Annotated in this window: 35 protein-coding genes (2 of these 35 cut by a window edge); 12 read left to right on the top strand and 23 right to left on the bottom strand. The window is 44.2% G+C overall.

The features are described from left to right. The 6 genes from AC59JT_RS11890 to AC59JT_RS11915 all read right to left on the bottom strand — a co-directional run. Positions 1-1,114, bottom strand: partial view of a RagB/SusD family nutrient uptake outer membrane protein gene (locus tag AC59JT_RS11890; RefSeq protein WP_497399034.1) — the 5' portion only. It extends 530 nt beyond the left edge of the window; the window shows 1,114 of its 1,644 coding nt (coding positions 1-1,114); it begins with the start codon at positions 1,112-1,114; its stop codon lies off the left edge, out of view. Positions 1,115-1,134: 20 nt separating this feature from the next. After that, complete coding sequence (locus AC59JT_RS11895; RefSeq protein ID WP_497399036.1) at positions 1,135-4,236, bottom strand: SusC/RagA family TonB-linked outer membrane protein; 3,102 nt, start codon at positions 4,234-4,236, stop codon at positions 1,135-1,137. An 86-nt stretch (positions 4,237-4,322) separates the two neighbouring features. After that, a complete protein-coding gene (locus AC59JT_RS11900; RefSeq protein WP_497399038.1) occupies positions 4,323-5,465 on the bottom strand; it encodes a DUF5007 domain-containing protein in 1,143 nt (380 codons plus the stop codon). A 29-nt stretch (positions 5,466-5,494) separates the two neighbouring features. Continuing rightward, positions 5,495-6,721, bottom strand: coding sequence for a hypothetical protein (locus AC59JT_RS11905; RefSeq protein WP_497399040.1), 1,227 nt, complete (start codon positions 6,719-6,721; stop codon positions 5,495-5,497). A gap of 13 nt (positions 6,722-6,734) precedes the next feature. Beyond that, positions 6,735-8,291: a RagB/SusD family nutrient uptake outer membrane protein gene (locus AC59JT_RS11910; protein WP_497399042.1), complete on the bottom strand. Its 1,557-nt coding sequence runs from the start codon at positions 8,289-8,291 to the stop codon at positions 6,735-6,737. A gap of 52 nt (positions 8,292-8,343) precedes the next feature. Next, positions 8,344-11,346 (bottom strand): SusC/RagA family TonB-linked outer membrane protein, encoded by a 3,003-nt coding sequence (locus AC59JT_RS11915; protein WP_497399045.1) that lies wholly within the window; start codon positions 11,344-11,346, stop codon positions 8,344-8,346. A 1,205-nt stretch (positions 11,347-12,551) separates the two neighbouring features. Between AC59JT_RS11915 and AC59JT_RS11920 the strand changes: the two genes are divergently transcribed. Together AC59JT_RS11920 and AC59JT_RS11925 are read left to right on the top strand one after the other, a co-directional pair. Next, on the top strand, positions 12,552-13,361 hold the full coding sequence (locus tag AC59JT_RS11920) for a hypothetical protein (RefSeq protein WP_497399048.1): 810 nt from the start codon (positions 12,552-12,554) through the stop codon (positions 13,359-13,361). Between the two features lie 44 nt (positions 13,362-13,405). Beyond that, positions 13,406-16,231: a TonB-dependent receptor gene (locus AC59JT_RS11925; RefSeq protein ID WP_497399050.1), complete on the top strand. Its 2,826-nt coding sequence runs from the start codon at positions 13,406-13,408 to the stop codon at positions 16,229-16,231. A gap of 568 nt (positions 16,232-16,799) precedes the next feature. Here AC59JT_RS11925 and AC59JT_RS11930 read toward each other — a convergent pair. The 13 genes from AC59JT_RS11930 to AC59JT_RS11990 all read right to left on the bottom strand — a co-directional run bounded on the left by AC59JT_RS11930 (position 16,800) and on the right by AC59JT_RS11990 (position 41,807). After that, complete coding sequence (locus AC59JT_RS11930; protein WP_497399052.1) at positions 16,800-19,559, bottom strand: carboxypeptidase-like regulatory domain-containing protein; 2,760 nt, start codon at positions 19,557-19,559, stop codon at positions 16,800-16,802. A gap of 211 nt (positions 19,560-19,770) precedes the next feature. Continuing rightward, entirely contained in the window at positions 19,771-21,141 is a 1,371-nt protein-coding gene (locus tag AC59JT_RS11935) for a YeiH family protein (RefSeq protein ID WP_497399054.1), read from the bottom strand. An 18-nt stretch (positions 21,142-21,159) separates the two neighbouring features. Beyond that, the gene (locus tag AC59JT_RS11940) at positions 21,160-22,611 is read right to left on the bottom strand and encodes a phytoene desaturase family protein (RefSeq protein WP_497399056.1); all 1,452 of its coding nucleotides are present in this window, start codon (positions 22,609-22,611) and stop codon (positions 21,160-21,162) included. Between the two features lie 42 nt (positions 22,612-22,653). Next, the gene (locus AC59JT_RS11945; RefSeq protein WP_497399058.1) at positions 22,654-25,056 is read right to left on the bottom strand and encodes an ATP-binding protein; all 2,403 of its coding nucleotides are present in this window, start codon (positions 25,054-25,056) and stop codon (positions 22,654-22,656) included. A 405-nt stretch (positions 25,057-25,461) separates the two neighbouring features. Further along, a complete protein-coding gene (locus tag AC59JT_RS11950) occupies positions 25,462-25,911 on the bottom strand; it encodes a KTSC domain-containing protein (RefSeq protein ID WP_497399060.1) in 450 nt (149 codons plus the stop codon). 269 nt (positions 25,912-26,180) lie between these two features. Further along, positions 26,181-32,693 (bottom strand): alpha-2-macroglobulin family protein, encoded by a 6,513-nt coding sequence (locus AC59JT_RS11955; protein ID WP_497399062.1) that lies wholly within the window; start codon positions 32,691-32,693, stop codon positions 26,181-26,183. Between the two features lie 180 nt (positions 32,694-32,873). After that, positions 32,874-33,863 carry an L-glyceraldehyde 3-phosphate reductase gene (gene mgrA / locus AC59JT_RS11960; protein ID WP_497399064.1) on the bottom strand — a complete coding sequence of 330 codons (990 nt, stop codon included), beginning with the start codon at positions 33,861-33,863 and terminating at the stop codon, positions 32,874-32,876. 26 nt (positions 33,864-33,889) lie between these two features. Then, positions 33,890-34,717 (bottom strand): alpha/beta hydrolase, encoded by an 828-nt coding sequence (locus AC59JT_RS11965; RefSeq protein WP_497399066.1) that lies wholly within the window; start codon positions 34,715-34,717, stop codon positions 33,890-33,892. An 8-nt stretch (positions 34,718-34,725) separates the two neighbouring features. Next, complete coding sequence (locus AC59JT_RS11970; protein WP_497399068.1) at positions 34,726-36,495, bottom strand: alpha-L-fucosidase; 1,770 nt, start codon at positions 36,493-36,495, stop codon at positions 34,726-34,728. A 212-nt stretch (positions 36,496-36,707) separates the two neighbouring features. Next, positions 36,708-38,060, bottom strand: a complete 1,353-nt coding sequence (locus AC59JT_RS11975) for a Gfo/Idh/MocA family protein (RefSeq protein WP_497399070.1) — start codon at positions 38,058-38,060, stop codon at positions 36,708-36,710. Between the two features lie 559 nt (positions 38,061-38,619). Continuing rightward, a complete protein-coding gene (locus AC59JT_RS11980) occupies positions 38,620-38,865 on the bottom strand; it encodes a hypothetical protein (protein ID WP_497399072.1) in 246 nt (81 codons plus the stop codon). A 470-nt stretch (positions 38,866-39,335) separates the two neighbouring features. Beyond that, a complete protein-coding gene (locus AC59JT_RS11985) occupies positions 39,336-39,842 on the bottom strand; it encodes a DUF4304 domain-containing protein (protein WP_497399074.1) in 507 nt (168 codons plus the stop codon). A gap of 303 nt (positions 39,843-40,145) precedes the next feature. Next, on the bottom strand, positions 40,146-41,807 hold the full coding sequence (locus AC59JT_RS11990) for a UxaA family hydrolase (protein WP_497399076.1): 1,662 nt from the start codon (positions 41,805-41,807) through the stop codon (positions 40,146-40,148). 269 nt (positions 41,808-42,076) lie between these two features. Here AC59JT_RS11990 and AC59JT_RS11995 point away from each other — a divergent pair, with 269 nt between their 5' ends. Together AC59JT_RS11995 and AC59JT_RS12000 are read left to right on the top strand one after the other, a co-directional pair. Beyond that, complete coding sequence (locus AC59JT_RS11995; protein ID WP_497399078.1) at positions 42,077-44,425, top strand: PAS domain S-box protein; 2,349 nt, start codon at positions 42,077-42,079, stop codon at positions 44,423-44,425. 63 nt (positions 44,426-44,488) lie between these two features. After that, positions 44,489-46,504 carry a PAS domain-containing sensor histidine kinase gene (locus AC59JT_RS12000; RefSeq protein WP_497399080.1) on the top strand — a complete coding sequence of 672 codons (2,016 nt, stop codon included), beginning with the start codon at positions 44,489-44,491 and terminating at the stop codon, positions 46,502-46,504. A gap of 47 nt (positions 46,505-46,551) precedes the next feature. Here AC59JT_RS12000 and AC59JT_RS12005 read toward each other — a convergent pair whose 3' ends face one another. Next, positions 46,552-47,307: an SDR family oxidoreductase gene (locus AC59JT_RS12005; protein WP_497399082.1), complete on the bottom strand. Its 756-nt coding sequence runs from the start codon at positions 47,305-47,307 to the stop codon at positions 46,552-46,554. Between the two features lie 214 nt (positions 47,308-47,521). Between AC59JT_RS12005 and AC59JT_RS12010 the strand changes: the two genes are divergently transcribed. Further along, the gene (locus tag AC59JT_RS12010; protein ID WP_497399084.1) at positions 47,522-48,439 is read left to right on the top strand and encodes a M28 family peptidase; all 918 of its coding nucleotides are present in this window, start codon (positions 47,522-47,524) and stop codon (positions 48,437-48,439) included. Between the two features lie 87 nt (positions 48,440-48,526). On the opposite strand, the gene AC59JT_RS12015 is transcribed toward AC59JT_RS12010, so the two are convergent. The 3 genes from AC59JT_RS12015 to AC59JT_RS12025 are packed head-to-tail and all read right to left on the bottom strand — an operon-like array spanning position 48,527 to position 50,085. Further along, positions 48,527-49,423 carry an immunity 26/phosphotriesterase HocA family protein gene (locus AC59JT_RS12015; RefSeq protein WP_497399363.1) on the bottom strand — a complete coding sequence of 299 codons (897 nt, stop codon included), beginning with the start codon at positions 49,421-49,423 and terminating at the stop codon, positions 48,527-48,529. 3 nt (positions 49,424-49,426) lie between these two features. Next, complete coding sequence (locus AC59JT_RS12020) at positions 49,427-49,744, bottom strand: hypothetical protein (RefSeq protein WP_497399086.1); 318 nt, start codon at positions 49,742-49,744, stop codon at positions 49,427-49,429. 11 nt (positions 49,745-49,755) lie between these two features. Further along, positions 49,756-50,085, bottom strand: coding sequence for a DMT family transporter (locus AC59JT_RS12025; protein ID WP_497399089.1), 330 nt, complete (start codon positions 50,083-50,085; stop codon positions 49,756-49,758). A gap of 179 nt (positions 50,086-50,264) precedes the next feature. On the opposite strand from AC59JT_RS12025, the gene AC59JT_RS12030 reads away from it, so the two are divergent. The 7 genes from AC59JT_RS12030 to AC59JT_RS12060 all read left to right on the top strand — a co-directional run. After that, the gene (locus tag AC59JT_RS12030; protein WP_497399091.1) at positions 50,265-50,630 is read left to right on the top strand and encodes a hypothetical protein; all 366 of its coding nucleotides are present in this window, start codon (positions 50,265-50,267) and stop codon (positions 50,628-50,630) included. 139 nt (positions 50,631-50,769) lie between these two features. Further along, positions 50,770-51,168, top strand: a complete 399-nt coding sequence (locus tag AC59JT_RS12035) for a BlaI/MecI/CopY family transcriptional regulator (RefSeq protein ID WP_497399093.1) — start codon at positions 50,770-50,772, stop codon at positions 51,166-51,168. A gap of 41 nt (positions 51,169-51,209) precedes the next feature. Next, positions 51,210-54,113 (top strand): M56 family metallopeptidase, encoded by a 2,904-nt coding sequence (locus AC59JT_RS12040; RefSeq protein WP_497399095.1) that lies wholly within the window; start codon positions 51,210-51,212, stop codon positions 54,111-54,113. 192 nt (positions 54,114-54,305) lie between these two features. Further along, complete coding sequence (locus AC59JT_RS12045) at positions 54,306-54,872, top strand: dihydrofolate reductase family protein (RefSeq protein WP_497399097.1); 567 nt, start codon at positions 54,306-54,308, stop codon at positions 54,870-54,872. Positions 54,873-55,010: 138 nt separating this feature from the next. Then, positions 55,011-55,205: a cold-shock protein gene (locus AC59JT_RS12050; RefSeq protein WP_497399099.1), complete on the top strand. Its 195-nt coding sequence runs from the start codon at positions 55,011-55,013 to the stop codon at positions 55,203-55,205. Between the two features lie 87 nt (positions 55,206-55,292). Next, positions 55,293-55,745 carry a cold-shock protein gene (locus tag AC59JT_RS12055; RefSeq protein ID WP_497399101.1) on the top strand — a complete coding sequence of 151 codons (453 nt, stop codon included), beginning with the start codon at positions 55,293-55,295 and terminating at the stop codon, positions 55,743-55,745. 331 nt (positions 55,746-56,076) lie between these two features. Next, positions 56,077-57,671, top strand: partial view of a SusC/RagA family TonB-linked outer membrane protein gene (locus tag AC59JT_RS12060; RefSeq protein ID WP_497399103.1) — the 5' portion only. The gene runs 1,708 nt beyond the window's last position; the window shows 1,595 of its 3,303 coding nt (coding positions 1-1,595); it begins with the start codon at positions 56,077-56,079; its stop codon lies off the right edge, out of view.

Here is a 57,671-nt window from a genome sequence, read left to right on the forward strand (position 1 = left end):
GATATAATTTCTTCATGTAATCAGCTGTAAAAATACATGGGCTGGTACGGAAGTCAAACTCTGGCAACCTGTAAGGGAAGTGTATAAACGCCTCGCCAAATGGAGCACGGGTAAATACTTGTAAAAACGCGTTAGAAGATTGGTTGTAGTTGATTGTGCTAAACAACTCGAACAAGCTTTCGTCTGAACGACCTTTTGATACGGTGTTCCACTCGCTTAAGTTCAACAGTTGAAAACCCAGCGTACGAATCTCGGCACCTAATGCTTTTGTTTCCTGGTAGTATTTGATCTTGTTTGCAGGATCAAAACCGGCATTCCACATATTCATGTTCATCAACAAACCTATAACTGCACCTCTTGATGCTCTAACGCCCTTAAACGCAGGGTTGGTAACCATCGGAGGAAGATCAGCTTTTGCTGTTTTCAAATCAGCTATACATTTGTTCACTACACTAACCATGTTCTCTCTTGGCAGCGGATCTTTTTGGTAAGCTTCGGTGTAATAAACTACATCACCGTATAACCTAACCATAAAGAAGTAGCAATAGCAACGTATAAATTTGGCTTCGGCTATGTATGCTTTAGTTTGCTCGGCGCTTAATGCAGGTATACCTTCTGTTAACTTAGCAACTAAAATATTAGCTTGCTGTATAACACGGTAGTACTCGTTCCAAACCTGCAGGTTAGAGAACGCACCATTATTAACCGTATTACTAATAGGATCAACCGGAAGCATCGCGTTAAGTAATAAACGATCGTTCACTACAGTAGTTGGTATAGTTTGGAAACCAGAGGTTGTACCCGAGTTGGCAATTCTTCTGGTATGACCACCTAACAAACCAACGTCAAACCTGGTTGGCCTGTTGGTATTACCGGTAGCCGCAGGGATAACTTCGCCCGAGCGAAACTCGCCTGTTCCACCAGCAGTATTAGTTTGAACATATTTGTCAAATAATTGCCCATACATGTCAATGATATTGCTTTCAACATCACTCTCTGATTGATAAAAGTTATTACCTGTAAGTTTATCTATAGGGGTAATTTGCAGGAACTTTTTACAGCCAAATTGTGTGGCAACCATCACAAACAATAAGCAAATAGTAATCTTTTTCATATCTTATTTTTGTAATTTGATTAAAACTGAACGTTAAATCCTAAAGTGTATTGACGAGGATTTGGATAACCACCAGACACGTCCTTACCCAACGCGTTTACGTTTTCCGGGTTAGGCCCTGAGTATGGTGAAAATGTAGCCAGGTTGCTTGCTGAGAAATATGTTCTCACTGAGCTTAAACCTATACGCTTAGCTAAAGGTTTAGGGAAACTCCAACCAACTGTGATCTGGTTAATTTTCAAATAGCTACCACTTTCCTGAAATAGCGTTTGCTCACTTCTAAAGTTTCTAACATATGATTCGTGAGCATAGTCATAAACGTTACCATAAACAGCACTACCATCGCCTGTACCTTTCCAGATATTAAGGTTGGTTGCAGGAGGGATAGCATTTTGGCCGAAAGGATTACTTAACTGTAGTAAACGATTTGCTAATGCGTTGTTTAATACAGACCGTACAGCTGTGTATGATGCATACATGTTCAGGAACCAGTTACCGTAGTTTAAAGTGTTGCTAATACCACCGGTTAATAACGGTTGTGTATTACCAATTACTTGTCTGTCACGGATATCAATTACGTAGTCACCGTTGGCATCTAACAATTTGGCATCACCACCTTTGTATGAGTATAATGTGGTGCTACCTGAAGTTAAGTTTCTAAGTCTTAAACCGGTAACAGGGTCAACAGGTACTTCGGCAGTACTTGCATAAACACCATTATTAACAAATAAGTAGTTAGATAATGCGTTACGGCCAACACGTTTAACAACAAACTGACCTGTTTGATCAAGTACTGTAGGGTCGGCAATATCAATAAACTGACCGTTGTACTGGGCCGGTAATTTTGTTAATATGTCATAGTTTAATGCACCGTTAACTGATAATGTCCATTGTAATTTTGCGCTTTTGTTTAACGGGCGTGTTGTTAAAGACAACTCATAACCGTAGTTAGATATAGCTGCGTCATTACTTTTGTAGTTACCAAATGCTAAGGTGTTTGATAATCTGTTATCAAAAAGCTCATTACTGATGCCTCTGTAATAGGTATCAAAGGTCATATCCAATTTACCATTCCAGAAACCGGCGTCAAAACCAACGTTATACTGGATCACTTTTTTAGCTTTCAAGTAAGGGTTTGGTATAGTACCGTAATCAATACCAACACGTGGCTGGTTGTTATAGAAACCGTTTGGATTGTACTGGCCATAAATATCAACCAATGAACCAACCGGATAGATGTTTTGACCGGCAGTTAACCTTAAGTCGGCATACTCTAACCATTTTGAGGTATTATTAGCCACCCAGTTTTCTTTGTGGATATTCCACTTGAAACCTACTGAAGGGTTTTTTGAGTATGGATCTAATTGACCGTTAGCTGATGAACCGTCTAAACGATAGATCAAGTCTAAGATATATTTCTTTTGATAGTCGTAAGTAAATTGTGCTGCAAATGCTGCTGTTCTTAAGTTACCGAATGTGTTTAATACACCACCACCTTTTGATAAGTTACCGTCATAACCCAACGGGCCTTCAAACTGGTCGTTTGGTGTTCTCTCTATACGAGTTGAACTTTCTTGTTTCTTTTTAATGAATACCTCTGTAAAGAAGTTAACAAATAAGTTGTGGTCTTTATTTACAGTTTTGCTGTATGAAATGTTATTCCTGTTATATAATGATGAGGTATAACCGTAGAAGTTAAATATCTGCGCAAACTGGCTGTTAGCTGCTGCCGGTAAAAACTTATCGGTATTTTCAATCGAGTAATCATAGTTACCATTGGTAGCAATGTTTAACCCCGGGAATAACTCATAAGTAGCGTTAATTGTTGCGCTGATAGCTTTAGGGCCAGAACTCTCTCTGATCTGTAAAGTTGACAATACATCACTTGTAGCTAACAGGAACGACGGACCTGGTAATAAGGTAGAACGTTGGCCGCTACCATCAACTATACGTTGTAACACGCCGGTACCGCTACCAGATTTGATTTTACCTAATGAAGTTCTGATCTGACCAAAGAAGCTAAGCTTTTTTGATGGTTTAAACTCCATGTTCATGTTCATACTATAGTTCTCAAAACCGGTATTTTCAACGATACCTGTTTGTGAGTAGTACTTTAAGTTAACCTTGTAGTTAAAGGTAGGGTCGCCACCATCTAATGCAAGGTTATGTGTCATGTTAAAACGAGCATTGTAGAATATACCTTGCCAGTTAGTTGAGTTGTTATAGAACGCGCTCAAACTATCTGATAAAAATGGTGTATTGCTGATCAGGTATCTATCGTTACCATTGGCATAAGCATTGATCTGTGCCAATTTAAAGTTCCTTTCGGCCATACCACCATATACCTCACGTAGTTTAGGTACATCGTTAACCACAAAGTTTGAAGTATAAGTAATACGTGGGATTTTTGATCTACCCCTAACCGTTTGGATCAAAATTACACCATATGCACCCCTTGAACCGTATAATGCGGTAGCGGTAGCATCTTTCAAGATCTCCATGCTGGCAATATCCTCTTGTGGGATCAATGACAGCGGGCTCACACCCGGGCCTTGCTGGTCGAAACCAAACTCTGATGCTTTATCAGCATCCAATGGTACACCGTCAATAATGTATAACGGCGAAGTTGGTTGTAAGAATGTATTATCACCCGAACCGGTAGTAGCAATGGTTGACAGACCACGAATATTTACCGAACCACGCATACCCGGCGCACCGGTGTTGTTCTGGATATTCAAACCTGCAACTTTACCTTGTAGTAACTGCTCAACGTTACCAACCGGGTTATCCTGTACTTCTTTACCTGTAATAATATATGATGCACCGGTAGTTTGCTCACGTGTTCTTTTCACGTAACCACGTATTACCGTTTCCTGCATTACTTTTGATTCTGGCTGCAACGTAACGTTTAATGATGCAGCAGCCTTTGCCGATTTTGAAACGTAGCTCACGAAGCTGAAGGTTAGTGTGGTACCTTCGTCAACAATTACGGTATACTTACCATTAATGTCGGCCTGTGCTAACCCCTTTCCTGGCATTGATACAGTGGCTCCAGTTAAAGGCTCCTTTGTTACAGCATCTAAAATGGTACCTGTAACAGTTACCTTTCTAACTTGTGCCATCAAGTTCTGGCTAAAAGCAAGACACCAGAAAAACATTGATAGCCAAATAATTTGTTTTCTCATTGTTATATAAGTTTAGATTAGGGTTAGTCGTTTATAAACTTAGGGTTAACGGTTGCAAAGTGGAATACGATCTCCCAGTCTCCTTTTTCATAAATTTTGAAATCCTGAAGGATCTTTCCAGTTTCTCTTACACCACCAAAACCGGTTCTGGTAAATGTAAACTCAACGTGAGCTTTATCACCACCCGCAGTATTCAATATACCGCCGGCGGTATATTTAGTAGGTATCCTGGCCAATGGTATTGGATAGGCAACGTTATACTCAACATATTTACTGTTTATAACATAACCAGGCGCTGTACCGGCAGGGTTAAAACCGTGTACCTGCTCTAACCAGTTAGTAGCGTTAAAATTGGCAGGGCTGATCTCTACACCGGCTTTATTAAGGAATTTAAATCTTAAACGATGGCCTATAGCTGCCGGATCGCCGGTTGGATCAACAAACTTGCGGATATAAACATATACTATACCAGTTGCCGAGTTTTTAGTATCGTTCATATAAGTATTAGTGGTCTCGCCTCTGATACCGCTAAGGGTAGCATAGTTGTAAACCCTTACAGAACCACCCGGAGTAGTAGTATTTGGTTTACCGGTTGTAACGTTATAGTCGTCGCTAGGCTCGTAAGGTACATCTACTTTTACTTTCAAAGATATATCCTTAATGGTACGGGTACCTCCGCTGTTAGTGATCTTAACATCAAAATATCTCATATCCTGCGGATACGCGATGGTATCGGTAAATCCGATCACATCCCTGGTAGCAGTATACCAAAATATAATATCGCCTGATGGCCTTAACTCTAACATTGAACGGTTTTCCAGTTTCCTTTTAGCTTCAATAGCTGCAAGGCTGGTTTCTTTACCATCGTACTCGCCTGTCCAAACCAGTGTTGGTTTTTTTGCCAGCATATCGCTTGCATCTTTACCATCACCAAACCTTGGGTTTTTAACCTCAAATGTCATAGGGAATGATGAACCGTTAGGGTTAAATATATTATTGTACAGGTTAGTCCTTCCTAATCTAGGTTCGAAAGTTTTTGTGGTATAATCGGCTTGCGTGCTTAAATAATCCTTTTCGTTAGGCAGATCAAATATTTTTCTGCATCCCGAAAAAGCTATTACTGCCGTCAGCAATACAAAAGCTTTATATTTTATTGTGTTTTGCATAATACTCTTAATTAAAATTTTTCTGTCAATTATAATTTTTCCCTACGGTTCATGGTCCACTCAGATATCTGGAACAGGTTACCACCTGCACCGATCTGATCAATTATAATTCTGTAACCGGTGTATACTTCATCGTTGTTGAAATCAAATATCTTTTGCTGATAGTTGGTTGTCCAAACCAGATCCTGGCGTGTATCTATTGTTACCCAATCCGCATCTGGTGTAGATGAGCTAGGATTAGCAACTTTAGTAGCCTGAAGGATGATAGCCTTAGGGTCACGAGACTGATAAGTCTTAGAGTCGTTAGCACTGGTCATGGTGTAGCAGTTTGAAGCTTTAGGCACCTTAGGTATCCAGTACATCCTGGTTTTGTTAGTTAAGCTGTAGTTACAGATAAACTTGGTCAGGAAGCTGCCGTCCAAACATTTTTTGAAAGTTTCACCGGCAGATACGCGTCCGTCATACTCGGCAGCATCAGGCCATTTTGGATAAAGCTGATCATTTGCAAGATCGAACAATGATGGTGGAGGTGGCTCCAAAGTTAATCTTGAAATAAACTCATCAAAACCAAATACGTGGTCTGGCCTTAACAAATGCACACGGCCGTTTTTAGTTTTAATGTTTACTGATGTAGTGGTGGTTTTTGACCAACGGGCAACAAATAAGCTGCGTTTGGTGTTAGAGAATTCAATAACTTCTGAACCACCACCCTGGTAGCCTTGTGCATCAGCATATACACGCTGTGCGTGCATCGGATAACCACCACGTACACTTTTAACATCGCGGCCATCACCAATTGCAAAATCGTTAGCCACAAATAATCCGCGGATAATGTAACGAGCTACCATTGTATCTAACTGAGAGCTATCGCGTTTTGCTTTCGGCCTTAATTTAGGGTTTACTACCGGCACCTGGCCTGCAGCAATCTGGCTCAAATAAATTGGAGTTTGGCCTAAACCTTTGCGTATATCATTTAAGTTTTTAATAGCTAACTGGAAGCTGCTGTTTGATGGTGCAAACAAAGTAACGCTGCTATCAATTAACGTTTGTTTAATACCCATTTTGTCAATAAGTAATATAAGCGAATCATATACGCCTGGCTTACTTTTTAAATACTCATAGGTATTTAACTTGGTTTCTACGTTAATCGGATCGGTTACGTAGTTACCAACTTCTCTTTTACATCCCACTTGAAATATAGCTGCGGCAAAACCCATTGCCACTACATATTTGCTAAATAAATTTACTCTTTTCATTTCTGTATGCCTTTTACTTATTCCAATATGAATTTTGTTTTAACAATGGATTTTGGGCCAGTAAATCACGAGAGATTGGCCAGTATATACCACCTGTATTAACTAACTGCATAAATTTAGGGTCGGTTTGTTTGATCTTTTCGTATCTGACACGATCATACCAACGCTGGCCTTCGCCCATGAATTCTTTTTGACGCTCTTTAAATATCGCGTCAATTACAGAACCATGTTTGGCCTGGCTGTACTGAACGTAGTCTGTAGCACTATTGTTAAGCAAACCCATTTGGTCAACGTTGTATCTTCTTTGTCTAACAGCGTTCAAATCGGCAATTGCCAAAGTGTTTTCTGCTAATACTGCATAAGCTTCTGCTCTTAATAAAGTAACATCCTCTAAACGGGTAACAACGATTGCGCTTGAAAATAACCTGAAGGTTGGGTCGGTTTCACCACCCATGATCACTTTAAGCTTGCTGAAGATCGGGTATCTGCCCAGGTAATTTGTAAAGTACAGGTCAGAGTGGGTAACACCCAAAGTATCTATGTTGAAACGGCCATCGTTAGTTTCTTTAAAGATCGAAAGGATCGAATCTTTAGGCACATAAATATCAGGTGTGTTTTTATTAACAACCGGCGCTGCCAGCGTTAACGACTCAAGGTTACCTGTAAAAGCACCATCCTGGTTATCCCAAACAAAGCCAAAGCCAAATAATTGATTGTCTTTATTTTGATAAAATAAACCTGTACGTGAGCAAAGATCGGTAGTGCTTAAATAGCTTAAAGCGCCTTTAGTGCTAAAATCAGTTAATACAACTTTTGTGTATCTGATAACGTCAACATATTTACCTTGCCATGCAGCAACGTGTGCCAGCATTGCATAAGCGGTAAGTTTTCTTACCAATGCGCCAGCCCATCTGCTTCTGCTTTGGCCGTAGTAGTTACCCGGCTGTTGCAAATCGCCCGCGCTGTAAAGGTAAGGCAACGATATAGCCGCAGCTTCCATTTCGGTTTGAACGAATTCTAATATAGCGTTCTGATCAGAACGTGGCCTGTTCTCGAACGTGCCATCGCGTGACGAAGTGATAAATGGCACATCACCCCATATTCTAACCATGTAGAAATAGGCAAAGGCTCTTAAAAATCTAACCTGGGCAATATCAACATCCATGTTATTGCTTGTATAACGGGCATCTTTAGCTTTAACCTCTTTAATACGCTCCAGGAAAATATTAGCTGCGTTAACTACAGCATAAAATCTTCTCCAGTTTGATAGTTGGTCAATTACAGGATAAGCAGCGTTAAGGTCATTTTTAACTACGGCTTTTAAATCCTGGCGAATAGGGCTTTCAAAGTTGCCCATTCTAACATCACCATAAATCCAATGTCCGTTATTGTCTGCAAGCGCAGCACGGGTCAATCCATATACACCCATTATACCTGCCCTGGCGTCCTCTAAGGTATTCCAATAGTTTACCTCGTTTACAACCCTCGTTGAGTTAGAATCCAACTCTTTCTTACAGCTACCTGCAAGGAGGGTGAAAAAGATAAGACTTAGCAAAATTATTTTTTTCATTTTATCTATTTTAAAACAGTATTCAAATTTTGTCTATGACTCTATACTACAATTAAAAATCAACCTTAACCCCTACCAGGTAAGTTCTTGGTATTTGCATACCGTAACCGTTATCATAGCCGGTGTAACTTACAAGCTCTGGGTCCTGGCCGGTATATTTAGTAAGAGTAAACACGTTGTTTACGCTACCGTACACATAAAACTTGTTCATGTTAGGGTATTTTTTCTTCAGTTTGCTGGTTAGATCATAGCCTACTGATAGGGTACGAAGTTTAACAAACGAAGCATTCTCTAAAAACAAGTCTTGATTAACCTGGTAAGGAACTACCGAGCTGGCAGGATTGTAAATTGGGTATTTAGCATATTCGCCACGTTTTTCCCAGAAAGTGATCTCTTTTACAGAGTTGATATCATTCAAGCCATCGCGGTTGATAAAGTCAAATCTGTTTGCCATTTCCTGATTTAATAACTGGCGACCGATGTTGTAGTAGAAGTTCAAAGTCAGATTCCAGTTTTTGTAACGGAAATCGTTATTCCAACCACCTGCTAAAACAGGTAAAGCATGGCCACGTAAAGTTTTGTCGGCGTTAGTAATAGTGTTATCGCCGTTCAGGTCTTTCCATTTCGGATCGCCTGCTTTTAAAGTGATACCATTGTAAGTTCTTTTTACAGCTGGTGAACCTACGCCCGGTACTTCAGCATCATTATTGTAGATACCTTCGTTAGTTAATAACCAGTAGCTATCAACAGATTGGCCTACTTTAAGCAATCTGTCACCTATAACGATCTGATCAAGACCGCCAGGTAAAGCTGTTAATGTATTTTTGTTAATGTTAAAGTTTAAGCTTGAGGTCCAGGCAACTTTATTTTCGGCCGGGAATATAACGCCGGTAATAACCGCGTCAACACCGGTGTTACGTATTGCCATGCCATTTTTAAGCACCGAGCTATAACCATACTCAGCTGCCGAAGGCACACCTAATAACATGTTTTTGTCATGCTTATAGTAAGCCTCGATACCTGCTGATAAACGGCCATTCATAAATGTTCCGTCTATACCCAGGCTAGCCTGATCTGTGTAAGCCCATTTTAAATTGTAACCAACATAACCTGCAGAGTAAGGACGCACCAAGGATGCTAAACCATTATAACCAGGAGTGATCAGGTTACCGGTGTAACCTATATAAGCGGTGTATTGAGGGCCTTGAGCATAGTTATCAAAGTTTTCAAACCTGCCCATACGGCCTGCACTTGCATGTACGTTTAAAGCAGATATGCTGCTTGCATCTTCAAATGCTTCTTTTTTCAGGTCCCAACCTGCTGATACTACCGGAGAGTAGAACCAACGGCTTGTTGGTTGCTGGTTTGATGATCCATCGGCACGTAAAATAGCGCTGAAGCTATATTTATCATTTAAAGAGTAATCAACTTTACCATAGAATGATAATAAGCTATTTTTGGTTCTATCCAAAAACTTGTAGATCAATTGTCTTTTAAATACAGTTGGGTCAAGGTAACCCGATGCGTTCGGGTCAGATACCAATAAGTTTAGCTTAATAAAGTCGTTACTTCCTTTGTAAGCATAGCTATAGCTGTATCTGTAGTTATCCCACTGCATGCTTTGGCCCACAGTAAAGGTAAACTTGTTATCGGCGTTAAGGTCCCAATCATAAGTGGCAACGTTTTGAACGCTTGAACGTTGATTGTAGCCAAAATAGTTAGACGCGTAGTTTGTTGTTTGCAACAACGTTTTCGGGAAGAAAATATCGCGGTAACCTTCGTTATAATCTGTTGATAAAGTAGTTACAAAGTTAAATTTGCCAAGGTTGATACCAAATTTGGCATAACCGTTAAGCAAATTGCTTTTGTTATCATCAAAACCTTTGGTAAACTCATTTAAGTATGAGCTGTATTTAACTTTGTTTGGAGTTAGCGGCGTACTCAGGTCAGGTATGTAATTAACCTGGGCTAACCTGTCTCTTACATTTTTATTACGATCACGCAGTAATCGATTGGCATTAACCATACCACTAAAAGTAAGCCAGGTTAATGGCTTCATGTTAATTTCAAAACGGGCATCATAACGGCTAAGACCAGTGTTATCGGCAACGCCAGCACTACGTAAACTACCTAATGAAAAACGGAAGTTTGCACGCTCGTTACCGCCTGTGATACTTGCGTTTACACCGTGTATCAATTGGCTGCCATAGTATTTATCATTCCAGTTTGACGGGCCGTAGTAGTCGTTATTTAACGAGTCGCTCAAAAACAGTGGATAAATATCACCATCGGCAAAAGTGCCGTTTGATGTATATTTATTATAAAACTGTCTTCTGAAATCGTTTTCGAACTTACCGTTAAGTGTAGTAACCGAATTTGGTGTAACTACACCTACATAGCTGTCAAATGTAATTCTTCTTTGGTTTTGAGGGCCTTTGGTAGTGATCAGGATCACACCATTAGCTGCTTTGGGGCCATAAATAGCGGTTGAACCTAAGCCCTTTAACACCTCAACAGATTGAATGTTAGCCATGTTAATCATAGCCAGCGTATTAGTTGCCGGGCCTATTCTATCGTACTTAAACTGCTGAATGTCAAAAGCGTAAGGATGCTCCTGAACCAACGGAATCCCGTCCAAAACAATTAGCGGCTGAGTTTGAAATGCTTCGCGCGCTGATAATAATGGCTGAGAAGTACCATGAATAAACATGTTTTGAACCGTTCCAGGCTCGCCAGATGGCTCATGTACGTACAAACCTGCAGCTTCGCCTTTTAAATACTGTTGAAGAGAGGCAGCCGGGAAAATCGATAATTTCTCGGGATTAAGGCCATTTGTTGTTGACTCCAATCTTTTTGTATTGGCCTTTTTAACAGGCACCATACTTACAATAATGGAGTCGGGCTTGGCAGTGGTGTCTTTGCCCGCCTGGGTAGTTTGCTGATAGCTTAGTGCAAGCGATGTTTTTGAAACATCTGCATACCTAGCCGTGTTACCAAAGGAGTATGTTGTTACACATAACACACTAAGGAAAGTTATAGTTGCAATAATGCGCATAACAGATTTAAGTGTTTGATTAAAAAACTGTTTATTAATTGGTTGTGGTATTGAGAATATTCGGATAGCTAACCTAATAATAGCATACCCCTTAGCATCAGCTAATGGGTTACATTACTAAGTGATCAAATTGTAAATTAAATCTTTAGCTTATTTGGCCTATTACGATCTATCTGAACGAAATTCAGTACTAACAGCAATCAGTTGGTTAGGCTGCGCATGCAAGTAAATAGTGCCCTGAGGAGTTGCCCCAATGTTGTTTTCTTGTAAAAGTTCAATCATAGCTTGGTCTATAAAGTAAATAAATAAATTATAATTATTAGGAAAACTAAAAATACAACTGGTATTGATATAAACTGGTATCGTATAAATTGGTTACGCCAACCTCCACTGCGCTTTACTCAGCTTGGCTCGCTTTGACAATGATACAAATAAATATTTGATTTGTTGCAAGTAAATTTTAAAAAAAATAACCAGAATGTTACAAATAGGTATGTAGGTGGTTTCCAAGTATAAATAATGTTAAAAATGATACGATTTGTTAACAACTTTACATTATTTGTCAACTAAAAAGGGAGCTCTTAGAGGCTGTTTTTAAACAAAAAAGTTGTGAAAAAACAACCCTAAAACAGCCAAAAACAGGCCGAAAAAAATGAAGGAGCCAAGGCAAAAAAAGCTTTAAAATTCAACAAAAATACAGTGATCAAAACCTGGTTTTTAATGATGTTTAAAAAACGGCATTTATTATTTGCTAAAAATATGCGCTTCTATTTTGGCATTTACCGGGTAAAATAATAATACCGTCACCCCACTTAAAAAAACCGTTTTTTTTCCTCACTAGTCCTTTTTAATTTGAGGTTGTTTTTAAGCTCCACAAGCAACTTTTGCTATCAATTGATGTTTATCATGGAAATTGAAAAATAGTTGCCCAGATTGAATAAATTACAAATACTTGATTTTCAATTATTTATATTAAAAACACCTTATTTTAATGATCTATGCCCACGTTTTCTCTTAAAAACCGACGGTTACCAATAGCATTAGGCCGCCCGAAAAAAAATATCAGTATTAGCTATTAAAATACCTGCGACACCCCACTTATGCAACAATTGCATGACACTTAAGCAACAATTATAATACATTAAAATATTGATTAAACTTTAACATAACTTCACCGTCAATCAATTTATACGCAAAAAACCGACATGAAAAAGTGCACCTTAATAACAGCTTTGCTGGTAGGTTGTATTGCTACAACATTTGCTCAACAAAAAACCAAGATCGATCAAATACAGGTTGGCAGCCAGCGTGCCGTACCTAATGTTAAAATAGATGGTAAGCTCAACGAGTGGGGTACCGATCTTAAAGCTTACAACAAAGCCACCAAAGTATTTTATACCATGGCTAATGATGATAAAAACATTTATCTCATCCTGCAATCGGTTGATTTTACAAATACCAACAAAATTGAAGCCGGTGGCGTAACACTTGTTATAAACACTGCCAACAAAAAAAGTGATAAAGACGCCTTTAGTTTAACTTTCCCGGTAGTAAAACCAGGCAGCCGTGGCCTGCGCGTACCAAGACCGGGCTTGCGTGGCTCAACACCCGAAACAGACTCTATCGCGCGCGAGAAAGCCGACTACTCGCACAACCGTTTTATTGCCGAAAGCAAAGAGCTTAGCGTACTTGGTTTTAAAGATATCACCGACACCTTAATATCTATCTACAACGAGTACAGCATCAAACCCGCTATGAGTTATGATGCGCAGGGCAATTTTAGCTATGAAATAGCTATCCCGCTTAAAGCGCTGGGCCTATCTACGGCAACACCTACAGAGTTTACTTACCATATAACGCTTAACGGCATTTTACCAGTTCCGGGCCAACCTCTTAGCATCAGCATAGGCGGCGGTGGTCGTGGCGGCCGTGGTGGTGGCGGTGGTGGCGACATCAACTACCAGGACCTGCAAACCCCAACAGATTTTTGGGGGAAATACACGCCTGCCAAATAACATACCCGAACTTTAATAACCCGAGACAATCCTTTTAACTTTATATGAAGAATTTTTACCTTATTGCCTTATTAGTAATACTATCATCAAAACTGTTTGGGCAGGCCAAGCCCCTACCCCCGCCCCTGCCTTTCAGGGAGGTAAGTGGTATTGTTAAAGATGACAGCGGCCAGGGCGCTATAGGTGCTGTAGTTACCTTAAAATCTACTAAAGACACCATGCGGGTAGCCACTAATGATGATGGCATATTTGTATTTAAAAACGTTAAAATGGCAACATTTAACGTTACTGTTGATCTTGTTGGCTCTGAAACCTTCGTTAAAAAATATTTAAATAGCGATGTAGCCAAACGTATAGTTTTAGATCCCATTGCGTTGAAACCTAAAGCAAACGAGCTTAACCAGGTTACCATTAACGGCGCCCCGTCAATAACCTATAAAGTTGATACTGTTGAATATCGCGCCAGCGACTACAAAGTGCGCGAAAACTCCACCGTTGACGAGCTTTTGAAAAAGATGGAAGGCATGGAGGTGGGCACTGACGGCTCATTGGTGCACCAGGGCGAAAACGTGGTTAGGGCCAAGCTAAACGGTAAAGAATTTTCGGGCGGCAGCGTGGCACAGGCTATTAAAAACCTACCGGCTGATATCGTGGAAAAAATACAGATAGTTGATGACTATGGCGACCAGGCCGCACGTACAGGTATTAAAGACGGTATCCCTCAAAAAATATTAAATATTACTACCAAACCTAACAGATCTGTAGGTATCATATCGCGTAACAATGTGCAGGTGGGTAATCATGATCGTTATAATGTTGACGTATCTGCCCAGCGTATTAACGCCAACCAGGTGATAAACGTAATTGGTAAGATCAATAAATCGGTATTAGGTGTTGGTGGCGGTAATCCGGGTGTTACCCAATCAGGCGATCCTACCGTAAGCTATAGCGACCAGTGGAGCAAAGGGGTTGAAGTAAATAGCAGTGCTAAATATAACTTCAGCAACAATAACTATATAAGCGCACAGGACGGCTTTAATAACAGCAACCTGGGTAAGAGTACTTTTACGCAAGATGGTAGCGGTAGCAGCAGCAATCGTGGTTTTAACGGCAACTTTGAAATAAAGATGAAGGACGACAGCTCGAAAAACTTTGTGCAGTTGAATACATCTTTCAATAAAAACAACTCAAAGGACGAGAACGAAAATACCCGCGACCAGTATGATGACTTTAAGGACCTGAATAACCCCGGCCAGCGAAGGTTACAACATCGCATACGCACGGGCACTAACTATGGTTCAAACGACAACAATAGCTACGGCATAAGCGCTTTATATCAACACTTATTTAAAAAGCCTAAAAGGAATATCTCGTTTAACTTCGGCTTATACAAAAACGAATCACAGTCAGATGGCGGTTCAAACCAATCATTTAGATATTTTGCCGATAGTACATTAAATATCCCTATACCGTCAAGAGACTCTACGGCAAATGTATTAACACGCCGGTCAAACAATGGCAGTTCTTACTCGGGAACGGTTACTTACGTGGAGCCTTTGGGTTTATACTCATTGTTGGATTTCCGTGCCGAAATGTCAAGAAACAACAACCGCGCCGAGGCTCACCAGGATAGTATTTCGGTAGATCCCTTAACCGGCGCCAGCAGCACTTATGAAATATTAAACAGAAGAAATATTTATAACTACCAGGTTGATCAGTCAAGGTACACCATAAGCTATCGCTATACCGGCCTTAAAGTAAACTTCTCTTTAGGTGCTACTGCTATACCTTATACCTTAACCGGCGAAAAACTGGATATAGCCACCGGAAGATTTGAGTCATCATCACGTTCTACGTTCCGTATCATACCTGCATTCAGGTTTGCTTACCAATGGTCGCGTACACAGCGTTTCCAGATCACTTATTCGGGTAATAATATACAGCCACAGTTTCAACAGATACAGCCGTTTACCGATGTTTCCAATCCGTTTAACATCGTAGTGGGTAACCCTGACCTGAAGCCGGCTTTCAGCCACTCTTTAAACGCCAACTACAACAATTATATCGCCAACTCAAAACTGAATTTCTCTTTTGGCAGCTGGTATAATAAAACAGACGACCGTATAACTACCAACCGCGAAATTACTCAGGACGCGGCAGGCAGAAACGTTAGTATACAACGCTACATCAACTTAAGTGGTTCACACTCGGCCGGTGGTAATTACAATATATCAAAACAGCTGGACGACCGTCGCTATAACCTGGCGTTAAATGGTACCATACAATACGGCTATACTACTGCTAAAGATCAGAACATTGAATATCATTCAACATCATGGAGAATCAACGAGCGTTTTGGACCGAGAATTAGCCCTAACGAGAATATCGAGGTAAACCCTTATGTATCCTATGATCTGCAGCGTAACTTCAGTACCGCAAACAGGGGTACTTCAACCCGTTACAAACGTACATCGTTGGCCATTGATGGCAGATTTTGGTTCTGGAAAACATTCCAGTTTAACTACCACGCGTCGAAAAACTTTGTTGATGGTGTGCAAAACATAGGCGACGGGCCAAAGGCTATTCCTAACACGGCTAACCCGTTTATTATAAACATGGGCCTGCAAAAGGAGTTTTTACCTAAAAAGAACCTGGTATTTACCTTTAACGTGTATGACCTTTTACACCAAAACAGCTTTATCAGGCAGGATGTTGACGACAATACGGGTAGTATAACCAATACCCTGTCAAGCACCTTAAGCCGCTACTTTATGTTTGGTGCACGCCTTTACCTGCAAAAATGGAGCGGAAGGCCACAACGTAACGGCAAAAATATGCAACGCAGAGGAGACGGTAGTTTTATCTACTAGGATATCTCCTAACTATACAAAAAAAGGCGCGCCGCACGGTGCGCCTTTTTTGTTTAACTAACATTACCAACATGTCATCTCGACCAATGGGAGAGATCTATACACACCCCAAGCTCCCAGATCAGCGCGTGTATAGTTCTCTCACTATAGTTCGAGATGACTGAGTTTTAGAAAAAAAACGTTTTCTAAAACTCAGTCGGGCTGCGCCGCGGGGTGCGCCACTTTAACAAAGCGTAAAGTTTTCAAAAAGTTAACTTATTGATAATTAGAATTTTATATTTTTTTGAGGGTGCGCCGCATTGCGCCGCTTTTTTAAACAAATATTTGGACATCAAACACTTATAAAAAATCAGTGCGCCACCTGCGCCACTTTAAAAGTGGCGCACCCCCACCACCAAAAATAGTGGCTTTACCATTGCTTGAAGAACTTTTAAAAGCGTGCGCACCCACATTGCCAGCTCGTGGTTTCCGGCATAGCCCCCACCCTAACCTCGCGTAAAGGCCGAGTAGCCATTAAAACAAAAAGGCTTGCCAATTGGCAAGCCTTTTTAATCTGGGTAATTATCCTTTACAAATCAACCTTATAAGTATAAACCTGTCGGCCCAGTTCGCCTTCGGCATTTATGCCTTCTACAATTACTTTGTAGCTTCCCGGGCCATCTGCGTTAAAAAATTTAAGCAAGGCCTGGCCGGTGATGTCTGTTTTTACATTCGGGTTCCAGTATACGGTTGTACGCATATCAGGCAACTTATCAGCTACCGAAGGAGCTTCGTATTTAGGATTGTAAAATACGCGGGTTGAATTAAAGCCTTTTGGCGCAATGTTAGCAATGCTTGGCTCGAACGAACGACGCAGGAAGTCTTTCTTGGTTAGGATGAATATAGCAGGTCCGCCAATAAAATCAACCATGGCGCGGTTTGTTCTAACCACCTCAATACGGGCAACGTCAAGCGGCTGTACGGCGCCTTCCAATATGTCTGATATTTCGTCAGCTTCGGTTACCCTCCTACCGTTTAATATCAATCCCATGGCACCACCACGTTGGTCGGTTATGGTAGTATAACCTTGATTTGTTTCAAAACGGATACCCTGCAATCTGCCACGCAAACACATGGTTAAGGTTAAACAAACATCCGCATCAGTACCTAAAATAATCGACTGATCTGACGAACCCGGGTTAACCTTAAACATACCCTGGGTTGCTATATCGCTATTGCTTTTACGTTTGGCGTTTATACGCACCTCGCGCAGGCGCTGCACTTTATCCAGCTGACCGGTGCGCTCGTACATCTCGTCCTGTTTTTTACCTTGCGCTATATAAGCTTTTAAGGCGCCGCTTAAGTCGGTAGTTACATCGGCATAGTTAGGGTTTTTACCTACGCGTATACGTGGTACGGTATCCATTACTATCTGCACCTTATCGCCTCCTTTGGGGGTACGGGCCTGTACGGTAAACTTAACGCTATCCTTCATAAATATATCATCAAACTTAAAGCGACCCTCGGCATCGGCAGTGGTCGATTTCATAAGGTTTGATTTTAGCGATACCAGGTTAACGGTAGCACCGGCTATAACGCCTTTCTTACCCAGGTTAATTACCTGTCCTGATATAACGGTATTTAAGCCTTTTTCGGCCTCAAATGCAGGTTTCGCAGCAGCAAGGGCCGGGTCGGTAATCGCTTTCCAGGTAAACCTTCTGTAGCCTTGTGTAAGCATCAGGTTGTCCAAAGCCTTATTGATCTCGTCGGCTTCATCGGTAGTTTTAGCCGGCGCGAAATAGTAACCGGGCTGTTCTACATAACCTTTCAGATCGGATGTCAGTAGCAGGTTTGAAAGGATACTGCTTTCCATACTTTCGTTTGAAGGCACTTTACTTTCGTCAATAACCGAAACCGAGAAATTGGCAAACGTTGGTTTGTTTTTGCTATCCTTAGCATTCAACAATAGCTGTACAGCTTCTTTACTTTTGTAAGATGCTTTGGTTGTTTTTAGCGATAGCTGCATCTGATCGTTTGACCTGATGAACGCGATACGCTCATTAAGCGGATCATTATTGCCGTTAAACAAGGTAAATTGTGCAATCCCGCTAGGGAAATCTTTCTTCTCCAACCATAACGATGTTGAAGCACGATCTATTTTAACCGGTGTAGCAATTATCGTTTCGCCGCTAACCTGCGCCATTAAACCAAGACTGGCAGCCGCCTGCACCATTTTAGGGCTGGCGTTTATACGCACCAGTATGCTATCCTTATTTGGCTGATAGATGCCCAGTACATAACCATCATCCTGCGGTTTTGGTAAGGCTATATTTTTTGTTGATCCATCGGCAAATGTTACTTTGGCGCTATAGGTTTTGCCAGCCTCGGGGCGAAGGTTGAATACGCCCATACCCGCGTGTAAAGTTTCAAATGATGATGCTTCCTTATTATCATTATCCAATATAGTACCTTTAATAGCTAAGCCTTTACCATCAACACCTACGGCTTTAAAACCTACCCTTGAAGTAACACCGGCAACCAGGTTTCCGCTTTCGGGGAAAAACTGTACATCGCTTTCGTTAAGGTTTGCTTTTATCGGGAAATCACGGCTAAGCCTGTAGTTATCGGTAGTCTCTAACGACGTGTGGATATACGCACCGCGCAGGTCAACTTTATCGCCATTATCAATAGTTACCAGCAGATTACCCAGCGCATCCGTTTTGGCCGATTTGGTGTAAACTACTTTACGGTTAATAAATATCTGGTAATCTACATCCTTATTAGCCAGCGGCGCGCCCATATCATTGGTATAGTTAAGCGTGGCTACCAATACCGATTTGCTGCCAGATGGTTTATACTGGTAAGTAGCTTTTGATATGATGTTATTACTCACTACCGAACCTACCAGGATGGTTTTATCAAAAAAGTAATCGGGCCCTGCGTTACGCATCCAACGGGTATAAGCGCGCAGGCGATAGCTACCCTCCTGCATATCGTCATCCAGCGTAAAATCGCCCATTACCATACCTGCTGTAACCGGTAGTTTTAGGGCACGTATCAGGGAGTCTTTTTCGTTGATCAGATCAACATACATAGCGCCGCTTAATGCCGAAAGCTGATGATGGCTGCCGATAGTTAAATAGCCTTTAAACCAAATGGTATCGCCTAAAGTATAATAAGGCTTATCGGTTTGCACATATATCTTTTCCTGCGGATTTTTTTCGGTCCACTGCTGCAGGGCGGTCACTATTTTATCAATAGGATCGTCGGCCTTGGGTATAAAAGCAGCGGTAGCCAACACAGCGCCACACAGGCCCAGCGTTAAGGTTAATTTTTGTTTAAATTTCATAAATTGGATTCAGGCTATTGGTTGAGTTTAGGGTTATTAAACTGCAAGTAAATTAGCACAAATTATCAGTTTAACCATCAAAAATGTACAAAAAGCTTACGCTCCCAGGTTTTTGACAAATGGCAGATGAATTGGTTTAATCGCGGCGGCAAAAAACAGGCACAAAAAAGCCCGGTACAATTGCACCGGGCTTTTTAAAAATTGATAGTTCTTATTTAAAATCCGGTACCGGGAAAATATAGCCCCCAAACAGGATGTACGACCATAACAACGTCCATAATATATTGAAAACCTGCGCGGTAACAAAGGTAAACGCCGGCTTACCGCCCTGCAGTTTAACCAGCGAAGCAAACTTAGCTTCCATACCTATACATACAAACGCCAGCGCGAACCATACGGTACGCAAACCGTTTAATGTTGGCCCCAGGGCTTTAGCTGTTGTAGGTGGTAATATAAACGAGAATACAAGCGACGCGGCTATAAAGCCTAATACAAACTTAGGGAAACGCTCCCAAACTATTTTAAGGCTAGGGCTTTCGGTTTTGGCCATGATGCTGCCTTCGCCGGCTTTCGGTTTTTTATAGGCCCACCAAATGGCGATAAAGAAGGCCGCTACGCCAATAAAAACATTTTGCGAGAACTTGGCTATCACCCCGGCTTTTACCGCGGCAGGGCCTATCAGATCGCCCGCGGCAGTTACCGTAGCCGTGGTATCTAAAGTACCGCCTAGCCAGGCACCGCCAACAACTTCGGGAATATTAAAATATTTAATGGCCCATGGCTGGATGATCATCATCGGGATGGCCAATACCAATACCAGCGTGGTAACGTATGATAACTTACGCTTGTCGCCATTAATGGCACCAGCCGCCACAATAGCTGCCGATACGCCGCAGATAGATACCGCCGATGCCAGGATAACCCCAAACTCATCATCAACCTTTAACTTACGGCTAACCCATAATGAAAAGAACCATACCGCCGATACCACAATTACCGCCTGCACAATACCCGGCAAACCGGCCTTGATCAGATCAGCAGAAACGATGGATGTGCCTAGTATAACCAAACCTGTTTTAATATAAAACTCCGAGCGTACGGCTTCTTTAAGCCAGCCCGGCAACTCGCCTATGTTACCTAATATAATGCCTATCAGCAACGCGAAAACCACATATTCTAAACCATAATACGATACCGTTTTATTACCGCCGATAATGAATGAAATGATAGCCAGCAGGTAAATAAACACAAAGCCGCCAACATACTTTTTAAGGCTGCCGCCCGATAGTGCTATAGCGATGCCCGCAATGGCAAGGTATATTAAACCGGTTTCGGCAATTAGTAACAGGTTTTTGGCTGATAGTATTTTACCAAAAAGATCTTCGGACGTTGCCCATTTGTAAGATGGAAGGGTTAACACCTCTGTGCCGTTTTTAGTTATAATTAAAACGGCTGCAATAATAATACTGCCTAATATCAGCGCCCACCAATCTTCGGTTAGCGATTGCAGGAAGGTTTTCTTATCGGGTGTTATGCCGGCATCAGTAAGCGCGGCCGAGTTGTTGGTATTTTGGTTAGACATGGTTGTATTGGTATTGATTTATTGGTTGAGCGGCTTAACCGCAATGCCAAATATATCTTTTAAAACGTTACGGGCAGCATGATAACCGCACATTCCGTGCACCCCACCACCCGGCGGTGTTGACGACGAGCAGATATACAGGCCCTTAGCCGATGTTTTGTAGGGTGATAAACACAAGGCTGGCCGGGTGAACAATTGCCCGATATCCAACACTCCCCCGTTAATATCACCACCAATGTAGTTGGGGTTATACTCCTCAACCTGCGCGGTGTTCATGGTGTGTTTAGCCAGTATAATATCTTTAAAACCGGGGGCAAAACGCTCTACCTGGTTTTCAATAGCGGCGGTCATATCTTTAGTAGAGCCATTCGGTACATGGCAATAGGCCCATGCGGTATGTTTGCCTTGCGGTGAACGGGTATTATCGAACAAACTCTGCTGGGCTAATAAGGTAAAAGGCTTTTGTTGAGGATAACCCTCGCTGGCCATAAATTCGCTGTCGCGGATCTCTTCAAAAGTATTACCCAGGTGGATGGTACCCGCCTGCCGGCATTCATCAGCCGTAAATGGAATTGGTCCATCAAGCGCCCAATCTATTTTAAAAACGCCCATGCCGTAACGGTAACGCTCCAGTTGCCATTTGTAGATGGACGAGAACTGATGCCCGGCTATTTGCAGTAATTGCTTCGGCGTAACATCAAACAAAACCGCGCGCGATGAAGGCAGTTGATCCATCGAAGATATGTAAGTGCCGGTTTCTATGTGCCCGCCTACTGAGCGGAAATATCCCGCCAAAGCATCAGCAATACTCTGCGAGCCGCCTTTGGGTATGGGCCAGCCCTGCATATGCCCGGTTGCAAGCAGCACCAGGGCTATGGCCGCCGTACTGTAGTTAGTTAGTGGCTGAATAGCATGAGCAGCCATCCCGCCAAAAAGTCCCCTCGCCTGCTTTGTCTTGAAGTTATTGGCAAAGGCATCGGCACTATTCAATGCCTTCAAACCGAAACCCGCTAATACCAAAGGATGTTTTGGGAAACGCAATGGCCCTAAAACGTCGCTGTCAATAAGCGGCCATGCTTCGGTTACTGATTGCATGACGCGCGTATAAACCGCAGCATCGGCACCCAGGTATTGGGCTGTTTTTTCTATTGATTTATCGAGAATAGCGACAGTGCCATCATCAAACGGATGCGCCGCTGCCAGCGTTGGGAACAGGTATTCAAGCCCATGATCTGCCAACGGCAAGGTCCTGAAAAAAGGCGATGCCACAGCCAGCGGATGAATAGCCGAACACACATCATGCACAAAACCCGGCAAAGTTAATTCCGCCGAACGCAGTCCACCCCCAATCTCCTTCTTGCCCTCAATAACCAAAACCGACAGACCATGCTGTTGTAATAGGATACCAGCTGCAAGTCCGTTTGGACCAGAGCCTACTATAACTGCATCATAATCGCGTTTTGGGTGCATACCCTGCTAAATTCGATAATATTTGTGGGAAGGAAAAGAAATTTAATGCTGCTTAAATATATAGTGCAGCACCTTGCCGTACAATTCATCGGGCAGGAAAGGTTTAACCACGATATCGTTGATACCGGCGGCACGGGTTTCGGCAATTACCTCGTTGGGCAGGTTAGCGGTCAGGGCTATAATTGGGATCCTGACGCCCATAATGCGCATCTTGCGGCTGGCTTCATAACCGTCCATTACCGGCATGTGCAGGTCCATTAATACCAGTTTATGTTTATTGATGTCTATCTTCTCCAGGGCTTCTAAACCATTCGCGGCCACATCTATCCGCGCACCCCAACGTTTAAGGAAGGTTTGTGCAACCATTACGTTTAGCTGGTTATCTTCAACCAATAAAATATCAATGCCGGTGAATGGTTTGTCCTCTTTAACCACATCATCGCCGGGTTTGGCCGGTTCAATCAGCTTACTACTTTTATCGAAGGTTTTAATAAAGTAAAAGGTTGAGCCTTTACCCACTTCACTGATAAGCTGCAGGTCCGAATTCTGCAGCTCCAAAATACGTTTACTGATGGCCAGCCCCAAACCCGTGCCGCCAAAACCACGGGATGTCGACGAATCGGCCTGGGTAAAGCGCTCGAATATGATAGCCTGCTTTTCTTTGGAAATACCTATACCGGTGTCCTTCACCTGGATGCTCAGGGTAAGCGTGTCACCTGTTTGGCCTTTAATGCTGATGCTTACTTCTACGTAACCGGCCGGGGTAAATTTAATGGCATTATGCACCAGGTTGGTTATTACCTGCGACATCCGGATCGGGTCGCCTATTACTTTGTTATGGATAGCCTCATCGGTGTGCAGGCGCAGCTCGATCCCCTTATCCTGCGCCGAACTTTGCAGGCTGTTCACCACATTGCGGGCAATAGCGGCAATGTCCATTTCGATATGTTCGAAGGTAATTTTGCCGGCTTCTATTTTGTTATAGTCCAATATATCATTTACGATACCCAACAGGTTATTGGCCGAAAATATCATCGCATCCAACTGCTCCTGCTGATCAGGCCGGGGATCATTTTTGAGGAGGAGATGGCTCATCCCTATCACCGAGTTCAGCGGCGTGCGTATCTCATGGCTCATGGTACTCAAAAATTCACTTTTGGCTATAAAACCTTGCTCGGCCTGCTGGCGGGCACTTTTAAGGACGAACGACACCCTATGCGACAATACCAGCGACTGCAGAAAAAAGAAACTCACATACCCCACAAAGCTCAGCACCTGCAGCTGCGGTATAAAGCCCCAATAATGAAACAGCGATATGGCAAACACAAACATCAGCGACAGCGAACTGGCCAAGGCGTAAACCGAGCCCGGCCGCTTGCGCCTATAGGCCAGCATATATACATACGGGATATGCACAATACAAAAGGCCATCACCACCAGGAAGGGGTTGATCAACTTGGTAAAATAAATAGGCGGCAACACCAGCGATGCCACAGCGAACATAAAGCTGGCCCCGCTAATGATATAGATGATAGGCCTGTTAATATCCGATGGATACAAATACCTGCTATACAACCCAAACAACCCTATCCCCGTAAACAGCGATATATACTCCAGCCGCACGGTAATATACCAATTCATGTTTGGCAACAGCGTGTGCAGCATATAATTGTCAATACCAATAACGCGGTAACTGTACACCATAGCATATAGCGAGAACAGCAAAATAGCTTTATCACGATTACCAAACAGGTACAGGCCGAAGAAGAACAGTCCGCCCATAAACAGGCAGCCCGTCAGCAGCAGGTCTATGGCTTCATCGCGCTGGCGGTCGAGTTCGACCATGGCACGTTCGCCGAGGATGAGGGACTTTTTGATGCCGCCTTTGCTGTGCACAAAATTGGCTATGTGAAGGACGATTTTCAGCGTGTCGGTACCGGGGGCGATGTCGAGGGCGCGGTATTGCCAATAGGGTACAAAACCTTTTACCGAAGTGCTGATGGTACCGTTTTGAGCTACCAGCTTGCCGTTAACGTACAGGTTATAGGCACTGTAAACATCGGGCATAGAGAGGCGCAGCTGCTTTTGATCTTTAGGCAATAACACCGTAAGGCGGTAACTGGCATAGCCGAACGATGGCCTGCTGATACCGTCGGCCGAACCATCGCTCCATAGCCTTGGGAACGTCACAAGCGTGCCGCGGTGGGCGGGCGTTTGCGCGGGATTGATAAACTGCTGCCAGTAAAATTGCCACTGGCCATCAAGCTCCACCTTTTGGGCAAAGGCGTTATGGCGCAGGTCCATGATACCATTGTGGGCCATGGGCAGTGTCGACCGGTAAGGCGTGCCCGCCAGGCCTGCTTCGCCAAAAAGCAACAGCAAAGCCAGCGCATACCAACACTTTTTAAGTGCATACGTACAATACCTTAGGGCAGTTTGTAACATGGGTCTTGATAACAATAATTGCAGTGATTGCTACTTTTCAAATATAAGGTAATTGATTACAACTGGAAGGTTTAAATTGAAAACCAAACACACATTTCCGCGCGGCGAAAACAGGGCGCAGTGTAGCGCTGTATGCGTAGCACGCTACACTGCTACACCCGGTGTAGCATGCTACAGCACTGGCTGTCAGGCATATGAATTTTTTGGTGACACGATTTATGTTATACGTTGGACGTTTTACGTTATACGCTTTTTGTGTTATAGATTTTGCGTGTACGATTTATGTGATATGTACAAATAGCGATCGCCCTTTGCAATAATAAGCCGCAAAGTGATTATCGACGCCATCCTCATCAAAACCTCAAACGTACAACGTAAAACGTACAACGTCCCACGTATAACGTTCTACGCCGTCGCCACCAACCTGTTCACGCTGCGGTAAACGTAGTTATTGTAGATATGCCTGCGCGCAAAACGGCCCGGCGAATCGGCATTGATCATTTTTATATAAATGGCCTTGGGTACGTCAAAGTACTCGTAGGTGTTGCCATCCAGGAAATCAATTTTCAGCACCTGCGATTTGTACTCAAAATCAGCGATATTTGAAGTGGTGGTGGTAATGGTGTATTCGGCAAACGAGGCGGCGCGCGTTTCGGGCGCTATGCTTACCAGGAAATGGTAGGCCTCAATAATGGTTTTACTTTTTTCTTCGGCTTCCAGCTTGCTTTCTTCGCTATCCTGGAACCTGTCGGGGTGCCAGGTTTTCATCAGGCTGCGGTAAACCGACCTTAGTTCTGTTAATTCGGCGGCTTCGCCTACGTTCAATAGCTTCCTGTACTCGACAATTTTTTTCATATCCTTCTTCTTATCTCTTTTTGTATTGCCGGTTCGGTTTTAGCAATTTGCCGCGAAGGTACGGTTTTAAAATGTATTACGTGAGGGGTTTACGGATTTAGCAACGCAGGGCCCCTTTCAGGAGACCCTGCTGATACGAAATATAAACAAATCACGTCATAGCGAACGAAGCGTAGCTATCCCCGAGCGCTTAGTCGCCAACATACTTATCCTTTCGGGGATTACGACGCTCGTTCCTCGCTCGTAATGACGTGTACTGAGGTAAGGGCCTACCTCACCAACATCCTCCCCCCTTCCGAGTGCGCGTTAAACTCGGGCGCGTACATGCTTTGTATGGTGCTTATGCCGGTTGAAAAATTGCCCGGTTGCGCCACACGCAGACTATACTCAAACACATAATTACCTTTATTAACCTGGCTGATGAAGAAATTGGTAGCCACATCTTTAGTCACCTGGTAATAGTACAGGCCATCCTGATATTTATAGGTCGATAACACGTCTACCGGCTCGGTGCCTGCCGGGCGCATGTCTTTAAGGTGGATATATTCCATATCGCGGCCCGCTTTTAAATACACTACCACTTTCAGCACATCGCCTACTTTGGGTACGTGCGCAGCATCAACCGCCTGAAGTATCTCGCCTGTATTACCTTGCTGCTTGATAAAATATTTGCGGTCAAGCGTAATATCGGTGGTCGACGGGCTTATCTTATCCAGGTTCTCCAGGTACTGCCAGTGCAGCGCACCCCAGCTTATGGTTTTGCCGTTATTAGCTATGCTCACCTTGCCCAGTGCCGGTTTTACCTGTTCATCAACCCAGGTGGTTTTAATATAGCCCGTGCCGGCATCAGCTTTGGTATCGGGTTTAAGGGTTTGCAGGTTGGTGTTGTTAAGGGTGATGGTTGATGTACCTTCGGTAGTCAATATATTATCGCCCCGCAGCAATAAAGCATACACTGCCGCTGCTGTGGCTTTAGTGGTTTTCCAGTTATTGGCTTGCTTGTTGCGCAGCAGCCATATCTTCATTTCTTCCACCTCTTTTTCGTTACCCGGTATGAGGGTAAACAGTTCTATCATCAGGCTTTGCGTTTCAATCGGTGCTTCGTACCAATACCAGCCGCCGCGGTTATTGGCCCAGTACATGCCCATATCGGCATTTTGCTGCGCTGTTTCTTTTAACGATTTGATGATCGCCCGCGCCACATCGCCCCTGCCGTTGCGCTGCATGGTTAAGGCTATCAGGCCCTGCTCATAAATGCTATGTCCTACCCATTCTTTCGCCGCCAAATTTAAGTAGGCGGTCAGCAGGTTTTTAACTTCGGTGTTTGCCGGTTTATCAAAATAGCTGCGGGCATACCAGGCATGTATATCCATATTGTATACAGTTTTGGCAACAGGTCTTTTATTGCGTATGCGCAAGCGTTCTTCTTCCAGCAATTCATTATCCAGGTAAGCAATGGCTTTATTGGCAATAGCTTTTAATTTAGCGTTTTTAGCATCGGCTACGCCTAAAGTATATAGCTGCCCCATGCCTGCAATAATATGCTGGGTAATATATCGGTCACCACGATCGCCCGCGAACCATGGGAAACCACCGTCGGGCAACTGGCGCTGCGTTAGCTTATCCAGGTTTTGGTCAAGCTCATAATTCATTTTATTCAGGTCGAACAGCAAAGCAATACGCTGTTTCTGTTCGCTTTCGGTGGCCGCGTCGCGCAGCCATGGCGTTTCTTCTAACAGTACTGCCTTCAGCTCCTGGTTCTTCTCCAGGTTTGATAGCAGTTGCGTGCTGTTAACAGCTTTCCATCTTTCAAAAACCGATTGAATAACCGGCATTTTATTCACCAAATTAACACCCAAACTATTGGCATAATATCGGCTAAATATCTGCTCCGAGCACTCGTACGGAAATTCCATCATATAAGGCAAAGCCTGCACCGCATACCAGGCCGGGTTTTGGGTGTATTCCAGCGTGAGCGTTTTATTTTTAAGGGTGCTGCTTTTTTGGTTCACCAGTTTATCAAACGTAAAAGCTTTTTGCTGGCCCGCGCGTACCATCATCGGCATGCTTTCTGTTACCAGCATACGGTTAGGTAGCACCGGCAGGGTATTTTCTTCGCCATCGCTAAACTTACCCGCGTCGGCAGTCAAGCGGTAGGTTACGGCATCCAATCCCGCAGGTATCACCATTTTAAAACTAACCGCTTTTGTTGTTGCTGTCGCGATGTCGAAATCCTGCTGTGCATCGGCTTGCTTTATTAGCAGCTTTACAGGCTGCATAGTTAGCGCGTTAAACAATTGCAACTCTACTTTACCTTTCAGTTTATCGGCACTTAAATTAGCCAGCCTTGCCGAAACGGTGATGGTATCGCCTTCGCGTAAAAAACGTGGGGTGTTGGCGGTTATGCTTAATTGTTTTTGGGTGATCACTTCCTGCTCAATATAACCCGCGGTCAGGTCCTTCGCGTAAGCTAATCCTCTAAACTGCCATTTGGTTAAGGCTTCGGGGATCGTAAAATCTATCAGCACTTCGCCCTTGGCATTGGTATGCAGCTGCGGGTAGAAGAAAGCTGTTTCGGCGAAGTTTTTTCTGATCTTAATGGCAGGCGTCAGGTTTAACATCTTAGTGGGTTCTCCATCCCTTATACCCGTACGCATGGCCTGGTTGCCATAGTCATCCACTACCTGCATACCGGGTATTTTTTTTAGGATTTCCATATCGCTTATTGCTATAGCATTTGCTGCCGGGAATGCCTTGCCATTCACCCTAACCTTGTAAGGTGAGGCACGATAGGCTACCGTATCTTCCGACACCACCTTCATATCGCTGTTACCCACCGGTTCATCAATCCTGATCTCGGCAGTAGGGTCGCCTTTCTGCGATTTTACACCGGGGTCTGCCACCTGGAGTTTACGTTCTTTCATCACGATGTAGCCATTTACCGGATTTTTCACCTGTTTAGTTACTACATAACCAGGTCCCTTAAATATCAGCGTTGCATTATAAGGCACTTTTATTTTGTAGTAACCCATGGAGTTGCTCCTGGTACTTATCCCGGTATTTTTTATGCTGATATTGACATTCGCCAAGGGCCAATAGCCGCCTGGACTATTGGACACTACCTGGCCACCTACTACATATCCTTTCTTCACCAATGCAGCGTTTGTTATGAATTTAGCGGCTATTTTATCGTCATTTGTCTTTTGAGCCATGCGATCTTTGACATCTTGCAGGTAGCTTCTGTAGGCGTAACTATCGTCGCTAAACGTGTTATAATCAAACAGGTTAAGCTCTTCATAGTCGCGTTCAATAAAACCGCCTGTATCGGTAAAATCAGCCTCAAACCTGGTTTCGGCAACGTTTACAAAGTCATTCTGTATTCTCCACTCAAAATAATTGGGTATATAGCTTTCGGTTGCTGCCGGGGGCGATTGCCAGTCACGCGGCGCGGCCACCGCATCCAGCGATGCATCGTACAAACCGGCCAGCATTTCGGCCTCGGCAGCCGTGTTATCTGGTGCCGTTATTTGTAGCTTCCATTGCTCCTTCTCGCCCGGTTGTAATTTGTTTCTGAAGGTAAGGAAACGCACTTTAAGCGCCTTAGCGGTATCGGCAATCTTTAACCTGGTGTAATAATGGTATACCCGGTTATCATTCACCATTAAAAACTGCGCCGCGAAACTGTTTTTCACCGTAGCAGGCACCGTTACGCTTATATTTTGCTGCTTATCTCCCGCTATAGTCAACCACTCTGCCGATAGCAATTTATCGCCATCATATTTTTCTAACAGCACATGGCTAGGGTTACTTACGCCAACCCAAAAGTTTACCACATCGCCGGGTTTGGCAACTGTAGTATTGTTTACAGGTTTTACCCAATCAAATATATGGTCGGCCTTTGTTACCTCCATGTATTGCTTTACATACCAGGTTTGCGACAGGGTATCGCCTTTGGCATTTTGCGCCATCGCAATTATTTTGTAAACGCCGGTAGGCTGTTGCTTTAGTGCTGATAGATCAAGCTCACTCACCGTGCTATCGTTAAACGTAACAGTGGTAGTGCCCAGCAGTTGTTTAACAGACCAATTGACACGGTCGTCCTCCTTTTTAAATGCATAGCCGGGGAATAGCGTTTTAAACTCGTCACGGGGTATCATTACCTGGTCGGGCACATCCCACTTACGGCTCTTGCTTACCCTGTCGGGCTGGTTAAGCGCGTAAATTTTAACATCAAGCCTGCCACTTTGCTGTTGCCCGTTAAGGTTGGTTAGCTTTACGGGGATGATAGCTTTATCCTGCTTAAACAAAGTGTTTGGCACAAAAGCGTCAAGGCTTAAAACATTATCGCCCACATCTACTTTGGTATTGCCGCTTCGTGTTTCGCCGCTGCCATCGGTAACATCGGCACTTACCGTATAAGTAAATACATCCGGTGGGGTGCGGTCGCCATCGTCTGTAGCTTTAAACACGATCTCGAACTCGCCATTACTGTTTGTTTTAATGGTGTCTGATGCGATCTCGGCAGCTCTGCCAAGGTTACCGAAGTCGATAAGTACCCGGTTATCGCTATAAGGTTTAAGTGATGCCGTACGCCTTACAGCATAAGCCACCCTTGCGCCCGATATACCAAAACCCGAATAAGCGTTGACGTTTCCTTTTACATGTACCGAATCATTAAACCGGTAGGTTTCGGTAACCGGTTTAAAAGTTAACTGGAAGGTAGGGCGTTTATACTCTTCTACTCGTAAACTTATACCAATTGCACTAAAAGGCTCGTCAACCTCGATAATAATCACGCCATTATTAATTTGCTGTGGTAATGTGAAACTACCCGCTATGCTGCCAAAATCGTTTGTCTTTAGCTTAATGACGGTTAGGTCCTGCCCCTGTTCAGTACGAATTTTTACTGCTATGTCTTTTTGCGGAACGATGCTACTTTTGCCATTAAGCGTAGCAACATGAATACCTTTAAAATAAATGGTTTGCCCCGGGCGATAGATCTGCCTGTCAGTATAAAACCACGTGTTAACAGACATTGATGTGTTATTAATCCGCGGATAATATTGATCAATGTAGCGGTCGCGATCGTTAAACCGATCGTTACCCCGGCTAAGGCTTATGGCGGTGGTCGACTTAATTTTGGTTGAAATAAATTTACCCAAGGCGTTGGTCACGCCCTCGTCTACCACCGTTCTTACCCGTTTGCCAACGCTGTAGGTAGAGTTGGTTATTTTCACCTTAACACCGCTTAAGGGCTGCCCCGTATCGCGGTGCAAGGCCAGCAATTCCTTGCTCCCGTCGGGTAGCGTACGTATTACGTAAGAAAGCGCGGTTACGTTAAATTCCGCCAGGGTAGCATGCTCCTGGTCATAAGTTTTTGCATTCGCTATGATCAAAAAATACCTGCCGGGTTGCAGTGGGTTTATTTTAAACTCGGCGCTATGCTCGCGGTAATCGCCCACGTTGGGCAGTTGCAGCACATCTGTTTGCTGTGGTTTAAGGGTTTGTAATAGCTTCCACAGGTTTGGGCTTAAGCTTATTTCTTCATAATCCAATAGCTTATCCTTCGCCCGTAACTGTGTTATCTGCGCATCGGTTAAATGATAGACCGCAAGTTTGGCTTGTTGTATGTTGCGGTATTTAAGCAGGGCCAGCAGGGGTTTACCGGGTGCGTTAACATCCTCGATACTGGCGGCTATTGACGTTACTTCGGTTTCCTTAATAAACTTAGCCGCGTTGCGCCCGCCCACACTTTGGGGATAGGCCGTTGTAGCCTTTTCATAATAAGTGCGCGCGGTTTTCAAACTATCCTTACTCATGTAGTACTGCCCTATCATGAACCAGGCATCGGCGCTGATGGGTTTTGCCGCCGTTCTTTCCGCCAGTTGATTGAGGCCAGCAAGGTATAGCGCATCTTTGCCGCTAACCACAGCCTTATCATATAAAAATTTAAAACGCTGCATATCCAGGTCGGCCAAGGCTTCGGTATCGCCTTTTTGCAAATGGAAAGCGGTGGCCTGCTGCAGATATTTAATGCCACGGTACCAGGTCGAGGCGGTATCGGTAGTGTTTACCGTGAGTTTAGTAAAAGCTTCGGCACTGCCAAAAAAAGCAGGATTATTAAGGGTAAAGGGTTGCTTTGGGGTGATTAACGCTGGCTCATCCGCCAAGTAAAACTCCAACGCCCGCTGTACCAGCAGATCATACAAAGTTGGGCGCAGGTAGCGTTGGGTTTTATCGCCTTTTAGTACGCCGTTCAATATATCTATGGGGGTGTTTTGTTCCTGTGTCGCGTTGACTAATGATAGCTGATACAGGCGATTGCTTTCATTAATGATGGTGCGCAGGTCCCACTGGGTAAAATCATCGCCGGGCTTTGTTGTTTGCGTACGCTGGTTAAAACGATAGCGGTAATTCTGATAATAACGATAATACATATCGGCCAGCAGCGACTGCAAAACAGGTTTAACGGGATAGTCGGCCTTGCGGATATCGCTTTGCAATGAATCAATAATACCCACTAAAGCCTTCTCCTCCAGGTAGGATTGAAAGGTCATGCGGTAAATAACGGCACGCACCTGCATAGGTACGTTGTTTTGTTTACGGGCCAACTGGTCCAGTTTTCGCACCTCGGCCAGGGCAGATTTAGGCAGCCCCACATTGGCGAAAGAATCAATACGAAAGGCTAAACGATCATAATTTTGAGCATTGGCGTTATTGCAGAACAACAGCATCAAAACCGATAAGGCAATTTTAGGCAACAGGGTTAATTTAAGGCGCATAGGTGTATGTATAAGGTTATCCGCTTTGTTTTTTTAGATAGATGCACAGATCACTGATTTTCCATACATCGTCCACAAAAAAACGAGCATTTTTAGGTTGAGCCGTTTCCATGCAATATAAAAAAAGGCCCCAACATTTAACATGTTAGAGCCTTTGATATTTTATGGGTTTAATTGTATCTATTTTAATACATCATTGATCAATTGCAACTCCTCCATGGTAAAGCTGGTATTATCCAAACATTTCAACGAATCCAGCAATTGCTCGGGCTTGCTGGCGCCGATGAGTACCGAGGTGATGCGTTTATCCTTCAATATCCACGACAGGGCCATATGCGCCAGTTTCTGACCACGCTGTTGGGCTATTTCGTTCAGCTTTTTAACTTTCTCAATTTTATCCGGGGTGATGCTGTTCTCGGTAAGCGAGTCGCCAACCTTCAGCGCGCGTGAATCTGCCGGGATGCCTTTCAGATATTTGTCGGTAAGCAAGCCCTGCGCCAGCGGCGAGAATGGGATACAGCCTATACCCTCTTCTTCCAACACATCCAACAGACCGCCTTCTACCCAACGCTCGAACATGGAATATTTAGGTTGATGAATGATGATAGGCGTACCCATCTGCTTCAGCATTTTTATAGCTGCCGATGCCTCGGGTGCCTGGTAGTTGGAGATGCCCACATACAAAGCCTTACCCTGGCGCACAATAAGATCCAACGCATGCATGGTTTCTTCCAGCGGCGTGTTGGGGTCCGGGCGGTGGTGGTAGAAGATATCTACATAATCCAGCTTCATGCGTTTCAGGCTTTGATCAAGGCTTGAAACCAGGTACTTTTTGGTACCCCAATCGCCATAAGGGCCGTCCCACATGGTGTAGCCGGCTTTTGAGGAGATGATCAGCTCATCACGGTGGTCGCGAAAATCAGTATGCAGTATCTGCCCAAAATTCTCCTCCGCCGAGCCCGGCGGCGGACCGTAATTGTTAGCCAGGTCAAAATGGGTTACGCCGTTATCAAAAGCGGTCTTTAAAATATTGCGGCTGTTCTCCATGGTATCGTAACCGCCAAAGTTTTGCCACAGGCCCAGTGAAACAGCGGGCAGTTTTAAACCGCTGTTGCCACTGCGCTTGTAAGGCATAGAATCGTATCGTGTTGCAGATGGTTGGTAAGACATTGTTGTGTATAGAAATGGTATAAATATTAGTTCAATTGCGCGTTATTCTTTTTAAAATACTGGTTAAAAAACATCAGCTGATAGTTGATAGAGCTTTGCCAGTACTGCCCGGTATGCGCGCCGGGGCGGGTAATAAAATCATGCGGTATGTTGCGGTCCTCCATTTTTTTGTGGAGCTCTACGTTTACTTTGTAGAAGAAATCATCCACCCCGCAATCAAATATTATAGCCAGCGAGTTTGCGGTTAACAGGTGCAGCATATTGGTAACGGTGTTTTTCTCCCAGTTCTCGGGGTTTTCGGCGTAGCTGCCCAGGCGCTTGGCCATATCCCAGTTTTTGGGGAACGGACGGATATCAACCCCACCGCTCATGGCCCCCACTGCCCCAAACACATCCTGGTGACGGAAGGCCAAATACATGGCCCCATGCCCGCCCATACTCAAACCAGATATAGCACGACCGGTGCGGCTCTTTATCGTTTTAAAGTTTTTATCTACATAAGCCACCAGTTCTTTAGATATATAGGTTTCGTATTTGTAGGTGGGGTCAACAGGGCTGTCCCAGTACCAGCTGGTAACGCCGCCGTCGGCGCCTACTACCAGGATCTTGTAATAGTCAACCCATTCTTTAATGGCTTTGTAGTTGGCGTATTCTTTGTAACTACCGCCTGCGCCGTGTAGCATGTATACCACGGGGTACTCTTTGCTTTTGTCATAGTCATCGGGCATAAACACAATGGCTTTGATCTTTTTCTTCATAACATCACTGTAGGTTTCTACCGTATCAACTTTGGTGGCTTTGGCTACGGTGCCTAAAGCCAGCGCAAACAGCAACAGGAATAAGGTTTTCTTCATTATAAAAACTAATTAACAGGTTTAAATGTAATGGCACGCAAGTTAATATATTGCCAGTTAGTAGGCACAGCCGTAATTGTAATTGTGTTGATACCGGCTTTGGTAATTTTAATTTCGCCCAGCTTTTGCAATTGGTAGTTGTTGTTACGCTGGGTGCCTTTTATAGGGGCCTGCACACTTTGGTCGCCAATGGCGATGTTAATAGCGTTGTTATCATTCAGCGCCGCAGCAGGTGCTTCAATGCTGTAAGTGCCTGGCTTGGTAATTTTTATTTGCCATGAAATAACTGATTTTGCATCCGTCCAATAACCAAAATTTGGCGTGTTGCCACCCTCTACCTGTACCGAACCTCTCAGATCAGCGTCATTAGGATCTAAGGTAAACGAACCATCCGCGTTTGCTGTAGGAATAATCGGCACTACATCCGGCTTGCCTTTGATCACCAATTTTATAGCCGACGAGTTTTCATCCGGCGCAGCTGAAGGTAAAGTAACCACCACACCCTCCGCAGTTTTTTTGCTCACAAGCGCCTTGCCGTTTGCCAATAATTTAGCCGATACCGGCAGATTTTTCAAACCCGGCAATAATAATTGCCCATTAGCAGGCCATTCAAATACATTTAAATAAAGGGTAGTATTACCATCAGCCTGCGCTTTCTTGGTTACCCTACCCCACGCCAGCTTTTTAAACGGGCTAGCAGTTGTTTCATAGATAGATTCGCTGTTCACCTTCATCCACTTGCCCATATCATCCAAAATAGCCACAATAGGTTCCGGGAATTTACCGGTTGATTCAGGGCCAACGTTCAGCAAATAGTTACCGCCTTTCGACGCAATATCAACCAGGTTACGTATCAGCATTTTGCTGGTTTTCCAGTTATGATCGTTGGTTTTAAAGCCCCAGGTATCGTTCATGGTCATGCAGGTTTCCCAGTGCTTGCCGGGTATGCCTGTGGCGGGGATGTATTGCTCAGGCGTTTCTACATCGCCCTCAATGCCACCGCCTAAACGGTTATTGGCCACAATATTGGGATTAGCTTTCAGGAAGGGTAAAAACTTAGCCGCGCGTGCAGGCGTCATATCGGTAGGTACATCCCACCATAGTTCGGCCACATCGCCGTAATTGGTCAATATCTCTTTTACCTGAGGCACCGCAACCTTATCAATATACTCATCAAAGCTGCCATCCTGCGCTTTATCCCAGTGCCCGCCGGCAGCAGCGCCGCCCGCGTTGCTCCAGTCGTTAGCCTGCGAGTAGTAAAAACCAAGCTTCATTTTGTATTTGCGGCAGGCATCCGCCAGCATTTTTATAACATCTTTACCATATGGCGTCTGTTTCACAATGTTCCAATCACTGGCCTTGCTATCAAACATCGCGAAACCATCATGATGCTTGGTGGTTATCACAATATATTTCATGCCTGCGGCTTTAGCCATCAGCACCCATTTTTCAGGGTCATATTGCGTAGGGTTAAAGCTTTTGGCGTAGGCTTTATAAGTAGCTACCGGTATTTTGGCATCGTGCATCAGCCATTCGCCAAGGCCACGGTAGTTTTTGCCCTCGTAAACCCCGGCAGGCACGCTGTAAACACCCCAGTGAATAAACATGCCGAAGCGTGCCTTATTCCACCAATCCATGCGCGAAGTTTCTACTACGGCATGCTTTTTTACCTCATTTTTTACTGCCGGCTTTTTAGGCCCTTCGGCAGCTATCGCGTTAGCACAAAAGGCTACTGATATCGATGCCAGAACAGCGCGGTTAAAGAAATTATTTTTCATTTTCGGGAATAATTGTTGATGTGCAGATATGCGAATGTGCAGATGTGCAGATGGTTTATTAAATGTACGAATGATTTATTGATGTGCAAATGTTTAATCGATGTGCAAATGTGCAGAAATGAAAATGTGCAGATGCTTTCACACCTGCACATTTACTTATTTAAAAATTGAAATCATTTGCAAATCTGCACATTCGCATATCTGCACATCTATTACACTTTCGGTTCCCAACCCGGTGCGTAAGTACGGCTCCAAAGCTTCATCGCTTCGGCGTCGTTTTTAATATGACCGGTTTTAGGATCGATCTGCAGATCACGACCTACTCTCCAGGCAATGTTGCCCAGTTGCATGGCCAGTACGCTTTTATAACCAATTTCCACATCACAGCTAGGCTTTTTGTTATCACGTATAGCTTCTAAAAAGTTAGCTACGTGCAGGCTATCCAAACCAAGGCTTGGGCTGGCGGTATTACGGCCTTCCAACGCGGCCGAATCTGCCGCGGCGGCTTGCTTTTTAACTTGCTTAACTACCTTACCGTTCAGGTCGTAAATGGTGTAATCCTCGCCATCGCTGTCAATGCTACCATTATCGCCATAAAAAATAACACCGCGGTCCGCACCTTCAATTTTGCGGCCGTTGCGGCTGCGGTTTTCCCACATCAGGGTAACGCGGCCCGGGTAATCCATAGTTACAATCTGCGTATCCGGGGTTTCCCATTGGTCCTTAAACTGGTAAATACCACCGGTTGATGATACGCGCGTAGGCAAATCAACACCCAGTCCCCAACGGGCCAAATCCACTTCGTGGGTACCGTTGTTCAGCGCCTCGCCGGTGCCGTAGTTCCACAGCCAGTGCCAGTTGTAGTGCACCAGGCCTTCCATGTAAGGTTTGCGTGGCGCAGGGCCTTGCCATAGTTCATAGTCCAGCCACTCGGGTACCGCAGCCGGCGTATAAGTATTGGCTTTACGGGCATTGGTGTACCAGGTTTTAGCCAAATACACCCTGCCAATAACGCCCGAATGCAGATCATTAACACACTGTATAGCCAATGGCGACGAGCGGCGTTGCGCGCCCATTTGCACCACGCGCTTGTATTTGGTAGCCGCAGCAATGGCTAATTCACCTTCGCGCGGGTTGTGGCTCAGCGGTTTTTCCACATAAACGTGCTTGCCGGCCTGGCAGCCCATAATGGTCATAGGCGCGTGCCAATGATCGGGCGTTGCAATGTAAATGGCGTCTACATCCTTATCGGCCAGTACCTTGCGTATATCTTTTTCGCCTTTTGGCGTTTCGTTGGTAATTTTATTAATGCTTGCCTGCACCTTAGGTATCGTGCGCGAATCCACATCGCACACCGTGCCCACAATAGCATTTTTTTGTTTGGCAAAGGTGCCGCTCATGCTGCCGCCACGGCCGTTTAAGCCTATAATGGCTACGTTAATACGGTCGTTAGCGCCAATAATGCGGTTATAGCTTTTGGCCGTAAAGCCAAAGGTATTGCCGCTAACCAGCAGACCGCCGCCGGCAACAGCCATTTTTTTAATAAAATCTCTTCTTTGTTCCATGAGTACTTAAGGGTTATTTTCGGTTATATTGGTATTGAGTGGGCACTAATTTACAACTATTTGAATATGAGGGATGATCATATCCTATAAATTTTGCATGGTTTTATGTAATAGTTCAGCACGCCGACCAGCTATGCCATCATCCCGAAACGAACGAATACGATTGAGTGTGATGGTATGATGCGTTTTACAGCTTTTAATTTTACCGCCACGCCAAAGCGACTAAGCGATTGCAATTAATTTGTTACATAACATTAGCGTATCATCGGCTACTTTATTGTTTTGACAGCCTAAGTGGCTATTGGTAGTAGATGGGGCGGCAGGCTGCACGGTGGCTTAATAATCGCCGTTATGGCATTCCGCCTGGTAGAAGGCGGGCCGGGCTATCCAGGGCTCCGCTATCGCTGCGGCCCCTCCTTCGTCGTGGCTAAACCCTTCCTATCCCTAATGCGGGTTGGTCTGGGAACCATGATTTGTAGGATTTAAGGATTACAGGATTTTTTATGTGAAGTTAGTCCGGATCTGTGATCCCAGACCAACATAAGCAAAATTACAGCTATTAAAAGAAGCTCGAGATAAATACGATCACTGCTATAATCACAACAAAAATTGCTAAGCCTACCAGGTTGTTTACAAAGCCCTCGGTATTGGCGGTTCTTTCGTAATAGTCTTTTTCTACAGTAGGCAAATCAGACGAACCATTCTTATATCTATTGTATAACCTGCGCCCCAATGCCCCAAGTAATCCTAAAGCGCAGCTCAAAAAAAGCACGTTGGTCAGGTCGTTAAATTTCTCTGCGATCATAATTGTCATCTAAGATATTATTTTCTCCGGGTCCCGGTGTCGTTAGTTCAAACTGCGCCCCTGACCTAGCGAACTGTTGATCTATTTCACCCGTCGAAACAGATGTAATTTCCCCGAAGTAGTGTACCTCAATGATAAGCGGGTGGCTGTTAAACCCAAAATTTCAAAACACCTGCCATCACTAAGCGTAATGAAATCTAAGTGCTGATTTTTTATGTTCTTCGCGTAAGCGGTGTCACACGATCGGTTTACTCGTTTGTATACAACGCTGCTTGTGTCTTTGCCATATAGCTCAGTGTACTTATTGTCGGTTATAAGCACTATATTTTTTGCGTCTGCGGTATTTACCCACCGCCCTTTTAAAGAAGCCGGCGTGGACAAGAGTCTGCCGAACGTTAACAACAGGGTTATTAGAAGGGCTGATCTCATTTATAGTATTTTAAGCTGGTTATTCTATTGTTAATCCGGGATTATAAATTCGAACCAACGGGAAGCCCCCTTCGACCGGCATCTAAAGTTTGACGAACACGAGGCCCCCAAAACTCGTCTGTGTAAAAATCCTTTATACCTGCGTCGTTAGTTAGTAAATTCAATTTAGGCAATATCGACTGTTTAAAATCATCTAAAACCCGACTCTCAAATTCCTTGAAATCTGTTGATTCGTCTATATGATAACCATTGGCGCCGGTCCAATGACGGCTTTTTTCTACCTGAAAATAACCCTCCCGCACATAAGCAATACCATCATGAATTGTTGGCTTTTTAACATCAAAATCATTTGTAAAGCCAGTGGTAAAGTTGAAACAAAAGTCGACAGAATCCTTAGAGTTCCAAGAAAAATTCTGAAGCTCTATCAAGTTAAAATATAGACCACTTACCTTCCACCATTTATTACCGGATGTGCGAAAACCCTCTGCTTTCAATAAGGGCTTAAGAGAATTTTTAATAAAAAGCAATTGCATTTCTTTAGCTGTCAATATTGACGGCTTTGCTTTACGTTGGAATAATTTAGAAAAGAAAATCACCCGAGTTGTTTTTGATAAAGATATACAAATCAGGCGCAAGTTTTAGTCTGAAAGCTAAAAGCCGTTATTCAACCCAACGCACTAAGACTTGCGCTAGAGCAGTATTTAATTTAAATTCCCTCCCTCGGGAGCGGTGCGGCTGGCTGCGCGCAAACGCAGGGAGGGGTTTCGCCGGCATGCTGCTTATTGCCTGGCTAAACCCCTCCCTACACCCTCCCGTTGGGAGGGAATCGCACGGGCCATTGCTTTTTGATTTTACAACGACACCCCTCTCTTCCAAGGAATAAAATCATCCTGCCCCAATTGTACAGATTTAGGCTGAATTTCGCCGCTGGCCAGTTGTATTACGTACTCTAAAATACGTTCGCCGGTTTGCTGTATGGTTTCGGTGCCTTCAATAATGGTACCGCAGTTAATGTCAATAATATCGGGCATACGCTCGTACAGGCGGGTATTGGTGCTTAGTTTAACCACCGGGGTTATGGGGTTGCCCGTAGGTGTGCCCAGGCCCGTGGTAAACAATACCACATTAGCGCCCGATGCCACTTCGGCGGTAGTGCTTTCTACATCGCTGCCGGGCGTGCATAGCAAGTTCAAGCCGGGTTGTGTTACTTTCTCCGGGTAATCCAGCACCGCCGCAACCGGCGAATTACCGCCTTTTTTAGCCGCGCCTGCCGATTTAATGGCATCGGTAATCAAACCATCGCGGATATTACCCGGCGATGGATTGGCATAAAAACCCGAGCCATCCGCTTCGGCTTTGGCGTTATAAGTGCGCATCAGGTGCATAAACTTTTGGGCGGTATCTACATCAATACAGCGGTCGCTTAGCTCCTGCTCTACCCCGCACAGTTCGGGGAATTCGGCCAGTATCACGCTTCCGCCAAGGCTTACCAGTACATCGCTTACATAACCCAGTGCCGGGTTAGCCGATATGCCCGAAAAACCATCGCTGCCACCGCACTCCAAACCGATACATATTTTTGATATCGGCGCCGGCTGGCGGGTTTGTTTGTTGGCTTCTATTAATCCGGCAAAAGTTTGCTTCAGGGCTTCCTGCATCAGCGTACTTTCCTTACCTATTTTTTGTTGCTCCAGTACGATAAGCGGTTTGCTGAAATTAGCGTCACGCTTTTTGATCTCATCCTGCAAAATACTGGCCTGCGCGTGCTGGCAACCCAGGCTAAGCACCGTTGCTCCCGCCACATTAGGGTGTGTGATATAGCCTGCTAATAAACCGCACAAAGCGACTGTATCGCTTTGCGTGCCGCCGCAACCCATATCATGCGTTAAAAATTTAATGCCATCTATATTGGCGAAAAGTTTTTTAGATGTTTTCTCGGCCGATGATGTTTGCAGATCAGCTTTTAATATCGACTCTACCGAACTTCCGGTTTGATACAGGTCTATCAAACTGTCAACCTCATTCTCGTAGGTCTTCGCTTTACGGAAACCCAGTTTATCAACCAAAGCTTCCTTTAGCACATTAATATTCCGGTTCTCGCAAAACACCAGCGGTATTACCAGCCAGTAATTAGCCGTGCCCACACTGCCATCCGCCCGGTGAAAACCATTAAAAGTACGGCCCAGGAAGTTATCTACCTCAGGTTTGTGCCAGTCCAACTTGCGGTTGCCCAGGGTAAAATCGCTGGCGGCGTGGTGTATGTTGGCGGTGGTAATGGCCACGCCTTTTCCTAAAGCCTCGTTGGTTTTACCCACCAGCACGCCGTACATGTATATTTCCTGGTTGGCTGCCATGGGGGCTATGGTAAACTTATGCTTGGCGGCAACATCGGTTTGTAAAGTGATGGCCTCGCCGTTAAAATTGATGGTAGTTCCGGTAGCGATATCCTGCAGGGCAACCAGCACATTATCGTGCGGATGGATCTGCAAAAAGGTATTGATATGGGTAGTCATTTAGTATGTTATAATTGATTTTTAAGGCGTGTTTAAATTTATAAAAACAAAACGCGAGTACTAATGTAGATAAAGTTTTACGGCAAACCATAGGCTAACTACGCAAACGTTTGAAAATTGTGCAATCGATTGCATTAAACCGGATCGTGATTTATTTTTTCACGACATGCACAAGGTGTGTAACATCAATATTACACTACAGACGTTTAAGTAGGTATGCCTTTTATTTTGCTATTTTAGCACATTAAGTTGTAAACTTAGATCTACTCATGGGCATCAAATTCAATCGTAACCTGCAACTGGGTTATGGTATCTCTATTGTTATGTTGGTACTGGTTGCGGTGGTGGCCTATCAAACCGTTAACCGTTTGTTGGATAGTAACCGGGCAGTAACCCACAGCGCGCATATTGTACAAAAACTGGAGAAGGCCCTGTCTTTAATGAAGGATGCAGAGACAGGTCAGCGTGGTTATCTGTTAACCGGTAAAACCGAGTTTTTGGAGCCCTACGCCGGCGCGACGCAAAGTGCCGTTAAACTAATTAACGAGGTTAAGGAACTTACCCGCGATAATGCGCGCCAGCAACATTATATGGCCGAAATAAAGCAGGTAATGACCACCCGCCTAAGTATTTTACAACAGGTAATTGAAAAAAAAGAGAAGGGTGAGCTTATCCCCGAAGTGGACCTGGAAGCCGGCAAAATAGCCATGGACGGATTGCGCAAAGCAGTTGACAAGGCCGAGAGGCACGAGCAATTGCTGTTGAATGAGCGCAACGAAGTTTTGGCCCGTTACAGCGCCTTTACCCCGGCGGTTATTGTAGGTGCCATTATACTTTCTTTATTAATAGCGGGGTACTCGTACATGCGGGTAATACGCGATGTAGCCGAAAACGAGCGCCTGCACGACGAATTGGAATTTAAAGAGCAGGAAACAGCTGCCATGAACGAAGAATTAAGTGCCGCCAACGAAGAAATAACCGCCGCTAATGAAGAACTTACCGCTATAAACGAAGAACTGCTGGAAGCCCGCGAAGAACTGGCCGCCGCCAACGAATCACTGGAACAGCGGGTAGAAGAACGTACCCGAGAACTTGCCGCAAGCGAGGAAGAAACCCAGGCGCTTAACGAAGAACTGATGGCCAGCAATGAGGAACTGGCCGCCACTAACGAGGAGTTGATGGCAACCAACGAGGACCTGTTTAAAGCCAAACGCGAAATAGAACGTAACGCCTACCTGTTTAGCACTATTGCCGGCAATATACCGGGCTCGGCTTTATTATTGATGGATAAGGACCAGATATTACTGGCCGCCGAAGGTAACCTGGCCGCAGGCCTGGGCTACGGCGCTACCGATGCCATTGGCAAACACATACGCGATGTACACCCCGAAAGATACAGCATAGGCGGCCCGCTGTACGACCGGATGCTGAGCGGCGAACAATTTCGCGCCGACCGTACAGGTTATGATGGCCGCAATTACCGGGTTGATTTTGTGCCGCTACGTGATGAGGATGGCCTTGTTTACGCCGGCCTGGTGATATGCCTTGACATTACCGAACGCAAAAAAGCCGAAGAACACAGCGCCAAACTGGCCGCTATTGTGGAGTCGAGCGACGATGCTATCATCAGTAAAGGCCTGGATGGGATATTAACCAGTTGGAACAAAGGCGCGCAGCGCATGTTCGGCTACGGCGAAGACGAGATGGTGGGCCACTCCATATTTAAACTGATACCTGAAGACCGTCATGACGAAGAGCCGCTCATTATTGGCAAACTGCGCCAGGGCCAGCGTGTGGAGCATTTTGAAACCAAACGCATGACCAAGGATGGCCGTTTGATAGATGTATCGCTCACCATATCCCCTATTTTTGATGAGCACGGCACGGTTACCGGCGTATCAAAAATAGCCCGCGATATATCCGAACAAAAGCAGGACGAGCAGCGCAAAAACGACTTTATAGCTATGGCCAGCCATGAGTTGAAAACGCCGCTTACGTCTATCACCGCGCTGGTGCAGCTGCTCAATAAAAAACTACAGCAAAGCGAAGATAGCTTTGTGCCATCGGCGCTAAGCAAAGCTGATATGCAGGTGCGCAAAATGGCTGCCATGATCAATGGTTTCCTGAATGTGTCGCGGCTTGAATCGGGCAAATTACTGATCGTGACGCAGGAGTTTGACATGAACGAACTGATACTGGATGTTATTGCCGAAACCCGCCTTACCGTAGCCAGCCATAACATCCTGTTTGAAGTTGAAGGCCCGGTAGTTGTGATGGCTGATAAAGATAAAATAGCTTCGGTGATATCTAACCTGGTATCCAACGCCATCAAATACTCGCCAAAAGGCAAACTGGTAACTGTGCACTGCCGTGCTAGCGACCACCAGGCCGAAGTAAGCGTTACAGACGAAGGCATGGGCGTAAAACCCGAGGACATAGATAAGCTGTTTGACCGCTACTATCGCGTTAGCAGTCCGCATACGCAGCATATATCCGGCTTTGGTATTGGGCTTTACCTGAGTGCCGAGATCATTCGCCACCATGGCGGCCGTATTTGGGTTGATAGTGAGAAAGGTGTAGGCTCAACTTTCCATTTTACTTTACCATCAAACGCTTAGAACTTTAGGCTATTTTCTCAGAAAAACAATTCATACCATCTGATGTTTAATTTTTTTGTCGATATGACAAAGGAACGCATGCTATCAAACCAGGACCTTTTAGATATTCTATCCCTGTCAAAAGATGCCACAGCCATTTATGACAGCCCTGAACTAAACATTCGTTTTGTTAACGATGCTATGCTGCACATCTGGGGCAAGGATCGCGGCGTAATAGGCCGAACATTAGCTGAAGCAATTCCTGAAATAAAAGACCAGCCTTTTGCAGACTTACTGCAAACTGTTTGGCAAACAGGTATTACCTATAGCGCTAAAGACACCCCTGCTACCTTGCTTGTAAACAACGTACTCACCACTTCTTATTTTGATTTTGAATATCGCCCGCTGCTTGACGAGGCCGGTAAAACCTATGGGCTTTTACATACTGCCTGCGATGTAAGCAGCCGCCTGCAGGCCATTGAGCAACTGGCCGAAACCCGCAAAACCGAAAGCAAACTCATCGCCGAACTATCGGCCGCCAACACCGATTTTAAGACCGCTAACGAGGACCTGCTTTTATCCAACGAAAACATCAACCGCCTTAACCACCGTTTAACCGAATCGGAAACTGATTTTAAGCGCCTGGTGGAACAGGCGCCCGTAGCCATTTTGGTTTTTAGGGGGAAAGATTTGGTAATTGATCTGGCCAACCAGGCTATGTTGGAGATTCTGGATAAAGATGGCAGTATTATCGGCAAGCCTTTACTGGAAGGTATGCCCGAATTAAAAGGCCAACCGGCGGTTGATCTGCTGTTTAACGTGTTTAACACCGGCAAAATATCCGACGGCCTGGAAGCCCCCGTACGCATGAAACGCGGCGGCGAACTGGAAACCCGCTACTTTAATTTCAGCTATCGCCCGTTGCTGGATAATGGGGTGATCATCGGTGTGATGGATGTGGCTGTAGAAGTTACCGAACAGGTTTTGGCCCGCAAGCACCTTGAAGCCATTATTGCTGAGAAAAGCGAACTGGAGCTAACCCTGCGTGCCAACCAAAGCCGCCTGCAGGGTATTTTTGATACCATGGCCGAAGGTGTTGTTATTGTTGATGCCGATGGTAAACCCACTTATGCCAATCCCCGCGCACAGAAGATCATGGGCATGACCGAGCAGCAGTTCCGCGAGCGTAATTATAATGATGCCAAATGGGAAAATCAGCGCCTTGACGGCAGCGTATTGCCACAGGATGAGCACCCCATGTATAGCATATTTGAAAACGGAAAAGCCGTTTATGACAAAGAGATAGGCATTGTGCTACCATCCGGCAGTAAAATATATATTTCTATAAACGCCGCGCCGTTGCTGGATGAATTTGGAAAGATAAACGGCGGCATATGTACTTTTACTGATATTACCACCCGACGCAAAATACAACAGCACCAGGAAGATTTTATAAGTGTTGCCAGTCACGAGTTGAAAACGCCTATCGCTTCGCTTAAAGCCTCGTTGCAGTTGCTTGACAGGCTGAAAGAGAATATTAAGGAGGATATGCTGTTTAAGCTTATCGCCCAATCAAACAAAAGTTTGGCACGCTTAACTGATCTGGTTAATGGCTTGCTGAATACCAACCGCATTAGTCAGGGGCGTTTCCCGCTTAATAAAACTACGTTTAAACTGGCGGATATGATCAACGATTGCTGCCATCATATACGTGCCGAGGCAAAATACGAACTTGTGCTAAAAGGAGATACCGACCTGGAAGTATTTGCCGATGAGAGCCTGCTTGACCAGGTGGTGGTTAATATGGTCAACAACGCCGTTAAATATGCTTCGGCATCCAAACAGATCATCATTGAACTGAAGAAGTTGGATAACCAGGCTAAGGTTTCTATCATTGATTTCGGCCCCGGCATACCTAAGGATAAAATAAACCACATTTTTGAGCGCTATTACCGCGCGGATTATGGTGGTTTGCAATTTTCGGGCCTCGGGCTGGGGCTTTATATAGCCGCCGAGATCATCGAGAAACACGGCGGCCATATAGGTGTTAATAGCGAGGTGGGCCGTGGCAGTACCTTTTGGTTTACCTTGCCCTTGTAAGGTCGAGACGCAATACTTTGCGTCTCTCTGTATTTCATCGATCTGAATTAATGTCTCACAGGCCTGTTAGGGAACCATTGCCCGAAAGTGATAGTACCTAGCCTGGCATCATCTTTTGGTACCAGCGTAAGGTCGTCAAGGTGCGCACCGAAATAAAGGGCATCATCGTCTATCATTACTTTGCGCGGGTCGCCGGTTTTGGTTAGGTAAAGTTGCACCAAATCCGCCAGGCCAAAACGTTCGGGACCGCCGATTTCTACAGTACCGTTGGTAGGTTCACCCAACACAAAATCAACCGTAAATGCAGCCACATCATCAGATGCAAGGGGTTGTATCTTGGCGTTTGATTGTTTGATGCTTTCCCCATCATGCGATGCTGCCACAATGCCGCCCAAAAACTCCATAAACTGGGTGGAGTGGATAATGGTGTAAGGTATGCCCGATTGTTTGATCAGGTCTTCCTGCACCTGCTTGGCGCGGAAGTAACCACTATCCTGTAATAAAGCCGTACCTACAACCGATAGCGCGATATGATGACTTACACCGGCTTCGCGTTCGGCAGCCAGTAAGTTGGTGCCCGATGTGCGGAAGAAATTCATGACATCATCATCTGCAAATGATGGCGAGTTGGCCAGGTCAACCACTACGGCGGCACCTTTAAGCGCTTCGGCCAAACCCGCGCCGGTGATGTTATCAATACCTGTTGCCGGCGAAGCGGCGATAACCTCATGGCCTAACTGGCTTAATTTGACAACTACTTTTGAGCCGATCAGTCCGCTGCCGCCTATAACTACTATTTTCATAATACTGTGTTTTAGTTTGTTACGCAAAATTGCACAGTATCAATCGGCAAAAAGTTAATTTGGATTAAGAAAGGAATATTGTAGAGACGCAATATTTTGCGTCTCTACCTACGAGATTGTAAAAGGCCAAAAGCAATATCACTGGCAAAACAATATTCCTGTACTTCGTTCGTATATTGGCATAAGGAATAACCGTTCCCGAAACCTTATCGCTATGATCAAAAACATTATTACCACCCTTATACTTGCACTGCTTGGTCGCTGTTGTTTGGCAATGCCGATGAGCGATACCGCTATTATTAAAAAGCACCTTACAACCCTTACCAAAACCACCCGATACCGTAACTACCAGGATACGTTACAGCTAAACAAAACAGCCGACTATATTAAATCTGTATTTGTTCATTACGCTGATAGTGTTTACATACAATCATATACCGCAAACGGGCAGGTATATAAAAACGTGATCTGTTCCTTCGGCACCAAAAATAAAAAACGGATAATAGTGGGCGCGCATTATGATGTTTGCGGTAACCAGCAGGGTGCTGATGATAACGCCAGCGGTGTGACGGGATTGCTTGAACTGGCCCGGCTTTTAAAAGGCCAAAAGCTTAACCACCGGGTTGATTTGGTGGCCTATACACTGGAAGAGCCACCTTTTTTCCGCACCGAGCATATGGGGAGTTACATTCACGCGCAGTCACTGGCGGCTAATAAAACTGATGTTTACGGCATGTTATCGTTGGAAATGATAGGCTATTTTAAAGACGAAAAAAAATCGCAGCAATATCCGCTTGGTTTGCTTTCCTGGTTTTATGGCAATAAAGGCGATTATATAACACTGGTAAAAAAGTTTGGCGCGGGGCGGTTTGTAAACAATTTCTGCGAAACCTATAAAGCCACCAAAACCATACGTACCCAGCAATTTGCAGGCCCGGAATCGCTTACCGGGGTTGATTTTTCAGACCATTTGAACTACTGGAAGTTCGGCTTTAGCGCCATGATGATAACCGATACTTCCTTTTACCGCAACGGCAACTACCATCATGCTACTGATACTATGGAGACGCTTGATATTACACGCATGGCAAAAGTGATTGACGGGGTGTTTAAAACGTTGACCTTATTATAAAATTACCTGTCGGCGATGACTAACCCTGACGGCACGTGCGTCGACCTTCTCTTCGCTGTGCGGAAAGAGGGTTTTCATGGTGGTGAACTACACTAATACTGTTAACAAATTGAAAGTATCCATAACGCCAGCTATCAAGCAATTTTCATCGTATCCTTTTTCGGGTTCAAGACCAAATACTTGCATAATTTCTTCTTTAATTGCATGATTTTTGGTATTTCGCAGATCGAATTGGGCTTTGTAATGAAGGCTATGGTGATATTGAAAAACCCCATTATTTAAAATAGTTTTTTTTACGTCCAAAGCGTTGTATGCAGGCGAAAAACCAATGCCATAATACCCATAGGGGTTACTGGTTTTTCTTGATGGACTATCTATTGGTATTAATGGATTATCAGCCAACAAGTATTTGTTAAACTTTGAGTTGGATACTTCGCAGTGGATTAGTCCCCATTGAAAAAAAACACTTTGTCGGGTTGCATGAATATGCCTGCCATAAGATAAGGGAAATTCCAATTCGGTGACAAGTAGTGGTTTGTGACCGATGATTTCGTAATCACCATAAAATAATGCATTATCCATTATGTAATCTGAAGGCAAAGATTCTATACCGCTCAAATATTCTAAATCTATGTTTTTGGATGTAGATATGTAACTGTAAAGCTTAATCAATACAGGTTTGCCCATAATAAAATGTAGTGCATGTTCGTCAGACAAAGCAACTTTTTTCTTAAGCATATCTATATTCAACAACACTCGGCCAAAACCGAATTCAGTGCGGCTAATTTTAAAAGCAAAAAAGTCCCCCGATTTAAATCTTACATTTTTCCTTGTAGCGTTTTTAAAAATTTCAATTGCTGATAAATGGTCGTGCGGTGAGGAATCAATAAAATCAGATACAATTTTATCAATCGGTTTCGAGTCTTCGCTCTCACTCTCCCATCTGCTGTTATAAAAAGTATTTTGCGTATTATAGTTACCTATTTGTCAATAGCCATTATTGTTTAAGACACAATATACTCCCTTGGGTTGTCTTGATTCTAAAGTAGATGCAGTAAGTTTTTTCTCTTTCCCTTTTCCTGTCGCAGGCACTAAAAACATGCGTTCTTTAGTTAGCTCATCATATTGGCTTTCCTGGTATTTTTCATCGGTTGATAAAATATGCCTTTTAATAATATCTCCATCGAAATATAAAATGCTTTCGGGCCGGTAAGCATCTCCTTTCAATATGACTTTATCCCAACTAGCTTTAATAGGCTCTAAACCGAAATACTTACGCTGATCGTTATCTAATTCAAAATCCATAGGGTGATAAATTAATGTGCAGATACCGCCTTCAATCCCACTATAGAACTGATCAACGTCACTATAAAAAACACGCGCCAAAAGGTGGCCGGTTCGTTAAAAACAACTATGCCCATTAGCACGGTGCCTATGGCGCCAATGCCGGTCCATACGGCGTAGGCGGTGCCGATGGGCAGCGTTTGGGTGGCTTTAACCAGCAACACCATGCTTATGGTAAGCGATGCCAGGAAACCGGCATACCATATGTAAGCTTCGGTGCCGGTGGTTTGCTTAGCCTTGCCCAGGCACGATGCAAAAGCTACTTCAAACAAACCTGCTATGATGAGTATGATCCAGTTCATGGCGTAAAAAATAATGCTGTAAATAAAAAAAGCCCGCCTTTGCGCGGGGGTTGTTTCGGAACAAAAATGCCAAATTTTAGCCGGATGCGGTAATAATTTTGCGCGTGCACTTTTAACGAACTTTAACAATGGCGAGCCGTTAATAATTTACATCTTTAATAAACCTAAATTGAAAAACCATGCTTAAAAAACTCATTATTCCGGTTATTGGCCTGTTTACCCTCTGCTCGTCGTGCAAAAAAGACGCGGCTACTAATGGTATGGTGTTCCATGTATCGTCGGCTACGGATATGAACATCCGCATACAGATAAGGCAACAACCCGATTGGCCCGTAAAACAAATTGTTGAAGAAGGCAAAAAAACATACGACTACACAGTTAACTCGCTCACCAAAGAAAGCCAGGTAGAGGTACTGGTTACTACCACCCAAAACAACGCTATTGAGGGCAGCCTGCGTATTAAAGGCAAAGACGTACCTTATTCGGTCGCCTCGCTAAACAATGGCATTAACTCTATAAAAATGTGGCAGGCTACCGCGCCTTAAAGCGTTTTTCACTAATACTTTTCAATTTTTTATCCACTTTTATAGCTAACTGACTGTAAAACAAGTTAGGATATAAAATATTTTTTAAAAAAATAAACCTATCCCTTGTTTCGTACGAAAACTTTCCTACCTTTAATCTATGCAATCAGGAAAAGACCACGAAAACAAAAAAGCCGAACCTACCAAAGCCGAACTGGAAATATTACAGGTGCTTTGGCAGCATGGCGCCAACACCGTACGTTTTGTTAATGACAGGCTGAACGAACAGCGCGATGTTAATTATACTTCTACCCTAAAGCTGATGCAAATTATGGTAGATAAAGAATTACTAAAACGCGACGAAAGCCAGATGAAGCACGTTTACCGCGCCGCCGATGCCGAAGAGAAAACAAAGGACCAGATACTGGACCGTTTTGTGGAATCGGTTTACCAGGGTGCCGCGGGCAAACTGGTAATGCAGGTGCTGGGTAATCACAAAGCATCAAAAGAAGACCTGGCCAACATACGCGAAATGCTGGACAAGCTGGAAAATAAATAAAACCTAAACCTTATCACTATAACTTAAATTAACAGAAGACCATGACATTCCTCACCCTAAACTCGCTGGTAACCGATAGGTTCATCGGCGCACTGTGTAATACATTGGTACAATCATTATGGCAGGGCCTGGTGCTGGCAATGGTAACCGGTCTGGTTATCATCGCTACGCGGAAGGCAAGTGCAAGCACGCGGTATAACCTGTTAATAGCTACGCTGGCGCTGTTCACGGTTGGTGTGGGAATAACATTCGCTGTGGAATTTAATGCCGCCCGCCCGCTGGCAGTAAACGCGCCGGCCATAAGCAACGAGGTTTTTGAAGGTGAATACTTTGGCCCTGTTACCGATTTGCCGGTGCAGCAAGCCGCGGCGCCGGTAAGTACGGTAGATGCCATTAAAGGCTATTTAAATAATCACCATAATACCATTGTATTGATCTGGTTTTTGATCATATGCGCTAAAAGCATGCAGTTTGCTGTGGGTTTGTGGAGTGTGAACCGCTTAAAAAGCACCCAGGTTACCGTTAACGAATACTGGACCAATCACATACAACAACTGGCCGACAGACTAGGCATTAAACAAAGTGTGGCCCTGCTGGAATCTGCGTTAGCGAAAGTGCCTATGGTGATAGGTAATTTAAAACCCGTGATACTGATGCCGGTGGGCCTGCTCACGGCCCTGAGCACCGAAGAAGTAGAGGCTATTTTGGTGCACGAACTGGCCCACATCAAGCGCCGCGATTACCTGGTTAACCTGCTGCAAAGCCTGATGGAGATCGTCTTCTTTTTTAACCCGGCGGTGCTATGGATATCACAATTGATCAAAGCCGAACGCGAGAATTGCTGTGATGACCTGGCGCTAACCCAAAGCAGCAGCAAAGCGGGTTACATCCGTGCGCTGGTAAGCTGCGAGGAATACCAGGCTACTGTTTCGCCATATGCCATGGCATTTGCGGGCAACAAAGGCACTTTGCTGGAGCGGGTGAAACGGATGGCGGGCAATCGTAATCATTCGCTTAACTTATTTGAGAAAACCGTGCTGGCCGTTTGTTTGGTGGTATCGGGGGTATGTTTAACCGCGTTTGCTGAGAAGGAAACTATTAAGGAAGTTATAAAAAAAGTGGCTGATGTTATTAAGCCCGAAAAAGCCGATGAGCTGACCAAACCCCAACCGGAAAACACCATAGCGCCGATAACTTTGGCCGGTCTTGAAGCTGAGGTACCGGCCTTAAGCGCAATGGCGCTTGATACGCCCAAAGGTTATTTAACCCGTTTAAAGCCTTTATCCGGCGTAACAATGGAGTATACATTTTCATTAAGCGACGATCCGGCCGATAAGAATTACAGCGGCGGCGATGCAATAACTGACGCAAAAATTGCTGAGATACTAAAAGACCGTTTAGTAAAAAAACGCAGTGACCTTAAAACATTTAAAGTAGACGAGAACGAGTTATTAATAAACGGTGTAAAGCAATCAAAAGAGATGCATCAAAAATACGCTGCCTTAATTGATAAATTTAACAGCCAAAGGCCCTTAACAGCGGCAGATACCGATAAATACAATACCCCAAGCGCAGTGCGAAGCATTAACATGCGGAGAGAAATGATAAAAGACGGGATCATCAAAAATTTTCAAGACCTCAGATCAACCAGGATAAACGACAGAGAGTTTAGCGTTAACAATGTTGTACAACCCGAAGCAATGCGGAAAAAATACGCGGCATTACTGGCCTCAAACAGGAAGTTAGACAGCATTGAACAGGCAGCGGCGACAATTAAAAGAAATGCATTTATAGACGCGATGCGGAACGAGGGCCTGATAAGTGGCTACAACACGGTTTCTTATACCATAAACAAAGATGAGTTTGTTGTAAATGGCGTAAAACAATCAGAAGAACTACATAAAAAATACCTTGAAAAACTACTTCCTCAGGTAGCCTATCGTTATGGCGGCCCGAGCGACACCAGGCCGGAGTCGGTACGCCGGGCCGAATCTACAGCCCGATCAAAGGCCATAGTTCAGGAGTTAATTAAAGATGGTATTGTAAACAATGCGAAGGGCTTTTCGTACAAGATAAACGAGCAGGAGTTTATTGTGAACGGTGTAAAACAACCTGACGCGATTCATCAAAAATATTTTAAGCTGTATCAACCTCCCCTTAATCCTGGGTCTGATCTGCAGCCTGCCCCGCCAACAAAATATCAGCAGCTGTCTCGTAATGCCCGTCAGGCCAAGATGGAAAGTTTAATGCGCGAGATCAATAAAGATGGTTTCATTGAACGTGGCACCTACCTTAAATCGTTTACGTTAAACTCCGATGAGTTTGTTATAAACGGTGTTGTAATGCCTAAAGCCATCCATCAAAAATATTATGCATGGCAACAACGCGATTCATTGCCCGATAACGGTAAATTTAGCAGGCCGCATGATGATGTGGTAAACGCTTTACTGAGGGATGGGCTGGTAAGCACCCGCACTCCGCTTACCTTTACTTTAAACGAGAAAGAATTTATTGTAAATGGTGTAAAGCAATCTGATTTAATTCATGGAAAATACCTGGGTATTGTAGGCGATGATTACCCAATAAGTTTTAAATCAGAACCCGGAGGATCACGTACCAAACCAACTGCAGCGCCGGGCCAAAGCTCTACGCCAGCTACTAAACCAAACGCTAATGAACCAGATGTAACACAAGATACACCAGCTAATGCAAAACCAGGCTTCACCGTTAACTATAAAGCCAATATCAATACAAATCCTCCTTACGATGTTAATAAAGCTACTTTCTGGAGCTTAGGTAATACATTTGGAGGCATTGGTATAACAGCAAAACCGGCTACCTATCAGGCAAATGGGCGTTCCACGCTTGGCAATATAACAAGAACACAATTGCAACAAATGCTTGGTCCAAAACGCAAAACCCCACCGGTTGATACGGTTAAATAAAACCTTAACTATACAATTACTATACCTCTTCAATACATTATAGCCCTGCTAACGGCAGGGTCTTTTTTATTTATACTGGTGTGTCATTGCGTCAATCACCCACCCTATTTGTCATATATCCCCCTCACCATGGCATGCAATGTGTACTGATATTTGTATCATACAATTACAAAACATAAAAACACTATTGCTATGAGAAAATTGAAATTACAGGTACAAATGAGTATTGACGGTTATGTAGCCCGCCCAAACGGCGCTTTAGACTGGATGTGGATGGCTACCGAAAAAGACGAAAACTTCTTCAAAAAAATAATTGAACTGGCCGATAGCTGCGACACCATTTTACTGGGTCGCAAAATGACAGCCGAGTTTGTTAAATACTGGGAAAGCGTGGTTGACAACCAGTCCGACAGCCCCGAGCAGCCTTTAGCGCAGCTGATGGTTAACTTGCACAAAATCGTTTTCAGCAAAACGATACACGAAATGGAAGGCCGCAACCTGGAAGTAGAGAATGGCGACCTGGCCACTGTAGTAAACGCGCTAAAACAACAACCCGGCAAAGATATTATGGTGTATGGCGGCGCTACGTTTGTAAGTTCGCTTATTGAGCATAATTTGGTTGATGAGTATTACATTTGCAGCAACCCGGTAGCTATAGGCAGCGGCTTATCTATTTTTAAAAACGATAGGCTAATGAAACTGGAAAGCTCGACCGCTTACAAGGGTGGCAAAATAATAAACAAGTACATACCTGCGTAATTAAAACAGCCCTAAAAAAAAGCATTTTACTGTTTTACCTTTAGCTAAAATGGCTGTACGGATTACAAGGTATTTTACCAAAAGTAACAATATGTCAATTATTAAAGGTAACTTGCCAACTTATTAAAAAACAATAAAATGCAAAACGAAGGAACAGTGAAATTTTTTAACGTAACCAAAGGTTTCGGATTTATTTCACAAACAGGTACAAACACTGATGTTTTTGTACACACTACAGGTCTTATTGACGAGATCCGTGAAAACGACAAAGTAACTTTTGAAGTTGAAAACGGTAAAAAAGGCCTGAACGCAGTAAACGTAAAAGTAATTTAATTATCACTATAAGATTTACACCTGACACCTGCCCCGCAAAGGCGGGTGTTTTGTTTTAACAAGTTATTATTAACCTAAAAATTACAAATGGGCCGAACCAACGAGACATTCAATAAAAAAGAAAAAGAAAAAAAACGCCTGAAAAAACAACAGGATAAAAAAGAAAAGGCCGAGGCCCGCAAATCAGATTCTGTCAAAGGTAAAAGCCTGGAAGATATGATGGCTTATGTTGACGAAGACGGCAACATTACCACCACGCCGCCGGATAACGTACCCCGTAAAAAGGTGGACGTTGCTGATATAGCTATATCCACACCCAAGCATGTTGACGAGCCCGAGGAATTAGTAAAAAGCGGCGTCATCAGCTTTTATAATACCTCAAAAGGTTTCGGCTTTATCCGCGAAGCGAAAACACAGGAAAATATATTTTTCCATGTTAACCAGCTGGCCTTTGATGCTAAAGAAAACGACAAAGTAAATTTTGCTACCGAAAAAGGCCCCAAGGGCTTAACAGCGCTTAACGTTGTAAAAGCAAAATAAACTATACTAATACTAAAAATATTAAGCCTTGCCACAACTGTGGCGGGGCTTTTTTTGTGCCAAATTATTTCGGGTTTACAGGGCATGCCCCGCGCCTTGACAATGTTAACAGTTGCACTTGTACAAACAATTTAACATAAACGTAACAATCGATTTCACTGTTTCGTAATAACGTGCTATAAACCAATTAGAATACCACCCTAAGTATTCTTTCATAAAGTTCAGAAATCAAACTAGGTTAACATCCCCTTTACATAGCGGGGATACTTTTGCCCCATTCTATAAGTGTTAAAAAATGTTAAAAAATTAACCCTATTTAATTGTGATCAATATGAAAAAAACCTTCCCCTCAAAGCTCAAGGTAATGATCTGCGCTTCTGTCGCTTTGCTAACCGCAAATGCGATACCGATGCCGGCCCTTGCCGTCAAACCGGGCACTTCGCTTAACTCGCTTAACTACGCCGACGGAACAATTTCCGGTAAAGTAGTTGACGAAAAAGGTGAAGCGTTACCCGGCGCCACTATCATTATCAAAGAAATTAACAAAGTAGTGCTAACAGCGGTTGATGGTACATTTACCACCAGCGTGCCGGTTGGTACCTACAACATTACCATCAGCTACGTATCGTACGCTACAACTACCTTAAACAAAGTTGCTGTTAAAGCTACAGACAATGCTCCTTTAAATATTACCCTAAAAGCCGAAAGCGGTACGTTAAACGAGCTGATCATTGTAGGTTACGGTACACAAAAAAGAGCAAACGCGACAGGTTCGGTCGACCAGATCTCGGCTAAAAGTTTAGAGAACAGATCGGTTACCAACTTAACCCAGGGTTTGCAAGGTATGCTACCTAACTTAAACATTAAAATGGGCGATGGTAAACCAACGCAATCACCATCATACAACATCAGGGGTACCACTTCTGTTGGCCAGGGTGGTAGCGCTTTGGTATTGATCGATGGTTTTGAAGGCGACCCAAGCTTATTGAACCCGAACGATATCGAAACTGTATCTATCCTGAAAGACGCCGGTTCGGCAGCTATTTATGGTGCACGCGGTGTGTTTGGTGTGGTATTGATCACCACCAAAAAAGGCGAAAAAGGCCGTACCAACGTATCATACTCAACCAACTACGCTATCAAATCGCCGGTAACCAGGCCAGATTTTGTAACCGATGGTTACACCTGGGCTAAAATGTTTGCCGAAGCGTTTGTTAACGGCGACGGTGCTTTCCCGCAGGCGGCCAACAAAACTCAGAAATTCTCGCAGGCTTATTTAGATGAGTTTAAAAAGAGAGCAGAATCTGGCCAGCCTTATAATACAATCGATGTCAACCCAACTACGGGCGAGTATACTTACTATGGCAGCACCGATTATTACTCATACCTGTACAAGCAAAACACCCGCGCTTTTGAAAATAACGTATCCGTAAGCGGTGGTAGCGATAAAGCAACTTTCCTGGTTTCGGCACGTAACCTTGACCAGGCCGGTATGTTCCGTTATAACAGTGATGACTACAGCATGAAAAACATTCGTGCACGTGGTACCATACAGGTTTTCCCATGGTTAAGCATCGAAAACAATGCTGATTATTCTACCATGGATTACCACAACCCGTTAAACGTGGGCGAAGGTGGTGGTATATGGCGTAACATTGCCGACGAAGGCAAGCCAACCATGCCAATATTTAACCCTGATGGTTCATTAACCTTTGCCGCTGCTTACACCGTGGGCGATTTTATTTACGGCAAAAACGGTTTTGATACCAATAGAGAGGTTTTTAGAAACATTACCGGCGTACGCACCAATTTCTTTAATAACAAATTGCGTGTTAATGCCGATTTCACGTTCCGTAATACAGACCAGGACAGGAAACAAAAACGCGTACAGGTACCTTACAGCAACTTCCGCGGTACTACGGCCTA

Source organism: Mucilaginibacter sp. A3364, assembly GCF_059690715.1.

Bases quoted from the DNA above. Each gene is read 5' to 3' on its own strand.
- AC59JT_RS11955 (WP_497399062.1), bottom strand. From the start codon at position 32,693: ATGCGCCTTAAATTAACCCTGTTGCCTAAAATTGCCTTATCGGTTTTG.
- AC59JT_RS12025 (WP_497399089.1), bottom strand. From the start codon at position 50,085: ATGAACTGGATCATACTCATCATAGCAGGTTTGTTTGAAGTAGCTTTT.
- AC59JT_RS11950 (WP_497399060.1), bottom strand. From the start codon at position 25,911: ATGAAAAAAATTGTCGAGTACAGGAAGCTATTGAACGTAGGCGAAGCC.
- AC59JT_RS11940 (WP_497399056.1), bottom strand. From the start codon at position 22,611: ATGCACCCAAAACGCGATTATGATGCAGTTATAGTAGGCTCTGGTCCA.
- AC59JT_RS11925 (WP_497399050.1), top strand. From the start codon at position 13,406: ATGAAGAATTTTTACCTTATTGCCTTATTAGTAATACTATCATCAAAA.
- AC59JT_RS11930 (WP_497399052.1), bottom strand. From the start codon at position 19,559: ATGAAATTTAAACAAAAATTAACCTTAACGCTGGGCCTGTGTGGCGCT.
- AC59JT_RS11915 (WP_497399045.1), bottom strand. From the start codon at position 11,346: ATGCGCATTATTGCAACTATAACTTTCCTTAGTGTGTTATGTGTAACA.
- AC59JT_RS11895 (WP_497399036.1), bottom strand. From the start codon at position 4,236: ATGGCACAAGTTAGAAAGGTAACTGTTACAGGTACCATTTTAGATGCT.
- AC59JT_RS11975 (WP_497399070.1), bottom strand. From the start codon at position 38,060: ATGGAACAAAGAAGAGATTTTATTAAAAAAATGGCTGTTGCCGGCGGC.
- AC59JT_RS12005 (WP_497399082.1), bottom strand. From the start codon at position 47,307: ATGAAAATAGTAGTTATAGGCGGCAGCGGACTGATCGGCTCAAAAGTA.
- AC59JT_RS11980 (WP_497399072.1), bottom strand. From the start codon at position 38,865: ATGATCGCAGAGAAATTTAACGACCTGACCAACGTGCTTTTTTTGAGC.
- mgrA (WP_497399064.1), bottom strand. From the start codon at position 33,863: ATGTCTTACCAACCATCTGCAACACGATACGATTCTATGCCTTACAAG.
- AC59JT_RS11965 (WP_497399066.1), bottom strand. From the start codon at position 34,717: ATGAAGAAAACCTTATTCCTGTTGCTGTTTGCGCTGGCTTTAGGCACC.
- AC59JT_RS11995 (WP_497399078.1), top strand. From the start codon at position 42,077: ATGGGCATCAAATTCAATCGTAACCTGCAACTGGGTTATGGTATCTCT.
- AC59JT_RS11935 (WP_497399054.1), bottom strand. From the start codon at position 21,141: ATGTCTAACCAAAATACCAACAACTCGGCCGCGCTTACTGATGCCGGC.
- AC59JT_RS12045 (WP_497399097.1), top strand. From the start codon at position 54,306: ATGAGAAAATTGAAATTACAGGTACAAATGAGTATTGACGGTTATGTA.
- AC59JT_RS11905 (WP_497399040.1), bottom strand. From the start codon at position 6,721: ATGAAAAGAGTAAATTTATTTAGCAAATATGTAGTGGCAATGGGTTTT.
- AC59JT_RS12020 (WP_497399086.1), bottom strand. From the start codon at position 49,744: ATGGATTTTGAATTAGATAACGATCAGCGTAAGTATTTCGGTTTAGAG.
- AC59JT_RS11920 (WP_497399048.1), top strand. From the start codon at position 12,552: ATGAAAAAGTGCACCTTAATAACAGCTTTGCTGGTAGGTTGTATTGCT.
- AC59JT_RS12055 (WP_497399101.1), top strand. From the start codon at position 55,293: ATGGGCCGAACCAACGAGACATTCAATAAAAAAGAAAAAGAAAAAAAA.
- AC59JT_RS12040 (WP_497399095.1), top strand. From the start codon at position 51,210: ATGACATTCCTCACCCTAAACTCGCTGGTAACCGATAGGTTCATCGGC.
- AC59JT_RS12010 (WP_497399084.1), top strand. From the start codon at position 47,522: ATGATCAAAAACATTATTACCACCCTTATACTTGCACTGCTTGGTCGC.
- AC59JT_RS12030 (WP_497399091.1), top strand. From the start codon at position 50,265: ATGCTTAAAAAACTCATTATTCCGGTTATTGGCCTGTTTACCCTCTGC.
- AC59JT_RS11900 (WP_497399038.1), bottom strand. From the start codon at position 5,465: ATGCAAAACACAATAAAATATAAAGCTTTTGTATTGCTGACGGCAGTA.
- AC59JT_RS12000 (WP_497399080.1), top strand. From the start codon at position 44,489: ATGACAAAGGAACGCATGCTATCAAACCAGGACCTTTTAGATATTCTA.
- AC59JT_RS11970 (WP_497399068.1), bottom strand. From the start codon at position 36,495: ATGAAAAATAATTTCTTTAACCGCGCTGTTCTGGCATCGATATCAGTA.
- AC59JT_RS12050 (WP_497399099.1), top strand. From the start codon at position 55,011: ATGCAAAACGAAGGAACAGTGAAATTTTTTAACGTAACCAAAGGTTTC.
- AC59JT_RS12035 (WP_497399093.1), top strand. From the start codon at position 50,770: ATGCAATCAGGAAAAGACCACGAAAACAAAAAAGCCGAACCTACCAAA.
- AC59JT_RS11910 (WP_497399042.1), bottom strand. From the start codon at position 8,291: ATGAAAAAAATAATTTTGCTAAGTCTTATCTTTTTCACCCTCCTTGCA.
- AC59JT_RS11945 (WP_497399058.1), bottom strand. From the start codon at position 25,056: ATGTTACAAACTGCCCTAAGGTATTGTACGTATGCACTTAAAAAGTGT.
- AC59JT_RS11990 (WP_497399076.1), bottom strand. From the start codon at position 41,807: ATGACTACCCATATCAATACCTTTTTGCAGATCCATCCGCACGATAAT.